This window comes from Quatrionicoccus australiensis (assembly GCF_020510525.1).
Lineage (GTDB): Bacteria > Pseudomonadota > Gammaproteobacteria > Burkholderiales > Rhodocyclaceae > Azonexus > Azonexus australiensis_B.
Map to the genome: position 1 here is coordinate 3967024 of NZ_CP075188.1, position 56727 is coordinate 4023750.

Annotated in this window: 55 protein-coding genes, 1 other RNA gene, 1 pseudogene and 1 riboswitch (2 of these 58 cut by a window edge); of the genes and pseudogenes, 18 read left to right on the plus strand and 39 right to left on the minus strand. The window is 63.1% G+C overall.

Annotation, left to right across the window (positions count from 1 at the left end):
• A protein-coding gene (locus KI612_RS18750) for a PAS domain-containing sensor histidine kinase (protein ID WP_226441572.1) crosses the window boundary here: on the minus strand, positions 1–936 show its 5' portion. Its footprint begins 423 nt before the window's first position; only the first 936 of its 1359 coding nucleotides appear in the window; the start codon lies at positions 934–936; the stop codon falls past the left edge of the window.
• Positions 911–1375, minus strand: coding sequence for a nickel-responsive transcriptional regulator NikR (nikR, locus tag KI612_RS18755; RefSeq protein WP_226441573.1), 465 nt, complete (start codon positions 1373–1375; stop codon positions 911–913). The genes KI612_RS18750 and nikR overlap by 26 nt, the downstream gene beginning before the upstream one ends.
• Positions 1376–1549: 174 nt before the next feature.
• Between nikR and KI612_RS18760 the strand changes: the two genes are divergently transcribed.
• Positions 1550–2515 (plus strand): AAA family ATPase, encoded by a 966-nt coding sequence (locus KI612_RS18760; RefSeq protein ID WP_226441574.1) that lies wholly within the window; start codon positions 1550–1552, stop codon positions 2513–2515.
• 33 nt (positions 2516–2548) lie between these two features.
• On the opposite strand, the gene KI612_RS18765 is transcribed toward KI612_RS18760, so the two are convergent.
• The 5 genes from KI612_RS18765 to KI612_RS18785 form a co-directional block, all read right to left on the minus strand.
• The gene (locus tag KI612_RS18765) at positions 2549–3787 is read right to left on the minus strand and encodes a sensor domain-containing diguanylate cyclase (protein ID WP_226441575.1); all 1239 of its coding nucleotides are present in this window, start codon (positions 3785–3787) and stop codon (positions 2549–2551) included.
• Positions 3788–3943: 156 nt separating this feature from the next.
• A complete protein-coding gene (locus KI612_RS18770) occupies positions 3944–5362 on the minus strand; it encodes a nickel-dependent hydrogenase large subunit (RefSeq protein WP_226441576.1) in 1419 nt (472 codons plus the stop codon).
• Entirely contained in the window at positions 5359–6360 is a 1002-nt protein-coding gene (locus tag KI612_RS18775) for an NADH-quinone oxidoreductase subunit B family protein (protein WP_226441577.1), read from the minus strand. The genes KI612_RS18770 and KI612_RS18775 overlap by 4 nt, the downstream gene beginning before the upstream one ends.
• Complete coding sequence (locus tag KI612_RS18780; protein ID WP_226441578.1) at positions 6357–7844, minus strand: sigma-54-dependent transcriptional regulator; 1488 nt, start codon at positions 7842–7844, stop codon at positions 6357–6359. The genes KI612_RS18775 and KI612_RS18780 overlap by 4 nt, the downstream gene beginning before the upstream one ends.
• The gene (locus KI612_RS18785) at positions 7841–9517 is read right to left on the minus strand and encodes a hydrogenase maturation protein (RefSeq protein WP_226441579.1); all 1677 of its coding nucleotides are present in this window, start codon (positions 9515–9517) and stop codon (positions 7841–7843) included. Before KI612_RS18785 ends, KI612_RS18780 begins: the two co-directional genes overlap by 4 nt.
• 174 nt (positions 9518–9691) lie before the next feature.
• Here KI612_RS18785 and KI612_RS18790 point away from each other — a divergent pair, with 174 nt between their 5' ends.
• Positions 9692–9901, plus strand: coding sequence for a hypothetical protein (locus KI612_RS18790; RefSeq protein WP_226441580.1), 210 nt, complete (start codon positions 9692–9694; stop codon positions 9899–9901).
• A 4-nt stretch (positions 9902–9905) separates the two neighbouring features.
• On the opposite strand, the gene hypE is transcribed toward KI612_RS18790, so the two are convergent.
• The 17 genes from hypE to KI612_RS18875 form a co-directional block, all read right to left on the minus strand.
• Positions 9906–10958 (minus strand): hydrogenase expression/formation protein HypE, encoded by a 1053-nt coding sequence (gene hypE, locus KI612_RS18795; protein ID WP_226441581.1) that lies wholly within the window; start codon positions 10956–10958, stop codon positions 9906–9908.
• Between the two features lie 766 nt (positions 10959–11724).
• A complete protein-coding gene (gene hypD, locus KI612_RS18800) occupies positions 11725–12855 on the minus strand; it encodes a hydrogenase formation protein HypD (protein WP_226441582.1) in 1131 nt (376 codons plus the stop codon).
• Positions 12855–13094: a HypC/HybG/HupF family hydrogenase formation chaperone gene (locus tag KI612_RS18805; protein ID WP_226441583.1), complete on the minus strand. Its 240-nt coding sequence runs from the start codon at positions 13092–13094 to the stop codon at positions 12855–12857. The genes hypD and KI612_RS18805 overlap by 1 nt, the downstream gene beginning before the upstream one ends.
• Positions 13063–15384, minus strand: coding sequence for a carbamoyltransferase HypF (gene hypF, locus KI612_RS18810; protein WP_226441584.1), 2322 nt, complete (start codon positions 15382–15384; stop codon positions 13063–13065). Before hypF ends, KI612_RS18805 begins: the two co-directional genes overlap by 32 nt.
• Entirely contained in the window at positions 15381–15587 is a 207-nt protein-coding gene (locus tag KI612_RS18815) for a hypothetical protein (protein ID WP_226441585.1), read from the minus strand. The genes hypF and KI612_RS18815 overlap by 4 nt, the downstream gene beginning before the upstream one ends.
• 12 nt (positions 15588–15599) lie before the next feature.
• Positions 15600–16694 (minus strand): hydrogenase nickel incorporation protein HypB, encoded by a 1095-nt coding sequence (gene hypB, locus KI612_RS18820; protein ID WP_226441586.1) that lies wholly within the window; start codon positions 16692–16694, stop codon positions 15600–15602.
• A 12-nt stretch (positions 16695–16706) separates the two neighbouring features.
• A complete protein-coding gene (gene hypA, locus KI612_RS18825) occupies positions 16707–17048 on the minus strand; it encodes a hydrogenase maturation nickel metallochaperone HypA (RefSeq protein WP_226441587.1) in 342 nt (113 codons plus the stop codon).
• Entirely contained in the window at positions 17041–17952 is a 912-nt protein-coding gene (locus KI612_RS18830) for a hypothetical protein (protein WP_226441588.1), read from the minus strand. Before KI612_RS18830 ends, hypA begins: the two co-directional genes overlap by 8 nt.
• The gene (hybE, locus tag KI612_RS18835; RefSeq protein WP_226441589.1) at positions 17949–18419 is read right to left on the minus strand and encodes a [NiFe]-hydrogenase assembly chaperone HybE; all 471 of its coding nucleotides are present in this window, start codon (positions 18417–18419) and stop codon (positions 17949–17951) included. Before hybE ends, KI612_RS18830 begins: the two co-directional genes overlap by 4 nt.
• A 16-nt stretch (positions 18420–18435) precedes the next feature.
• Positions 18436–18633, minus strand: coding sequence for a rubredoxin (locus KI612_RS18840; protein WP_226441590.1), 198 nt, complete (start codon positions 18631–18633; stop codon positions 18436–18438).
• 9 nt (positions 18634–18642) lie between these two features.
• On the minus strand, positions 18643–19506 hold the full coding sequence (locus tag KI612_RS18845) for a hydrogenase expression/formation protein (RefSeq protein WP_226441591.1): 864 nt from the start codon (positions 19504–19506) through the stop codon (positions 18643–18645).
• Positions 19503–19961, minus strand: a complete 459-nt coding sequence (locus KI612_RS18850; protein WP_226441592.1) for a thioredoxin domain-containing protein — start codon at positions 19959–19961, stop codon at positions 19503–19505. Before KI612_RS18850 ends, KI612_RS18845 begins: the two co-directional genes overlap by 4 nt.
• Entirely contained in the window at positions 19958–20260 is a 303-nt protein-coding gene (locus KI612_RS18855) for a HypC/HybG/HupF family hydrogenase formation chaperone (protein ID WP_226441593.1), read from the minus strand. Before KI612_RS18855 ends, KI612_RS18850 begins: the two co-directional genes overlap by 4 nt.
• Before the next feature lies 1 nt (position 20261).
• Positions 20262–20876, minus strand: a complete 615-nt coding sequence (locus tag KI612_RS18860; RefSeq protein ID WP_226441594.1) for a HyaD/HybD family hydrogenase maturation endopeptidase — start codon at positions 20874–20876, stop codon at positions 20262–20264.
• A gap of 172 nt (positions 20877–21048) precedes the next feature.
• On the minus strand, positions 21049–21753 hold the full coding sequence (cybH, locus tag KI612_RS18865) for a Ni/Fe-hydrogenase, b-type cytochrome subunit (protein ID WP_226441595.1): 705 nt from the start codon (positions 21751–21753) through the stop codon (positions 21049–21051).
• Positions 21754–21763: 10 nt separating this feature from the next.
• The gene (locus KI612_RS18870; RefSeq protein WP_226441596.1) at positions 21764–23557 is read right to left on the minus strand and encodes a nickel-dependent hydrogenase large subunit; all 1794 of its coding nucleotides are present in this window, start codon (positions 23555–23557) and stop codon (positions 21764–21766) included.
• 1 nt (position 23558) lies between these two features.
• Positions 23559–24650: a hydrogenase small subunit gene (locus KI612_RS18875; RefSeq protein ID WP_226441597.1), complete on the minus strand. Its 1092-nt coding sequence runs from the start codon at positions 24648–24650 to the stop codon at positions 23559–23561.
• 287 nt (positions 24651–24937) lie between these two features.
• On the opposite strand from KI612_RS18875, the gene KI612_RS18880 reads away from it, so the two are divergent.
• The gene (locus tag KI612_RS18880; RefSeq protein WP_226441598.1) at positions 24938–29932 is read left to right on the plus strand and encodes an EAL domain-containing protein; all 4995 of its coding nucleotides are present in this window, start codon (positions 24938–24940) and stop codon (positions 29930–29932) included.
• Here KI612_RS18880 and KI612_RS18885 read toward each other — a convergent pair.
• Positions 29917–30822: a hydrogen peroxide-inducible genes activator gene (locus KI612_RS18885; protein WP_226441599.1), complete on the minus strand. Its 906-nt coding sequence runs from the start codon at positions 30820–30822 to the stop codon at positions 29917–29919. The two genes, KI612_RS18880 and KI612_RS18885, sit on opposite strands and share 16 nt — an antisense overlap.
• A 166-nt stretch (positions 30823–30988) precedes the next feature.
• Between KI612_RS18885 and KI612_RS18890 the strand changes: the two genes are divergently transcribed.
• The 11 genes from KI612_RS18890 (at position 30989) to KI612_RS18940 (ending at position 39746) form a co-directional block, all read left to right on the plus strand.
• A complete protein-coding gene (locus tag KI612_RS18890; protein WP_226441600.1) occupies positions 30989–31996 on the plus strand; it encodes a cytochrome-c peroxidase in 1008 nt (335 codons plus the stop codon).
• Between the two features lie 130 nt (positions 31997–32126).
• On the plus strand, positions 32127–32735 hold the full coding sequence (gene ccmA / locus KI612_RS18895) for a cytochrome c biogenesis heme-transporting ATPase CcmA (protein ID WP_226441601.1): 609 nt from the start codon (positions 32127–32129) through the stop codon (positions 32733–32735).
• 13 nt (positions 32736–32748) lie between these two features.
• Positions 32749–33417, plus strand: a complete 669-nt coding sequence (gene ccmB, locus KI612_RS18900; RefSeq protein ID WP_226441602.1) for a heme exporter protein CcmB — start codon at positions 32749–32751, stop codon at positions 33415–33417.
• Positions 33414–34160: a heme ABC transporter permease CcmC gene (gene ccmC, locus KI612_RS18905; protein ID WP_226441603.1), complete on the plus strand. Its 747-nt coding sequence runs from the start codon at positions 33414–33416 to the stop codon at positions 34158–34160. Before ccmB ends, ccmC begins: the two co-directional genes overlap by 4 nt.
• A complete protein-coding gene (gene ccmD, locus KI612_RS18910; RefSeq protein ID WP_226441604.1) occupies positions 34157–34345 on the plus strand; it encodes a heme exporter protein CcmD in 189 nt (62 codons plus the stop codon). Before ccmC ends, ccmD begins: the two co-directional genes overlap by 4 nt.
• Entirely contained in the window at positions 34342–34821 is a 480-nt protein-coding gene (gene ccmE, locus KI612_RS18915) for a cytochrome c maturation protein CcmE (protein ID WP_226441605.1), read from the plus strand. Before ccmD ends, ccmE begins: the two co-directional genes overlap by 4 nt.
• Before the next feature lie 2 nt (positions 34822–34823).
• Positions 34824–36812, plus strand: a complete 1989-nt coding sequence (locus tag KI612_RS18920; RefSeq protein ID WP_226441606.1) for a heme lyase CcmF/NrfE family subunit — start codon at positions 34824–34826, stop codon at positions 36810–36812.
• On the plus strand, positions 36809–37393 hold the full coding sequence (locus tag KI612_RS18925) for a DsbE family thiol:disulfide interchange protein (RefSeq protein ID WP_226441607.1): 585 nt from the start codon (positions 36809–36811) through the stop codon (positions 37391–37393). The genes KI612_RS18920 and KI612_RS18925 overlap by 4 nt, the downstream gene beginning before the upstream one ends.
• Positions 37390–37863, plus strand: coding sequence for a cytochrome c-type biogenesis protein (locus tag KI612_RS18930; RefSeq protein ID WP_226441608.1), 474 nt, complete (start codon positions 37390–37392; stop codon positions 37861–37863). The genes KI612_RS18925 and KI612_RS18930 overlap by 4 nt, the downstream gene beginning before the upstream one ends.
• The gene (ccmI, locus tag KI612_RS18935; RefSeq protein WP_226441609.1) at positions 37860–38702 is read left to right on the plus strand and encodes a c-type cytochrome biogenesis protein CcmI; all 843 of its coding nucleotides are present in this window, start codon (positions 37860–37862) and stop codon (positions 38700–38702) included. Before KI612_RS18930 ends, ccmI begins: the two co-directional genes overlap by 4 nt.
• A 111-nt stretch (positions 38703–38813) precedes the next feature.
• Positions 38814–39746 carry an exopolyphosphatase gene (locus tag KI612_RS18940; RefSeq protein WP_226441610.1) on the plus strand — a complete coding sequence of 311 codons (933 nt, stop codon included), beginning with the start codon at positions 38814–38816 and terminating at the stop codon, positions 39744–39746.
• Here KI612_RS18940 and KI612_RS18945 read toward each other — a convergent pair whose 3' ends face one another.
• Complete coding sequence (locus tag KI612_RS18945; RefSeq protein WP_226441611.1) at positions 39747–40010, minus strand: hypothetical protein; 264 nt, start codon at positions 40008–40010, stop codon at positions 39747–39749. It abuts the gene before it with no gap.
• Positions 40011–40039: 29 nt separating this feature from the next.
• On the opposite strand from KI612_RS18945, the gene KI612_RS18950 reads away from it, so the two are divergent.
• A complete protein-coding gene (locus tag KI612_RS18950) occupies positions 40040–41572 on the plus strand; it encodes a hypothetical protein (RefSeq protein ID WP_226441612.1) in 1533 nt (510 codons plus the stop codon).
• A gap of 100 nt (positions 41573–41672) precedes the next feature.
• Here KI612_RS18950 and KI612_RS18955 read toward each other — a convergent pair whose 3' ends face one another.
• The 4 genes from KI612_RS18955 to scpA form a co-directional block, all read right to left on the minus strand.
• Positions 41673–43685, minus strand: coding sequence for an acetyl-CoA carboxylase biotin carboxylase subunit (locus KI612_RS18955; protein WP_226441613.1), 2013 nt, complete (start codon positions 43683–43685; stop codon positions 41673–41675).
• Positions 43686–43781: 96 nt separating this feature from the next.
• Complete coding sequence (locus KI612_RS18960; protein ID WP_226441614.1) at positions 43782–45317, minus strand: acyl-CoA carboxylase subunit beta; 1536 nt, start codon at positions 45315–45317, stop codon at positions 43782–43784.
• Positions 45318–45344: 27 nt separating this feature from the next.
• Positions 45345–46355 carry a methylmalonyl Co-A mutase-associated GTPase MeaB gene (gene meaB / locus KI612_RS18965; protein ID WP_226441615.1) on the minus strand — a complete coding sequence of 337 codons (1011 nt, stop codon included), beginning with the start codon at positions 46353–46355 and terminating at the stop codon, positions 45345–45347.
• 7 nt (positions 46356–46362) lie between these two features.
• The gene (gene scpA / locus KI612_RS18970) at positions 46363–48513 is read right to left on the minus strand and encodes a methylmalonyl-CoA mutase (protein WP_226441616.1); all 2151 of its coding nucleotides are present in this window, start codon (positions 48511–48513) and stop codon (positions 46363–46365) included.
• 166 nt (positions 48514–48679) lie between these two features.
• Between scpA and KI612_RS18975 the strand changes: the two genes are divergently transcribed.
• Positions 48680–49339, plus strand: a complete 660-nt coding sequence (locus KI612_RS18975; protein ID WP_226441617.1) for a GntR family transcriptional regulator — start codon at positions 48680–48682, stop codon at positions 49337–49339.
• A gap of 32 nt (positions 49340–49371) precedes the next feature.
• Here the strand turns inward: KI612_RS18975 and KI612_RS18980 are convergent, their stop codons facing one another.
• The 4 genes from KI612_RS18980 to KI612_RS18995 all read right to left on the minus strand — a co-directional run bounded on the left by KI612_RS18980 (position 49372) and on the right by KI612_RS18995 (position 53279).
• Positions 49372–50655 (minus strand): methyl-accepting chemotaxis protein, encoded by a 1284-nt coding sequence (locus KI612_RS18980; RefSeq protein ID WP_226441618.1) that lies wholly within the window; start codon positions 50653–50655, stop codon positions 49372–49374.
• Positions 50630–51148: a PAS domain-containing protein gene (locus tag KI612_RS18985; protein WP_226441619.1), complete on the minus strand. Its 519-nt coding sequence runs from the start codon at positions 51146–51148 to the stop codon at positions 50630–50632. Before KI612_RS18985 ends, KI612_RS18980 begins: the two co-directional genes overlap by 26 nt.
• Positions 51149–51285: 137 nt before the next feature.
• Positions 51286–52959 (minus strand): cation acetate symporter, encoded by a 1674-nt coding sequence (locus KI612_RS18990; protein WP_226441620.1) that lies wholly within the window; start codon positions 52957–52959, stop codon positions 51286–51288.
• A complete protein-coding gene (locus KI612_RS18995) occupies positions 52959–53279 on the minus strand; it encodes a DUF485 domain-containing protein (protein WP_226441621.1) in 321 nt (106 codons plus the stop codon). The genes KI612_RS18990 and KI612_RS18995 overlap by 1 nt, the downstream gene beginning before the upstream one ends.
• Positions 53280–53410: 131 nt before the next feature.
• Between KI612_RS18995 and KI612_RS19000 the strand changes: the two genes are divergently transcribed.
• Complete coding sequence (locus KI612_RS19000; protein WP_226441622.1) at positions 53411–54187, plus strand: enoyl-CoA hydratase/isomerase family protein; 777 nt, start codon at positions 53411–53413, stop codon at positions 54185–54187.
• Here KI612_RS19000 and KI612_RS19005 read toward each other — a convergent pair whose 3' ends face one another.
• The 5 genes from KI612_RS19005 to KI612_RS19025 all read right to left on the minus strand — a co-directional run bounded on the left by KI612_RS19005 (position 54188) and on the right by KI612_RS19025 (position 56282).
• The gene (locus KI612_RS19005; RefSeq protein WP_226444316.1) at positions 54188–54994 is read right to left on the minus strand and encodes a sulfite exporter TauE/SafE family protein; all 807 of its coding nucleotides are present in this window, start codon (positions 54992–54994) and stop codon (positions 54188–54190) included.
• A gap of 2 nt (positions 54995–54996) precedes the next feature.
• Entirely contained in the window at positions 54997–55479 is a 483-nt protein-coding gene (locus KI612_RS19010) for an EVE domain-containing protein (RefSeq protein WP_226441623.1), read from the minus strand.
• A 54-nt stretch (positions 55480–55533) separates the two neighbouring features.
• A non-coding RNA gene (gene ssrS / locus KI612_RS19015) (6S RNA) lies at positions 55534–55713 on the minus strand.
• Positions 55714–55747: 34 nt separating this feature from the next.
• On the minus strand, positions 55748–56083 hold the full coding sequence (locus KI612_RS19020; RefSeq protein ID WP_226441624.1) for a cell division protein ZapA: 336 nt from the start codon (positions 56081–56083) through the stop codon (positions 55748–55750).
• 1 nt (position 56084) lies between these two features.
• Positions 56085–56282 (minus strand): hypothetical protein, encoded by a 198-nt coding sequence (locus KI612_RS19025; RefSeq protein ID WP_226441625.1) that lies wholly within the window; start codon positions 56280–56282, stop codon positions 56085–56087.
• A 115-nt stretch (positions 56283–56397) separates the two neighbouring features.
• Positions 56398–56604, plus strand: a riboswitch (cobalamin riboswitch).
• Between the two features lie 102 nt (positions 56605–56706).
• On the opposite strand from KI612_RS19025, the pseudogene KI612_RS19975 reads away from it, so the two are divergent.
• A pseudogene (locus KI612_RS19975) lies at positions 56707–56727 on the plus strand (TonB-dependent receptor); its annotated part runs 423 nt beyond the window's last position; the annotation flags it as partial.

Sequence of the window (56727 nt, forward strand, 5' to 3'; positions counted from 1 at the left end):
GACCACCTCGTTGAGACTGACCTGCTCGGGCTGCATCTTGTCCACCGCCGAAAAGCGTTTCAGCGCATCGACGATGTCGCGCGTGCGTTCGGCGCCCTCGATCATGCCGTCGATGAGTTGCGGCATATCGGCGACGATGCGGTCGATGCGCAGTTCGTCGCGCATTGCCTGCAAGCCGGCATCGGCCGCCGCCGGGCTGGCGTGCACGGCATTGAGATAGGCGTCGAGGCGGCCGGCGTAACGCTGCAGCGACAGCACGTTGCCGAGCACGAAACTGATCGGGTTATTCAGTTCATGCGCGACGCCGGCCACCAGGCGACCCAGCGAAACCATCTTCTCGGCATGCAGCAACTGGCCCTGCGTGCGTTTCAGGTCGTCGTGCGCCTGGCGCAGCGCCGAATAGGCTCGCCGCAGTTCGCCAACCGGACGACCGGTGACCACCATGCCCATCAGTTTGCCGGTCTGCGACAGGCGCGGCGTGCAGTTCATCGAGACCGGTACGGTCGACCCGTCGCCGGCGCGCAAAAAGAACTCGCAGTCGTGCACGCCCTCGCGCCCGAAGCGGGCAAAGATTTCACGCGCCTTGGCCCGTTCGACATCGTCGGCAAACAGGTCGAAGACCGGCTTGTGCTGCAGCTCTTCTATCGTCTTGCCGGCGATGTGCGACAGCGAGGGATTGACCTCCTCGATATTGCCGTTGCGGTCGCAGACGATCAGGATGTCCGACATCGAGGCGAGCACGCTCTCGATGAACTGGTGCGACTCCTCGAGCGCGGCATTCTTCTCTTCGAGCGCCACTTCGTACTGGAGGAGGTCGTTGTAGACCTCGTCCATTTTCTGGATGACTTCGATCCAGGCCTGCTCGCCGAGCTGCTCGGTGGCCGCCGGCAAGGGCGAATCGAGGCCCGGATCAGCGGGCCGGCCGGTAGTGGACATGCGCTGCGCCGTGTTCGTCGTGGGCGTGATGATGCTCGGGTTCGAGGGCAATCACGTTGAGCTTGCCGTGGCGCACGCCGCTCTCGGCCATCAGCTGGTCGGCAAATTGTCTGACCTCGGCGGTCGACCCTTTCAAAATGACGGTTTCCAGACAATTGTCGTGATCGAGATGGCTATGCATCGCGGCCACGGTCAGGTCGTGATGGTCGTGCTGCAGGCCGGTGATACGTTCGGCCAGTTCGCGCTCGTGGTGGTTGTACACGTAGGACAAGTTGGCGACGCAATGCCCGGCCGGCGGATCGCGCTGGCGGTCGCTCTCGATGGCGCCACGAATCAGGTCGCGCACCGCTTCCGAGCGGTTGCTGTAGCCGCGCGCCGCGATCAGCTCGTCGAACTGGCTGGCCAGCGACTCGTCCAGCGAAATGGTAAAGCGCTCCATCGATCATCCCCTTGGCGAAAACACCGGCAACAATGCCGGCATTCCCGATGGCGTGCAAGTCACCCGCGACAAAAAGCTGGAACGGGAAATGCTAGGAAAAGACTGCAGTTCGGGAATCACGCTCTGGCATCCCTGCTTTCACAAGAAGCACATGTCGCATCAGGAGGATTCATCATGGCTCATACCGACATCCGACTCGCTGTCGCCGAAGAACGCACCATCTACGACGTGGCCGCCATCGAACGCGCCATGGAAGAGGCCGCCGGCAACCGCAACGAAGCGCTCGCCACCCTGTACGACAAGATGAAGCAGCGCGGTGGCGGCCGTTTCCTGATCCGCCCGACCGGCGCCGACATGATCGATGACCTCTACGACAGCTGCCCCAATTTCAGCGACGTCATCGACGACCTGCGCAAATACGTCGCGCTGTCGGTGGCCGGCAACGAGCCGATGAGCTTCACGCCCATCCTGCTGCTCGGCGAACCGGGCATCGGCAAGACGCATTTCGCCCGCGAACTGGCGGCCCGCCTCGGCACCGGCCACGAATTCATCTCGATGAGCGCCTTGACCGCCGGCTGGGTGCTTTCCGGCGCCTCGTCGCAATGGAACAACGCCAAGCCGGGCAAGGTGGCGCACACTTTGGTGCATGGCGACTACGCCAACCCCATCGTGGTGCTCGATGAGATCGACAAGGCCGGCGGCGATTCACGCTACGACCCGATGGGTGCCCTGTACAGTCTGCTCGAACACGACACGGCGCGCGCCTTCAAGGACGAGTTCATTGATATCGACATCGACGCCTCGCACATCCTGTGGGTGACGACAGCCAACGACGAGCGTTCGATACCGGAACCCATCCTCAACCGCATGAACGTGTATGAAGTGCCGCGCCCCGACCACGACGCTGCCATCAGCATCGCCGCCGCGCTCTATCGCGAGATCGTCGGCGAGCATGACTGGGGCTTCCCGCCGGAAGCCGAGGAAAGCGTGCTCGAACGCCTCGGTTCGCTGCCGCCGCGCGACATGCGCAAGCGTCTGCTCGCCGCCTTTGGCACGGCCAAGCTGGAAGGCCGCAACTGGCTGGAAGCGGCCGATTTCGAACAGGCCCGCATGGGGCGCAGTCGCAAGATCGGCTTCTGAAAACGCGCCCGGCCGCACCGGTCGGGCGCCCGCTCAAACGATGCGGCGCACCCGGACCCGGTTGCGCCCGCCCTGCTTGGCGTCGTACAGCGCCTGATCGGCCACCGCAATGAACTGGTGCGGATCGAGTTCGAGTACGCGCGGCGTCATCGCGACGCCAACGCTGATCGTCAAATGCAGGCGCCGACCGCAATCGTCGAGCGCCTCGTCGGCGATCGACAGGCGCAGGCGCTCGGCAATTGCTTCCGCGACCTCGGCATCCTCGCCGTCGAGCACAATGAGGAACTCCTCGCCGCCATAACGACCGACCCGGTTGTAATCGCGCACACAGCTGTTCAGGCGGGCGGCGACCGCACGCAGGGCACGGTCGCCGGCATGATGCCCGTGCCCGTCGTTGATCTTCTTGAAAAAATCGATGTCTATCATCAACAGGCTGAGCGGCAGCCCCTCGCGGCGCGCCCGCGACAAACGCGTCTCGAGCAGGTTCATGATCGCCCGCCGGTTGTAGAGACCGGTCAGTTCGTCGTGCATGGCCTGCGTTTCAAGTATGCGCCTGGCTTCCAGCAACTCCTGGTTGACCTCGAAAAGCTGCTGATAAAGACGGCTCTTCTCGACCAGCAGGGAAAGCTGCACGGCCAGGCGGAGAAAAACGCCCTGATGCACGTTCTGATAAGTGTTTTTGGCGAAACTCGAGAAAAACAGCAGGCCGATCGGCTTGCCGTGCGCAATCAGCGGACAGGTCAGGCTGGAGAGCACGCCTTCGGCAAGCACCTTGCGCGTCGAATCCGACTCCGGGTGCTCGGCCAGATAGCTTTCCAGGTCGTTGATGATGCGCGGCTTGCCGGTCTCGATCACCGCCTGCAGGCTGCTGCCCTGCATCGGCGCGGTATAGCCCGGCGCAATAATGACCGTCGCCGCATCCGAACGCCCCCAGTAATGTGTCAGCTGCAGCTTGTCGTCGCTCAGGAAGGCGGCGCCGAGGCGGTTGTAGGGAATCACCGTGCGAAAGGACTCGAAGACCTTTTCCAGCACGTCATCGAGAAACAGACCACTCGTCAGCTGTTCGGCGATCTGCTGGATCTTGCGCGTTTCCTCGAAGTTCTGCTCCAGGGTTTCCGCCAGCCGGTTCAACTCGAGACCGAGAATGCCGACCGCATCGAGCGGTTCGGCCGGGATCTCGACGTCGAAATTGCCATCGCGCAACTGCTTTACTGCGGACTGGAATACGGGAATCCGTTCATCCGTTTCCAGCGGTTTTCCGCTTGCCCCCATGTTGCTCCCCTTTCAAGGCCCGCTACATTCGATGTAGTCGATTAACGACTGATGTTCATGGCAGCCCAAGGCCTTTTGATCGCACCGGGCAAGCCAAGCAGCAGATGCAACGCACCGCGGCATGGCGAATGGAACAAATACGCCTGCCGCAGAAAACTAATGCACGGTACAGACCATGCAAGGATCGAACGAACGCACGACATGCTGAATGGTCGGCGGCGCGCCGTCCCCCGCAGCGAGTCCGAGCAGGGCCTTTTCCAGCGGCCCTTCCTGATTGGTCGCGTCGCGCGGCGAAAAGTTCCAGGTAGTCGGCGCAATGATCTGGTAACGCTCGATGCGGCCGCGCCGTATGGTCAGCCAGTGCCCCAGGCTGCCGCGCGCCGCTTCGACCAGACCGACGCCGCTGCCCTCGTCCGGCATCACGCCCTGGGCGCAGAAGGATTCGCCCGGCTGCAGTGCCTGCACCCAGCCTTCCATGGCCGGAATCAGCAGCGCCAGTTCCTGCAGGCGGGCGACGACACGGGCCATGACGCTGCCGCCGTCACGCTGCACCAGATCGAGCAACAGCGGATTGCCGGCCACCACCTGGCGGGCCAGGGCACCGACTTCATGGGTCTGGCCGGCATAACGCGGTGCCTTGCACCAGGTGTAGGCATCCGCCTTGTCGGCGGCGACGATGGTTTCACCTGCGGCCGGATGCCGCGGCTGATCGGCGAGCAGCCAGGCGCGCTCGGTATCTTCGGTAATGCGCGCCGCTGCGAAAGCTTCGGTTTTTCCCTGCTGCCAGGTACCGGCCGGGAACAGGCCGTAGGCACCATGTGACAGAAAACGGTCGTCGGCACACCCGATACGCTCAAGGCCGAGATCGCCGGCGATTTTCAGGAAGGCCGGGAAATCGCCGGCCCGGCCATCCGCCCAGGCCAGCAAATCGGCCTTGCTGGCGAGTTGACCGATACGCTCCAGCGCATCGCCGAACAGCCGGCGTTCGAGGAAGCTGCGGAATTCGCGCAACAGCGCGAGCAGGCGGATGCGTTCGCCGGCAGTGATCGCCCGCGTACTGCCGCCCGGCTGGATGGCCAGGGTATGTGGCCAGCGCCCGGCGAGAAAGCCCATCAGGCGCAGGAAGCTGGCGCGCGCCGGCAAGACCTCGGCGGCGGCCGAACCCTTGATCGCCGTGAAGCGCTCGGCAGTCGCCGGATGCCATGGACGGTCGACATAGTCCGGACGGGCAAAATCCGGCATGAAGAACAGGTAGAAATGCGTCAGGTGATCGGCCATGTTCTCGGTCGCCTGAATCAGGTGACGGGCGAGCAGGCCGTTCGGCGTCGGTGTGACGCCCATTGCGTCGGCCAGCGCCGTCGCGGCGGCGGCCGATTGCGCCACCGAACAGATGCCGCAGATGCGCGGCACGATGGCCAGCGCGTCGAGCGGTGCACGCCCGACCAGGATCTGCTCGAAACCGCGGAACAGCGGCGAATTGACGTAGGCCGCCTGGATCCGGCCGGCCTCGAGTTCGAGACTGACCTCGAGATCGCCCTCGACACGGTTGAACGGTCCGACGACGATGCGGCTCATTTGCCACCGCCTTTTTTCTTGATCGCCGGCCGGAAGACGAGATGGTCGACGACCGCGTTGTCGCGCACCCGCTTCGGCGTCGCCGACTTGGACAGCGCCGCAAGCGCGACGAACCAGGCTTTCGGCATGTCGCTCGGCAGACCGATCGGAATGCCCGCCACCTTCGGCGTTTCCTGGAAGGCATGGCCGGGCGACTCGAAGCCGGGCTCGGTACAGGCGATGCAGGCGAAACCGCCACGCAGGCAGGAGCCGCTGCCGTTCCAGGCGCGCAGATTGCAGTCGGCATGCGCCTGGGTACCCTTGCAACCCAGGTTTTCCATCAGGCAGCCAAGGTCGGACTGCTTCTCGGCACTCGCCTTGAATTCGTAATATTCGTTGCGCGGACAGCCGTGATGCACCAATTCGCCGGCGTAGAACAGCGGCCGCCCGAGTTCGTCCAGGTCACTGTCGGCCATGCCTTCCAGCGCCAGCTTTTGCAGCGACTCGACGATCCAGCCCGGATGCGTCGGGCAACCGGCGATATTGACCACCGGCAGACCGCCGGCCGAGCGGAAGCCGGCGCCGAGCAGGCCGCCCGGCGTCTGTTCGTCGTACTGCAGACCGCAGGCTTCGAGCGGATTGCCCGGCGTGTTGGCCGAGAAGCCGCCGTAAGCCGTACAGGAACCGATCGCGAACACCCATTTGGCCTGCCCGGCCAGACGCGTCACCCATTCGGTGAGCGGCCGGCCGTTGCCGGCCATCAGGTGGAAGCGGCCGCTGCCGTTCGGGCCGCGCAACATGGCACCTTCGACACACAGCACATCGAAGGCCAGCTCGCCGCTGGCGCAGGCTTCGAGGACGGCCAAGGCTTCGCCGCCGCTGGCCTGCGACAAGGCCGGATGCCAGACAAACTCGATACCGGCATCGCGCAGTTCATCGAACAGGGAACGCGGCTCGGAGCAGAGCAGCGACTGCGTGCAGCCGCCGCAACCACCACTTTGCAGCCAGAGGACTTTCATGCGTCCGGCTCCAGCCCGTAGCGCGTCAGCTTGGCACGCAGACCGACGCGCGACAGGCCGAGTTCGCGCGCGGCGCGCGACTTGTTGCCACGATGCCGGCGCATCGCCTCGCCGAGCACCTCCATTTCCAGTTGCTCCATGCGTTCCTTGAGGCCGCCGCTCAGGTTGGCGCCGGACAGCACCGGGCCGCCCGGCAGGTGCGCCGCGGGTTGGCGATCCGCAATCTGGCGCACACGCGGCGAAAGCAACTCGATACCCAGCAGGGGCGCATCGGCCAGCGCCAGCATGCGCAGGATTTCGTTCTGCAATTCGCGGACATTGCCCGGCCAGTGCCAGGCTGCCATGCAGGCCAGCGCTTCCGGCGTGAAGCCGTCGGCCGGCTTGTCCATGACCCGGCAGGCGTTGTCGAGCAGGCGCCGGGCGAGCAGCGGCAAGTCGTCGGGCCTTTCGCGCAGGGCCGGCACATGCAGCGAAATGGTCGCCAGGCGATAGTAGAGATCCTCGCGAAAACGGCCGGTGCGGACGTCTTCTTCCAGATCGCGATTGGTCGCCGCGATGACGCGCACGTCGGCGCTCACCACCCGGTTGCTGCCGAGCGGGCGGAATTCGCCCTCCTGCAGCACGCGCAGCAATTTGACCTGGAAAGCCGGGCTGGTTTCGCCGATTTCGTCGAGGAACAAGGTGCCGCCATCGGCCTGCTGAAACAGGCCGACCCGGTCTTCCACCGCACCGGTAAAGGCGCCGCGCTTGTAGCCGAAGAGTTCCGATTCGAGCAGCGTGTCGGGCAGCGCACCGCAGTTCTCGGTGACGAAGGGCCGATGCGAGCGGCGGCTCTCGTAGTGGATGGCGCGGGCGATCATTTCCTTGCCGCTGCCCGACTCGCCGGTCACCATCACCGACAGGTCGTAGGGCGCAATGCGCTCGACCATGCCGCACAGCGCGTTGAGCGGGCTGCCCGGCGCGCGGATCAGCGCGCCCAGGCCGAAACTGCTCTTGGCCTTTTCCTGCTTGCTGTCGACGCGCTTCCTGAGCACCGGCTCGGCGGTACGCAAATCGAGCGACAGGCGCTGGTTTTCCTGCTGCAGGCGCCAGACTTCGGCGGCGCGCTGCAGGGTCAGCAGCAACTGCTCCGGCTGCCAGGGTTTCAACAGGTATTGCCAGATGCCGGCTTCGTTGACGCCGGTAATGATGTCCTCGGCGTCGGTGTAGCCGGACAGGATGATGCGCACGACGTCCGGCCAGCGGTGCCGCACTTCCTTGAGAAAAACCACCCCGGTCGTGCCCGGCATGCGCTGGTCGCAAAGCACGATGCGGATCGCTGCGCTCGGCATCTCGCGCTCAAGCACAGCCAGCGCCTCGCTCGCGCCGGAGGCGCAGAAGACTTCGAAATCCTCCTCCAGCGTGCGGCGCAGCGCTTCCTGCGAACGCACTTCGTCGTCGACGACAAGGACGGCGGGCAGTTTGCGCAGGCTGGTCGGAATCATGTCGGCGTTTTCCAGTCGAGGTCGCGGTGGCGGGCGAGATGGCGCGGCGTCCACGAATTGGCCGTGCGCGAGACGAAATGATAGCGCGCGACGTGATACGACGGATCGAAGCCGTAGAAGTTGCGGCGCATTTCCCGCAGTTCTTCTTCCCGCCAGACAGCGAGCGGCTTGGCTGCTTCGTCGGCGCGGCGCTTTTCGCCCTTGGCGGCGAGTCGACCGCTGAAATCCGGCGCTGCGGCGAGTTCGGCGGCGCGCCGCGCGACATCGACGGCAAAGCCGGGACCGGGCAGGCAGGCATCGTAAAAGCCCAGCTTGACCGCTTCCGGCGCCGTCATCGGCAGGCGGTGGCGCATGATCGCCTGCGCCCCGTCGACGCCGACGCGCGGCGGCAGCAGGTAGGACCAGAACTCAGAACCGAACAGGTTGCCCATGTTCTTGTAATGCGGGTTGAGCATGACGCCGGCGCGCACCCAGACGAAATCGGCAGCACGCGCCAGGAAGCAGCCGCCGGCGCCGGCATTGCCGCCCAGCGCGGCTACGGTCAACTGCGTTTCACAGCACAAAATGGCCTCGGCCAGATCGTTGATGGCGTTGATATTGGCCCAGGATTCGTCGGCCGGGCTCTCCGCCGCCTCGATCGTGTTGAGATGGATGCCGTTCGACCAGAAATCGCTGCCGCCGCGCAGCACGATGACGCGCGTCGGCTGCGTCGTCGCCCAGCGGAAGGCTTCGGTCAGGCGCCGGCATTGCTCGGTGCTCATCGCGCCGTTGTAGAACTCGAAGGAGAGGAAGCCGACACCGCCGGCTTCTTCGTAGGCGATGTCCTGCCAGGTCGGCGTCGCCGACTTGTGCCAGCCGGCGAGCGGCAGTTCGGGCAGGGTCAGGGCTTCCGGGAAGGCCAGCGTCGCCGGCAGCTTGATGCCGCCGGCACGCCTGGCGTGGCCGAGCCAGATGGCTCCATCCGCCGTACCGCGCAGGATGGCCGTCTCGCGCCGGCCGAGCAGTTCGCCGGGCGCCCCCTTCAGGCTCGCTTCCGGCCAGGCATCGAAGAGATGACAGGGCTGGCCGAACAACTCATCGGCCACGCCGGGAAAGCCGTCGGCGGCATTGAGGCGGGCGAGGATTTCGGCAGTCGTCTGTTGCTGCCAGTCGATCTGCCGATCGACCTGGCGTATCAAGGCGTGTGCCTGACCGGGCACGCGGGCCGGCGTGAAATTGCCGGCCTGGACACGGTCGACCGCCTGGAGCACGGCATTTACCGCCGCCTCGGTGGTTTCGTTGCGATAGATCGAGGCCTTGCGCGCCGCGCGCAGCGGGAAGTTCGCCGCGGCCCAGACCGGACCGGCATCCATTTCGGCCTCGGCCTGCAGCACCGTGACGCCCCATTCCGGCACACCCTGCTGGATCGCCCAATCGAGTGCCGATGGGCCGCGGTCACCAACGCTGCCGGGATGCACGACCAGACAAAGATGACGCGACCAGATCGACTCGGGAATCGCCCGCTTGAGGAAGGGCGCGACGATCAAATCTGGCTGGAACAGCGTGACCGCTTCTTCGCTGACGCTGTCGGCAATGTCGAATTCGATGCTGATCTGGTGACCGCGCCCGGTCAATTCGCAAAAAAGGCGTTGCGCCAGACTGTTAAAAGAGTGTGTCAGAAAGAGAATTCGCATGCTTTTTGATTTTTTTGCCTGCCATGACATCGAAGTGAAGCCAGAAAGGGCCTGCCCTGTCGGGGCGAAAACCGCTCACTAGACCATTGGTTATATTACCTTCGCGATATTTTTCAAATGCTTAGCTGTGATTACCATCGGTTCAAGACCAGTCGTCAACCGGGGGAAACCACTATGCAAGGACAACGCAAACGCGCCGAGGCACCCAAAGCCGCTCTCTATCGCGCACCACGACCGGAATACACCGCCGCCGTCCGTTACCTCGACGGCAAGCGCGACATTTTCCGCATCCGCAACGCCGATGACATCGCCGATGCCCGCGCCATGGTCATAAGCGAACTCGGCGACGTGCAGTCGATCATGATCGCGCTGCGCCACCACTAGAATCTCAACAAATCCGCGGCAACTGTTCGCCGCTCAGCCAGTCCACGATGCGTTTGCCACCGAAACCGGTCACCATCTGGACAAAGTGATTCGAATCCGCATGCACCGAACCGACAATTGCCGCATTGGCCCCGAGCGGGTGCGCGCGCATGGCTGACAACAATTTTTCCGCATCGCCGGCCGCGCAGATCGCCACCAGCTTGCCTTCATTGGCGACATAAAGCGGATCCAGCCCGAGAAACTCGCAGGCCGCATTGACCGCCGGCTGCACCGGCAACGCCTTTTCCTGCAGCAACATGCCAACCCCGGACTGCTGTGCGATTTCGTTCAGCGTCGTGGCCAGACCGCCGCGCGTCGGATCGCGCAGCACATGGATATCCGCCCCGCTCGCCCGCATCGCCGCGATCAGCCCATGCAGCGCCGCGGTGTCGGACACGATGGGCGACTCGAAACCCAGGCTCTCGCGCTCGGCCATGATCGCCATGCCGTGATCTCCAAGCGTGCCGGAAACCAGGATCGCATCACCGACCTGCGCGCCGCGCCCCGACAGTTCCCTGCCCGGCGCGACGACACCGACCCCGGTCGTCGTGATGAACACGCCGTCACCCTTGCCGCGCTCGACCACCTTGGTGTCGCCGGTCACCACCGGCACGCCGGCCTCCTTGCTCGCCGCCGCCATGCTCTGCACGATGCGCGCCAGATCGGCGAGCTTGAAGCCCTCTTCGAGGATGAAGCTCGCCGCCAGGTAAAGCGGCGTCGCGCCCAGCATCGCCACATCGTTGATCGTGCCATGCACCGACAGGCAGCCGATATCGCCACCGGGAAAGAACAGCGGCGAGACGACATGCGCATCGGTCGCCATGACCAGCCGGCCTTCGCCGGTGGCCGGCAGCAGCGCACCGTCATCGCCCTGGGCGAGATAGTCGTTGCCGAGATGTTTGGCGAACAGCTCCTCGATCAGTTGCGCCATCGCCCGGCCACCGGCGCCATGCGCCATGTCGACCTGGCCGTGTTTGATGTCGAGGGGACGGATGTAGGTTTTGCGGGATTGGGTCATGGGGTGGTGCCTGTTTTGGTCTCGGCCATGGGTTCCGCCTTGCGTTGTGTCTCGCTTGCGGAAGATGTCGGGCTGATTTTACGGTGGGGTTCCGCCTTGCGAGGTGTCTTGCTTACGGGAGATGTTGTGCTTGTTTTGCGTTGGGGTTCCGCCTTGCGGGCGGGCGTACTTTCTTCTTGCTTCGCCAAGAAGAAAGTAGCCAAAGAAGAAGGCGACCCCCGGGTCGGCGCCGGGCGTTGCCCGGTCCCTTGCGCTACTCGGCAGGCCGGGCGGCTTGCTAAACTCGCCTGCGGCTCAGACAGACGCAAGCCGAACCCCCCGGCCAGCCTGCGTTGCTCAGCGCCTCCCAGGGGGACCCGAAAGGCGTCGCCGCCGAACCGGTGGAGATGGTTTTGGGTTGTTTTCAGCGGTCGACCGTTAAAAACAAGGCATTTCCTTTTTTCTTTCTGGGCAGAGCCGTTGCCCCGAGACGCCTTGCGGGGTCCCCCTGGGAGGCGCTGAGCAACGCAGAAAGCGGCGGAAAGAGGGCGAGGACTGTCTGAGGCCCGCAGGGCCGAGTTCCGCAGCCCCCGCCGGTTTCGAGTAGCGCAAGGGACCCGCGCAGCGGGCGCCGACCCGGGGGTCGCCTTTTCTTTGGCTACTTTCTTTTGGCGAAGCAAAAGAAAGTACGCCCGCGCCGCCAGCGCGGAACCCAACCGTTCAGCAAGCGCGCCGAACAACAACGCTCGCGCAGAACCCGGCGGTTCGACACGCAAAGCCAAGGCATTCATTGCGCCAAATCCTTGTACCGCCCATACGTGTAATGCGCCGCACACCCCCCCTCCGACGACACCATGCAGGAGCCAATCGGATTCTCCGGCGTGCACACCGTCCCGAACAGCTTGCAGTCCTGCGGTTTCTTGACGCCGCGCAGGATCGCCCCGCATTCGCAGGCCTTGTGGTCCGGCACCGGCCGGTAATCGAGCGGGAAGCGCTTTTCGGCGTCAAATTCGGCGAACTGGCTGCGTATGCGCAGCGCCGAGTAGGGCAAAACATTCAAACCGCGCCATTCGAAGTTCTTGCGCATTTCGAACACTTCGGCGACCAGTTGCTGCGCTTTCAGGTTGCCGTTGCGGTCGACGGCGCGCGAGAACTCGTTTTCGACCTCGGCACGGCCTTCGTTGACCTGGCGGATCAGCATGCGGATCGCCTGCATCACGTCGAGCGGTTCGAAACCGGCGATGACCACCGGTTTGCGGTATTCCTCGGCGAAGAATTCGTAGGGCCGGCTGCCGATGATCGTCGACACGTGCGCCGGGCCGATGAAGCCGTCGAGCGGCACGGTGCCCCACTGGCGCACTTCCGGCGATTCGAGGATGCTCGAAATCGCCGACGGCGTCAGCACGTGGCAACACAGCACCGAGAAATTCTTCAGGCCGAGCGCCGCGGCCTGTTTGATCGCCACCGCGGTCGGCGGCGTCGTCGTCTCGAAACCGATGGCGAAGAAGACGACCTGCTTGTCCGGGTTCTTCTGCGCCAGCGTCACCGCGTCGGCGCTCGAATAGACCATGCGGATGTCGCCGCCCTGCGCCTTGGCCTTGAGCAGCGACAGGCCGTCGGAAGCCGGTACGCGCAGGCAGTCGCCGTAGGTACATAGCGTCACGCCTTCATCGAGGGCGAGGCGGATCGCCTGGTCGACGCGGCCGATCGGCAGCACGCAGACCGGGCAGCCCGGACCGTGGATCATGCGCACGTTGTCGGGCAGCAGGTCGCTGACGCCGTAACGCGAGATGGCATGCGTATGGCCGCCGCAGAATTCCATGAAATGGTAGCTGCGCGCCGGATTCACCTCGCGCCGGATCGCTTCGGCGAGACCGGCGGCAACGTCGCCGTCGCGGAATTCGTCGATGTATTTCATCAGTGGACCGTCGCGTCGTCGCCCAGCTGGCCGAGTTCGGCAAACAGCGCCAGGGTGCGCGCCGCCTCTTCCGGATCGAGCTTGTTCAGCGCGTAGCCGACATGGACGATGACGTAATCGCCGACCGCCACGTTGTCGACCAGCGACAGCGAGATTTCCTTGCGCACGCCGGCCAGATCGACCACGGCATTGTCGTTGTCGCGCAGTTCAACGATCTGCGCGGGAATTGCCAGACACATTCTTCATCTCCTTGAACAACTTGCGCCCCAGCCAGGCCTGGCCGAGCGCCAGACCGCCGTCGTTGGGCGGAGCCTGGCGCGCTTCGAGCAGCGTCAGGCCGGCTTCTTCGAGATGCCGGCGCAAGGCCGTCATCAGCACTGCATTCATTGCACAACCGCCGGCAACGGCGATTTTTGCCCCGTTTTGCGCGTCGACCGCCTGGCCGGCCCAAGCCGCCAGTCCGGCCGCAACCGTGGCGTGGAACAGCGCAGCGCCCTGCGCCGCATCATGGCAGATCAGCAATTCGGGAATCAAGGGCGAAAAATCGAGGATGCCTGCGCGCAGCACATAGCCGCCGGGCAGGGCATCGACCGGGCCGTAGCCCTGCGCCAGCGCCTCCAGCTCCATCGCCGCCTGGCCCTCGTACTGCGCCATTTCGCGCACGCCGAGCAGGCCGGCCGCGGCGTCGAACCAGCGACCGAGGCTGGAACTGGGCGGGCAACGCAGATTGCGTTCGAGCATCTGGAGCAGCGGCGCGCCCTCGCGCTCCGGGTAGCGCTGCTTGAGCCAGCCGCCGACGCGGTAGCCGAGGCCGGCGCCATGCAGCGCGGCGAGCGCCATGCGCCAGGGTTCGCGCGCGGCGCGGTCGCCGCCGGGCAGTTTCAGTTCGTGCAGATGGCCGAGCCGTGCGCAGCCGGCGCCATCCAGGCGCAGCAATTCGCCGCCCCAGGCGCCGCCGTCCGGACCGAGGCCGACGCCGTCGAGCGCCAGCCCGACGATAGGCTCGTTGACGCCATGTTCGGCGCAGATCGCCGCCAGATGCGCCTGATGATGCGGCACGGCATGCGCCGGCACGGCGAATTCCTCGGCCAGGCGCAGCGCCAGTTGCGTCGATGGATAGTCCGGGTGCAGGTCGTGCACGATCAGGTCGGGGCGCACGTCGAGGATGGCGAGCAGATGCGCCACGCTTTCTTCGAGAAAGCCGATGGCGGCGGCGTTGTCGAGACTGCCGATGTGCTGCGACAGGAAGGCTTGCCTGCCCTTCAAGACACAGACCGTGTTCTTCAGATAGCCGCCAAGCGCCAGCACGCTCGGCCCGCCGTCGGCCAGCGCGATCGGCAGCGGCACGTAGCCGCGCGCCCGGCGGATGAAGGACGGGCCTTGCGGCGTGGCGCGCACGACCGAATCGTCGCAGCGCACGACGATGGCGCGGTCGTGCAGCAAATAGGCGTCGGCGATGCCGGCCAGGCGCGCCTGCGCTTCGGCATTGTCGATGACCAGCGGCTCGCCGTGCGGATTGGCGCTGGTCATCACCAGCAGCAAGTCGTTCGCTTCGGCCAGCCAGGCGGTGCCGGCCGGACGCCCGGCCGCTTCGTGCCAGAGCAGCAGATGCAGCGGTGTCGTCGGCAGCATGACGCCGAGCGCTGCCAGACCGGGCGCGACGCCGGGCAGCTCGGCTGCGGTTTTCGGGCAGAGCACGATGGGCGCCGCCGGACTGTGCAGCAAGTCGCGTTCGGCCGCGCCGATCGCGGCGAACTCGCCGAGCGACTCGGCATTCAGGCCCATCAAGGCAAACGGCTTGGCTTCGCGCTGCTTGCGCTGACGCAGCTCGGCCACCGCCGCCGCATTGCGCGCATCGCAGGCGAGATGGAAACCGCCCAGGCCCTTGAGCGCGACGATCTGGCCGGCACGCAGGCGGGCCAGCGTTGCGGCAAAAGGATCGCCGGCGACCGGAGAACCATCCGCCGCGCGCAATTCCAGTTGCGGCCCGCAATCCGGGCAGCAGGTGGTTTCGGCATGAAAACGGCGGTCGACCGCTAGCTCGTATTCGGTCTGGCAGGCAGTACACAGCGGGAAGCCGGCCAGGCTGGTCTGCGCCCGGTCGTAGGGAATGCTGCGGCTGACCGTGTAGCGCGGCCCGCAATGCGTGCAGGTGGTGAAGGGGTAGCGCCAGCGGCGGTTGGCCGGGTCGCAGAGATCGGCGATGCAGTCGGGACAGAGCGCCGCGTCGGGGCCGATCGCAGTGCTCACCGTGCCGGCGACGCTGGCGCGGATGACGAAATCCACCTCCTCGACGGCGACCGCTTCCTCGGTGATGGCATCGATGCGCGCCAGGCGCGGCGCTTCGAGCGGCAAACGGGCGATGAATTCGGCCGTTTTTTCCCCGTCGACCGCCAGGCTGACGCCGGCACCGTCATTGCGCACCCAGCCGCGCAGGCCGAGTTCGTTGGCGAGGCGCCAGACGTAGGGACGAAAGCCGACGCCCTGGACGAGACCGCGGATGCGCAGCAGACGACCGGAGGCGCTCATGCCACCCGATCGGGTCGTTGCCGACAACGACGGATCAGGCGACTGCAGGCCCAGGCAAGCACGCCCGGGACAACGATGAAGCCGACAAATCCGGCGACCCCGCCGGCAAAACCATGGGCGCCAGCCACCGTCAGACCGAGATTCAAAACAATCAGCGCGCCGCCAGCCACGAGATCAAGCGGATCGCGCTCATTGCTTGCCATGTCCGGGTCGTCCTACTTGGCCGCCAGCTGGCGCTCAAGTTCTGCCACCCGCCGCTTCAGCGCATCGACGCTTTCGGAACGCCCGGCCACCTGCGCGGCCAGCCCGGCTTCGACCCAGGACAGCCAGGCACTCATGCCCTCGCCGCTGGTTGCCGAGACGCGGAAGATGGTGAGGTCCGGATTGACCCGGCGCGCGTTGGCTTCGGCCAGATCGGCGTCGAATTCGAGGTAGGGCAGCAGGTCGCACTTGTTGAGCAGCATGACGTCGGCGGCGCGGAACATGTCCGGGTACTTGAGCGGCTTGTCCTCGCCCTCGGTCACCGACAGGATGGCGACCTTGTGGTGCTCGCCGAGATCGAAGGCGGCCGGGCAGACGAGGTTGCCGACGTTCTCGATCAGGAACAGCGAGTCGTCGGCCGGCTGCATGCGTTGCAGCGCGTGGCCGACCATGTGGCCGTCGAGATGGCAGCCCTTGCCGGTATTGATCTGCAGCGCGGCGACGCCGGTGGCGCGGATGCGTTCGGCGTCGTTGGAGGTTTGCTGGTCGCCCTCGACAACGCTGATCGTCATCTTGTCCTTGAGCAGTTCGATGCTCTTGCAGAGCAGCGTCGTCTTGCCCGAGCCGGGGCTGGAGACGAGATTCAGCGCAAAGACGCCATGTTCGTCGAACCAGCTGCGATTGGCGGCGGCGTAGCCGTTGTTCTTGCTGAGAATGTCCTGCTCGATCTGCACCATGCGGCTCTGGCTGAGACCGGGCACATGGGCGCGAGCCGGGCCGGCGCCAAAATCGAGATCGCCACCGACCGCGTGTTCGTGATGGTGATGTTCATGCGTGTGGCCGTGTTCGTGGCTGTGCTCGCCCCCATGTTCGTGCTTGTGCTCGCCGTCGTGGATGTGGGCATGGCTGTGCGCACTGCCGTCGGCGTGTTGATGCGTATGCGAATGGACGCCGAGCGGCGCCTCGGCATGGGCGTGTTCGTGCGCATGCTCGTCGGCATGGTCATGGCTGTGCGTATGCACCGTGCCGTCGGCATGCACATGCGTGTGTTCGTGCCCGTCACCCTCGATGCGCGTTTCACCCGCGCCGCAACCGCAAACTGTACACATTCCCGTCTCCTGTTATTCGATCCCGATTTCCTTGACCCGCATTTCCGTGCCGCTGGTCGGCTGCACCTGGTAACTGCCGCATTGCGGGCAGGCCCCGTAGATTTCCGTCATCGGCACCGTCGCCGCGCACGGCATGCACCAGCCGGCGCCTTGCGAGGCCACGATCTCCAGCGCCGCACCCTGCGCGATACTGCCGTGCGTCACCGCCTCGAAACAGAAGCGGATGGCATCCGGCTCGACCGACGACAGCGTGCCGATTTCCAGAACGACCAGTTTGACACGCCGGGCGTTTTCGCGCCGGGCAGTTTCTTCAACCAGTTGCAGCACGCCTTCGGCGAGCGACATTTCATGCATTGTTCAGCTCCAGCACATAGGGCAGACAGGGATCGAGCGCCAGCACCGCCTGCTCCAGCGCATGCCGGGCGGCCGCGCCATCGGCGAAGTGCTGGCCGGCGAGCAGGATCTGCAAGCCGTCGGCGGCGGCAAAATGGCAATCGGTCGGCGCCCAGACGCGGTAATTCTTCACTTTATCCTCTTCGACATGCACGGCGTGGGTCAGCACGCCACGCGCACACATCGTCTGGCCGACGCCCCAGCCCTCACCACCGGCGGCGGCCACCGGATACGGCCGGTTTTCGGCGAGCGCGACGGCGGCCAGTTCAACTTCGGCGAGACGCCGGGCATAGGCGGCGGCGATCGAAGCCGGCCGCTGCGGCTGTGGCGCCTCGGCAGCACAGCCCAGCCAGTAGGCCAGCCAGCGCTCGGGCGCCAGGGCGGGAAATTCGGAAACTGCCGATGGCGTACGGTCGACCAGCAAAAAACGGCATTTTTCCGCCATCTCGCGCAGCGTGCCGGCAATCAAGCCTTGCGTCGCGGCAACGCGATCCGCCCCCTGCCGCTCGCTGCGCCAGGCGATGAAAGCGGCGTTGGCCGGTTCGATGCCGAGCGCGCTCGGCCAGTCGAGCAGCAGGCGCCAGAAATTCTCGTGCAGGAATTCAATCCACAACTCGCCATCATCGACCGGCCGCCGTGCCGCACCAACAGCCGCGGCGAGCGCCGCCTGCGCCGCCGCACGCTGGGCATGCGCGCACAGGGTGTAGAGATAGGGCACCGTCTTGACCACGGTTTCCGGATGCTGACCGATGAACAGGCGCGCCACCGGCGGCCGGCGCAACTCGACACCGAGTCCGCCGAGTTCGCTGGCGGTGTAGCTGGCACGCACCGTCAGCAGACCGGCCGAAGTCAGCGGCGCGCTCATGGTCGCAGCCCAAGGAAGGCACGCCGGCCGGCCGGTCGGGCCGGTGCCTCGGCGGGCACCGTCAGCGGCTCGGCAAACAGGGCCTCGGCGGCGGCCAGCGCGGTCAGGCGCGCCACATCATGGCTGGCGAAATCGAAAGCCGGGGAGAACAGCGAACAGAGGTGATAGATGCCCAGGCTGGCTTCGTCGGCCACGGTAAATTCGTAATTGCCGGACGGAAACTGCCAGTCGTATTTGCTGCAGGCCGCGAGCGCCGGCCAGTCCTCGCTGCCGGGCAGGCAGAGCAGGTTGATCGCCCACGGCGTGATCATCGCGCCGGCCCAGTGGCCATCGGTGCGGCGCCGGAAACCGAGCGCCTCGACCTGCAGCGCCGGATTGCACAGCGGCACGTCGGCCATGCGGGTGCGCGCGATTTCGGCAAAAACCGCAACCAGATCGGTCGACGGGTCGTCCAGCCAGATTTTCATGCTGCCGACAGCCCCTTCATTCGGTGACCATGAACTTGTGTTTGGGCGCATCGCAGCCCGGACAGCACCAGTCCTCGGGCAGCTCGGCAAACGGCGTGCCGGGCGGAATCCGGCGGGTCTCGTCACCCGTCTCCGGATCATAGACCCACCAGCAAATGCCGCACTCGAGCCGGTCTTGCGGCTGGACGGCGAGAAAGCTTCCTTCGAAACGCATCCCGCCAGACTAGACCGGCTCGAGCATCATGTCGAGATATTCGCGCAGGCGTTCGAGCGAGTCGGCGAAATCCTCGTCGGCGGCGAGCGCCACTTCCGGCATGCCGACCACCTCGATCGAGTTGAGGATCAGCGTGTCCATCGAGTTGAAGTACTGCACCCACCAGACGTTTTTCAGGCGCGTGCTGGTGATCCGGCAATTGCCGTAGCCGCGCGACAGGATGGACACCTCGCGGTGGCCGAGCCAGCCGTACAGCGTGTCTAGATCGGCATCGCTGACCGGCAGCAGGGTCAGGTTGATGACGTGCGCCGCAGCACCCGGCTGCCAGGCCGCCGCCTGCAGGCGGAGTTCCTCGACCAGGGCCTGGGCGTTCATGCAGCCGGCCGGGTAAGCGGGGGCCGGCAGTTCGGCCTGTGCCGTCTGCTGCATGGCATCGACCAGGGCGGCCGGGATGGCGCCGGTTTCCAGGCGGTCGACGCTGAAAATACCGTCATTTTCAACTTTCAGTACCCGCCACAGGCCGGCGAAAGCGGTTTCCTGGACGCGCCAGTGTTGCGGCGCCGTGGTGAAGGCGCTGACTTCGCCGAAACCGAGCGACTGGTTGATGACGTCGCGCAGGCCGGCATCGAGGCCGAGCAGGTCGAGCGTGGCGCCGCCGGTGAAGCCGACTTTTGCCGCCGCATCGAGCAGATCGCCGAGCAGGCGGGCGGCGCGGTCGACCGTCTCGGGCGCGGCATTTTCCGGCAGACGCGGTGCCGAGAAGGTTTCCATGCCCTGCGGCATGGGCAGGTATTCCGGCGCTTCGTCGCCCTGCGAGCCGGGGCCCATGGCGACGACAGAAATCGGGAAGGGACGCATTTGCGAGGGATTCATGCGCAGGCTCCTTGAGCGTTTTCGCTGCGGACGGCGATGCCGATCGGCTTGGGTCGGGCCGGGCCATTCAGCAAGCCGGCCACTTCGTTCTGGTACTCGGCCCAGTCGCGGATGCCGTTCAGCGAGCCGACATACTGACCGTCACGCAGGAAAACGACGGCCGGCGCACGCGCGATGCCGTACTGCTGCATCAGGGCCGGCGCGAAGTCGGCACCGGCCACCTGACGCGAAACCTGATCGCCCAACCCTTTCAGCGACTCGGGCAGGATGACGCAGGCGTCGAGCACTTCCAGATTGCGTTGCGGATCGTCGGTGAGGAGCAGGGCGGTCAGACCGGTGGCAAATTCGGGGTCCGGACGGTCGACGCGCTGAAAACCGTGTTTTTGCACCATGCGACCGAGCGCGCTTTCGAGACGTTCGAGGGAGGTCTGGCCGGCGGCGAGTTGGAGGCTCATGATTGTTGTGTCCTCAGATGTTCGGGGAGTTGGGGTTCGCGATCGAGATCGGCGAAGAAGGCGGAAAGATCGGTTTCACCGGCGTCGACCGCAACCAGCGCGTCGAGCGCGGCGTTGATCGCGGCGGCGCGTTCGGCCGGGATGATTTCCCGCGCCGCATCGAGAAAACAGAGCAGCCAGGTGCCCGGCGGCTGCGCCCCGACCAGGCTCAAGTCAATGCGCAGCTCGCCGGAACGCCCGGCACAACGGGCGAAATGTTCGCCCGATTCGATGACCTGGACAGGAATGCCGAGGCACATCTCAGGCTTCTTCCATGTTCAGGAAACGCGCGTCGCCCAGCCGGTAGGCCTGGCTGGCCGACGGCCGTTCGCCTTCGTAGATGTCGATGGCCAGGGCCGGATCGGTCAGGCCGTCGACTGCGCCCTGGCGCACACGGGCCGGCGCCCCCCAGCGTTCCAGCCACTTGAAGGCAACCGCAAGCGCCGCCGGCATCTGCGCCTTGACGATGTCGCGCAGGCTGCCGCCGTAGTCTTCCAGTTCTTCCGGCTGGACGCCGATCAGAACCAGCTCGGCCGGCAATTTTTCGGTCAGTTCGGCCGCCATCAGCACTTCCTGGAAACCGGTCTGGTGCAGGCTCATTTTCTTGGCGCCCATGAAACGCGGCACCTGGTCACCCACCACTTCGCGCAGCGTACCCGGCGCATCGCCGTAATCGACCGCGTCGAAAACCAGCAGGCAGTCCGCCTCCTGCACGTAAGGCAACAGGTAAAGCCCCTGCGTGCCGCCGTCCATCAGCTCGACCTGCGGCGGGAATTCCCAGCCGGCGTTGAGCGCCTCGACACAGCGCACGCCAAACCCCTCGTCGGCCCACAGCAGGTTACCGATACCGAGCACAAGAATGCGTTTGGAATTCATTGCCATCCCCAGAAAGAAACGCCCCGGCTACATTGGCAGACCGGGGCTTGTGCAGGCTGAACCATCAGCCGCGATTGATGGTCAGGCGCCGCCAGGGCAAGGCGGAGGCGCGCCGGCAGTGCACCTGCACGGCAAGCGCCGACAACGCAGCCCTGGCAAGCATGGCCATCAATCAATCCTTGAACATCCGCCAGCCGGAGATCATCGTCGAGATCAGCGACTGCCGGCTCATGATGTCTTCGCGGATGGCGGCGTAGATGTGCACGACGGCAAAGCTCATCATGATCCACATGCCCAGCCGGTGCAGGTTATGCACCTGCATCGAACCACCAAGCGCCGGGATGACCCAGCCGAACAGGCTGTCCTGCCAGCTGCCCAGACCAGCACCTTCGCTGTAGATCGCAAAACCGGTGATCACCATGCCGACGGCCAGTACGGTAAAGAAGAAGAACATCATCAACTGCGCCATCGGATTGTGGCCGACGTATTTCTTCGGATACTTTTCAAGGAACAGATACCAGCGCACCTCGAAAAACACTTCGCTCCACCAGTGCTTGTTGGTCAGCGGCAGCATGAAGATCTGCCGGGCGTGACGATTGCCGACAAAAGCCCAGTAGATGCGGCCGAGCAGACCGACGGTGAAGATGTAGGCAGCGGCAAAATGGGCAAACCGGATATAGCCCATCAGGAAGGTCGTTGCCGCCTCGCCGGGCTGGGTCGGCAGCGGCGTCCCGATGAAATAGCCGGTCACCGCCAGCACCACCATGGCGAGCGCATTGATCCAGTGCCACAGACGCACCGGGGCTTCATAGACGTAGATCGAACGGACCTGTTTACCGTGCCGTTCGGCCTCCAGCATGTCCTGTTGAGAAAGCATGGCGTGCTCCTTAGCGGACTTTTACCGTCGTCATTTCCTGTCCGTCCGGGCTCATCACGTGCGTCGAGCAGGCCAGGCAGGGGTCGAAGGAGTGCAGCGTGCGCAGGATCTCGAGCGGCTCGTCGGCCTTGGCGACCGGCGTGTTCATCAGCGCCGCCTCGAAGGCACCGATCTGGCCCTTGTGGTCACGCGGACCGCCGTTCCAGGTGGTCGGCACGACGCACTGGTAATTGTCGATCTTGGTGTCCTTGATGCGGATCCAGTGACCGAGCGCACCGCGCGGCGCTTCCGTGAAGCCGGCGCCCATGGCTTCCTTCGGCCAGGTGCTCGGTTCCCACTTTTCGATATTGGCGGTATTCAGGTCGCCGGCCTTGAGGTTGGCGATCAGCTTGGCGAACTGATCCTGCTGCAGTTTGACGCAGTACGCCGTTTCCAGACCGCGTGCCGCGGTGCGGCCCAGGGTCGAGAACAGGGCGGTGACCGGCACGTCGAGCTTCTTGAGTGCGCCTTCGACCAGAGCGTGGATTTCCGGGTATTGCTTGGGCTGCAGGTAACCGAGCACCATGCGCGGCAAAGGACCGACCTCCATGGCGTGACCGCGCCAGCGCGGCGCCTTGATCCACGAGTACTTGCCGCCTTCGTCGAGTTCCTTGATCGCGGTCTTCGAACCCTTGGTCTTCGGACCGAGTTCGAAATTCGGTTCGGTGATGCCGTCGAACGGGTGCAGCCCCTTGGTTTCGTCCGGGTACTTGTACCAGGAGTGGGCGACAAACTCCTGGATTTGTTCCGGATCCTTGAGGTCGACCGGGTGGATTTCATCGAGCTTGCCGTTGATGATCGCACCGCGCGGCAGCAACAGGTTGCCCGAAGTGTAGTCATTGGCCTTCTGCGGCAGGTCGCCGTAGGACAGCATGTTCTGCGACGACAGGCCGCCACCGTAATTCCACGCCTTGTAGAAGGAACCGATGGCGAGCAGGTCGGGAATATAGACCTGTTCGACGAACTCGGCGCAGCGGTCAATGATGCTCTTGACCAGGTTGAGGCGTTCCATGTTGATGGCACCGACCGCTCCCGTGCCTTCCAGGTTGATGGCGCAGGGCACGCCGCCGACCAGCCAGTTCGGGTGCGGGTTCTTGCCGCCGAAGATGGTGTGCACCTTGACGATTTCCTTCTGGAAATCGAGGGCTTCGAGATAGTGCGCGACCGCCATCAGGTTGGCTTCCGGCGGCAGCTTGTAGGCCGGGTTGCCCCAGTAGCCGTTCATGAACGGACCGAGCTGGCCGGATTCGACGAACTTCTTCAGGCGGTTCTGGATGTCGCGGAAGTAGCCCGGCGACGACAGCGGCCAGGACGAGATACTCTGGGCCAGCGTCGAGGTGGCTTTCGGATCGGCCTTCAGCGCCGACACGACATCGACCCAGTCGAGCGCGTGCAGGTGGTAGAAATGCACCAGGTGATCATGCACGTACAGGTTGAGCTGCATGATGTTGCGGATGGTGTTGGCGTTTTCCGGGATCTGGATCTTCAGCGCATCCTCGACGGCGCGCACCGAAGTCAGCGCATGCGTGCCGGTACAGACGCCGCAGATGCGCTCGGTGAAGGCCCAGGCGTCGCGCGGATCGCGGCCCTTGAGGATGACTTCGAGACCGCGCCACATGGTGCCGGTAGACACGGCATTGCGGATGACATTGTTGCTGTCGAGATTGACCTCGACGCGCATGTGCCCTTCGATGCGGCAGACCGGATCGACGACGACGCGCTTGCCGGAGTTGTCGACATTGAACCCCTGAGTTTCGTAGGCCATCTTATTTTTCTCCCTTTTGTTCTTCAGTCTCGCCAGCCTTCTGGCGGGCGCGGGCCAAGGCGGTCACTGCGGCATGCGCGGCAATCGCGGCGCCAACCGTACCGGCGGCAGCCTTGCCGATCGCATCGGCATTGCCTTCGACGCCGAAGGCCTTGATGTCGGTGACGCGGTCGTAGAACGAACCCTTGTCCCAGAAGCCCTCTTCGGAACAGCCGATACAGCCGTGGCCGGACTGCACTGGCCAGCTGACGCCGCCGTTCCAGCGCATCGACGAACAGGCGTTGTAGGTGGTCGGGCCCTTGCAGCCCATCTTGTAGAGGCAGTAGCCCTTGCGCGAACCCTCGTCATCCCAGGCTTCGGCAAACTGGCCGGCGTCGAAATGGCCGCGGCGATAGCACTTGTCGTGGATGCGTTGACCGTAGAACATCTTCGGCCGGCCCTGACGATCGAGCTCGGGAATGCGGTCGAAGGTCAGCATGTAGGTGACGACGCCGGTCATGACTTCGGCGATCGGCGGGCAGCCCGGCACGTTGATGATCGGCTTGTCGGTGATCACCTTGTGCACCGGCGTGGCGCGCGTCGGGTTCGGCTTGGCGGCCTGCACGCAACCGTAGGAGGCGCAGGCGCCCCAGGAAATGATGGCCTTGGCGTCGGCGCAAGTTTCGCGCAGCTTTTCCACGAACGGGCGACCGCCCTGGATGCAGAACATGCCGTCTTCGTTGAGCGGCGGATTGCCTTCGACGGCAACGATGTAATTGCCCTTGTACTTCTTCTTGACCTCGTCGAGGATCGCTTCGGCCTGGTGACCGGCGGCGGCCATCAGCGTGTCGTCGTAGTCGAGCGACAGCATCGAGAGCACGACATCCTTGGTCAGCGGGTGCGCCGAGCGGATGAAGGATTCGGAACAGCAGGTGCATTCCAGGCCATGCAGCCAGAGCACCGGCGTACGCGGCTTGTTTTCCAGCGCATGGGCGATGCGCGGTGCGGCAGCGCTGCCCAAGCCCAGCGAAGTGGCAGTCAGGCTGCAGAATTTCAGAAAGCTGCGCCGGGTGATCCCCTGGCGGCGCAATACTTCATAGAATGTCTCGGTCACGTTCGATTCCCCCGTTGTTATGTCGCGTCGCGATGGGCCTTCTAGGCAAAGCGCGTGCCACGCCATCGGGACTTGAAATTTCCTCAAGGAAATCAACACTCTCCTGTCGATCCGGGCGCACACCGGCAGCACGGCGGGAAGCCCTGATCGATCACATGGTTTCCACTATGGCAAGCCTTTTACCACCTCGCGCGAGATGCCCGGTGAATAAGCGCGAAAGCCTTGTGCAGCAAGGCTGCCCCAAGGTCTCGTTCTGGCTCTAAAATCGCCGTATTAGGAGAGAGACAGTGCCCAGAATTGCCGAACTGATTACACAACAAAGCGGACATCTCAGGCCCGACACCACGCTTGGTGAAGCAGCGGCGACGATGCTGAAGGAAAAGCTGTCGTCAGTCATCATTGTCGGCCCGGAAGGCATACTCGGCATCGCCACCGAGGGCGACATCCTGCACGCCATGCGCGAACACCGCGCCCTGGAGCAGGCGATCAGCAGCATCATGACGACGCCGGTACATAGCGTCGTCGACACCACCGAATTGCGGGCCGCCTACCGCGAAGCGGCAAATCTGGGCATTCGCCATATCGTCGTGACCGACGCCGGCGGCCAGCCGCTGGGTGTGGCCAGCGAATCGGATTTCCGCCGCCACCTGGGTACCGACTTCTATCGCCATCTGAACAATGTCGATACGCTGATGGAGCGCATGTTCCCCCGCCTGCCGCCGGATGCCTCGCTGGATACGGCCCTGGCAGCCATGGAGGCGGCGCGCGCCAGTTGTGCCGTGGTTGTCGAACAGCACAAGGCGATCGGCATCCTGACCGAGCGCGATGTCGTGCGCCTGTTCCTGAATGCCGAAGACAATCCGCCGCTCTCGGCAGTCATGACCCGGCCGCCGATCACGATAGGCGAGGAGCGCTCGCTGGCCGAAGCGACCCAGCTGATGAACACCCATCGCATCCGGCATCTGGTCGTAGTCAACGCCTGCGGCCATGCGGTTGGCCTGCTCTCCGAACACACCCTGATGCGCCCGCTCGAGCTCGACCTGGTGGATGATGCGCTGGCTGACCGTCTGGCACTGACCCGCTCAAACAATCTGGCCCAGGAAGAAATCCAGCTCAACGATCGCTACCAGCGCGCATTGCTCGACAATTTTCCCTTTCTCGTCTGGCTGAAGGACACCGAATCACGCTTTCTCGCGGCCAACCGCAGCCTGGCCGATACCTGTGGCGAACGCTCACCGGCCGACCTGATCGGCAAGTCCGACTACGATTACTGGCCAGCCGAACTGGCCGAACGCTATCGCGCCGACGACCAGGCCGTGATGCGCAGCGGCCAGAAAAAAGTGGTGACCGAACCGATTGGACGGACACACCACCTGAACTGGTTCGAAACCTACAAGGCCCCGGTTTTCGGGGATGACGGCAAGCTGCTCGGCACCGTCGGTTTTGCCCAGGACATCTCGGACAGACGCCGCGCCGAAGAGGCCATCCTGCTGCGCAACGCCGCGCTCGCCGGCATGCTGCGCAATGAGCCGCTGGCCGGCATCCTCGAGTTGATTGTGCTTTCCGTCGAGGCCGAAATTCCAGCCTGGCGCTGCGCCATCCAGAGCTACAACCCCGCTGACAACAGCCTCCGCTATCTCGCCGCCCCCCGTCTGCCGGAAACTTTCTGTGAAGCTACCGCCACCATGCCGGTGCACGATGGCCTCACAACCTCCGCGACTGCAGCCGCCCGGCGCCAGCGGGCAACTACGGCCGATATCACCCGGCACGCCCGCGGGACAGCCTACGATGCAGCCACCCAGTTAGCCGGGTTTTCCGCTTGCTGGGCGGAACCCATCTTCTCGCCACAAGGCGAACTGCTCGGCACTTTCAGTGCCTATCACAATCTGCCGGGTACTCCCGGCGATGAACAGCAGGCCATCTTCACGCATGCCAGCCAGCTGGCAGCCCTGATCATGGCGCACCAGCAGGGCGCCGAGAGCCTGCAACAAAGTCTGAGCACTTTCCACGGCATTTTCGACAGCATCAGCGAAGCGCTTTTCATCCAGGCTGAAGACGGGACCTTTCTCGACGCCAACCTCGGCGCCGAGCAGATTTTCGGTTACCCGCGCCAGGTCATGATCGGCCAGACTCACCACAGGCTCGGCGCCCCCGGTCTCAACGACCTGAGCCGAACCGGCTCGCACATCAGCGCGGCCATCGCCGGCACGCCGCAGTACTTCGAGTATTGGGGCCAGAGTGCCGATGGCCGGATTTTTCCGATCGACGTCCGCCTGCACCCCTGTACCTACTTTGGCCGCCAGGTACTGATCGCTTCGGTGGTCGATATCAGCGAAAGAAAACAGGCCGCACTGCGCCTGGAAATCGAGCATGACCTGGCGCAGGCGCTGGCGACCGGGATGCCGCGCCAGGACGTGCTCGACACCATTCTCAAGGCCGCACTGCGCTTCCCCGACCTCGACGCCGGCGGCATCTACTACCGCCAGGACAACGGCAGTTACCGCCTGGCTGCCGAACAGGGCCTGTCGGCCAAATTCGCCGGACTGAATGCCGAACTCGCCGCCGATACCCCGCAAGCTGCGGTCATCCGCAATGGCCGGCTGGTCTGCAGTTGCAGCGAATCGGGAGATCACTGCACGGAACCGCCGTTGATCGCCGCCCCCCACCTCGAGGCGGAAGGCCTGCGCTGCCTGACCATCCTGCCGGTAATGCTGGCCGGCGAGTCGATCGCCTGCCTCTACCTGGCCGGACGCCAGGTCAGGCAGATTTCGCACGAAACGCTGCAGGCCCTGGAGACCCTGAGCAACACTTTTGCCCAGACCCTGCTGCGCCTGAATGCCCAGGAAGAAGCCGATCGCCTGCAGCACAATCTGAGCGGCCTGTTCAACAACCTGACGGACTTCCTGTTTGTCGTCGACGAACAGGGACAGATCGTGCATTACAACCATACGGTTGCCGACAAGCTCGGCTATGGTCCGGTCGCCCTGCTCGGCCAGCACATCCATACGGTCAACCCGCTGGAAACGCGCGAAATGGCCGACCGGATACTCGGCGAAATTCTCGCCGGCGAACGCTCAAGCAGCCCGCTGCCGCTGCTCCATGCCAACGGCAGCCGGATTGCCGTCGATACCCGCATCATCACCGGCTACTGGGATGGCCAACCCGCCATGTTCGCGATCGCGCAGGACATCCGCGAACGCCTGATTGCCGAAGAGCGCCAGAAACTCGCGGCCAGCGTCTTCGACAATGCGCACGAAGGCATCATGATTACCGACCCGGCCGGCCGGATCATCGAAGTCAATGCCACGTTCAGCGAGTTGACCGGTTATCCGCGCCAGGAAGCCATCGGCCAGACCGCCGATCTGCTCAAATCCGGCCATCACGACGCCAATTTCTACCGCGCCATGTGGAAAACCATCCGCGAGGTCGGCTACTGGCGCGGCGAAGTCTGGAACCGCAAGAAATCCGGCGAGGTTTTTGTCGAGCTGCTGACCATCTCGACGGTACACGACCGCGAAGGCATGATTTCGCATTTTGTCGGCATCTTTTCCGACATCACGCTGATCAAGGAACACCAGCAGCGGCTTGAGCACCTCGCCCATTTCGATGCCCTGACCCAGCTGCCCAACCGCATGCTGCTCGGCGACCGCATGCAACTCGCGATGGCGCAGACCGAACGCAACGGCAAGGTGCTGGCCGTCGCCTACCTCGATCTCGACGGTTTCAAGCCGGTCAATGACCAGTATGGACACTCGGTCGGCGACAAATTGCTGGTCGAGGTCGCGCAGCGCCTGAAGAGCTGCATCCGCGCCGGCGATACCGTCTCGCGGCTGGGCGGCGACGAATTCGTACTGCTTTTGGCAGAACTCGACAGCATCCGCGAGTGCGACCATGCAATCAGCCGGGTCATCTCGGTCCTGACCATGCCGTTCCGCATTGCCGGCCACGAGATCTTCATCTCGGCCAGCATCGGCGTCACCCTCTACCCGCAGGATGGCTCGGACAGCGACACCCTGCTGCGCCACGCCGATCAGGCGATGTATGCAGCCAAGCAGGCCGGGCGCAACCGCTTTCACCTGTTCGACCCGGAAAACGACCGGCGCGCCCGCGTCCGCCGCGACGAGGTCGGCCGCATCCGCGAAGCGCTCGAGCAGGGCGAATTCGAGCTGTTCTACCAGCCCAAGGTCAATATGCGCCAGGGCAATGTCGTCGGGGCCGAGGCCCTGATCCGCTGGCAACATCCGGAACGCGGCCTGCTCCTGCCGGGCGAATTCCTGCCCGCCATCGAAGGCACCGAGCTTGCCATCACGCTCGGCGACTGGGTTTTGCAGGAAGCATTGGGTCAGCTTGAAAACTGGCAGCAGCAGGGCCTCGATATATCCGTCAGCGTCAATATTGCCGGCAACCACCTGCAATCGCCCGGCTTTGCCGCGCGCCTGGGCGAACTGCTTGCCGCCCACCCCACGGTATCCCCCGGACATCTCGAACTGGAGGTTCTGGAAACCGCCGCCCTTGAGGATATTCCCCGGGTCGCCGCGCTCTTTGTCGAATGCCGGCGTTTTGGTGTCAGCTTCTCGCTCGACGATTTCGGTACCGGCTATTCATCGCTGACCTATTTCCGCCGCCTGCCGGCCGACGTGCTCAAGATTGACCAGTCCTTCGTCTGCGACATGCTGGATGATCCGGACGACCTGGCCATCGTCGAAGGCGTCATCGGCCTGACCCGAGCCTTTCAGCGCAAGGTGATCGCCGAGGGCGTCGAAACCGTCGAACACGGCATGGTCCTGCTGCTGCTCGGCTGCGACATGGCACAGGGTTTCGGCATTGCCCGTCCGATGCCGGCCGGACAACTCCCCGCATGGGTCGCGCAATTCCGCCCGGATGAGCTTTGGGGTTCAACCACCGCCTTCAACTGGTCGCGGGAAGACATCCCGATGCTGATTGCCGGGGTAGACCACACCCGCTGGATGAAAAAACTCTACGCCTGCCTCGCCGATGAAGATGGTCGGCAGCCAGCACCGGAGCTCGATGAAAACGCCTGCCGTTTCGGCCGCTGGTACACCAGCCCGAAAGCCCAGCGCTATGCGGCCATCAAGGAATTCAACGAACTGGCGCAAATTCACCGGCAGATTCATCAACTCGGCAAACAACTGCTCGATCAACGCAACACGCCGGAACAGGCATCCTTGCTGGAGGCTGTCGAAAAGCAGAGTCAGACACTGAGCGACTACCTGCAAAAGATACAGACCGAGGTGCTGCTGGCGAGTCAGGGAAGCAGGTGATAAGCCGGGTTGTGCAGACCGGCCACCGCTGCCAGTAGCGCATCGATCGCCTTCGGACGGACGAAACCGGCGCGCCAGGCAAGGGCGATGCGGCGTGATGGCTCCGGTGCGCGAAAGGGTATGACGCTGATCAGCTCGTTGCTGTAGGGATGCCCGAGCGCCCCTTCGGGCAGCACCGAGACGCCCAGCCCGGAGGCCACCATGCAACGGATGGTGCCGATCGAGTGACCGAGCCGGACATCGGTTTCCGGGCTGCTCACCTGCGGGCAGGCACCCAGTACCTGGTCGCGGAAGCAGTTGCCGGCCTTGAGCAGCAGCACTTCGTCGCCAGCCACTTCCTCGGGACTGATTTCCGCCATGTTTTCCCAGGCATGACCGCGCGGCACGACAACCTTGAAGGACTCATCGTAGAGCGGCCGGGTCAGCACGCCGGGCAAATCGAAGGGCAGGGCGATGATGACGACGTCGATGTCGTTGTCGCGCAGCATGTCGGCCAGCGTCGCCGTCATGTTTTCCTCGATGGCAAGCGGCATGCCGGGTGCCACCCGCTTCAGCGACAGGATCAGCTGCGGCAGCAGGTAGGGGCCGATGGTGTGAATGACGCCGAGACGCAACGGCCCTTCCAGCTGGTCGCGGCCGCGCATGGCGATCTGCCGCACCTTGTCGGCTTCGGCAATGGCCTGCTGCGCCTGCTCGACGACGCGGCGCCCGACCGCACTCGGGCTGACAAAGCCCTTGCCGCGCTCGAACAACTGCACGCCGAACTCGTCTTCGAGACGGGCGATCGACACGCTCAAGGTCGGCTGGCTGACCGAACAACGTTCGGCAGCACGACTGAAATTACCCTCCTGGGCGAGGGCAACGATGTAACGCAATTCGGTCAAGGTCATGACTATCCTCCGCAAAATGGTGGGGTCTACCGCCCCTTGCTGTTATAGGCACAAGCTATAGCGCCTATATACAAAACCCATAAAAATCATTGACTTGGATCAATGTTAACACATCCAGACAGGAGAGAATGGCCGCAGCAATTTTTCACAAAGGGAGAGCATAACGATGAAACGCACCATTCTGTCCACCGCCCTCGCGGTCATTTCCGGCCTGCTCATCGGCCATGTCGCCCAGGCTGCCAGCCAGGAGCCGATCCAGCCGATCGCCGCAACCAAGGTCAGCAATCCGGCCCTGGTCGAACTCGGCAAGAAGCTCTACTTCGACCCGCGCCTGTCCAAGTCCGGCTTCATTTCCTGCAACTCCTGCCACAACCTGTCGATGGGCGGCACCGACAACATCAAGACCTCGATCGGCCATAACTGGAACGAAGGCCCGATCAACGCACCGACCGTACTCAACTCCAGCCTCAATGTCGCCCAGTTCTGGGACGGCCGCGCCGCCGATCTCCAGGCCCAGGCCGGCGGTCCGATCGCCAACCCGGGCGAGATGGCATTTACGCACACCCTGGCGATCAACGTGCTGCAATCGATCCCCGGCTATGTCGCGGAATTCAAGAAAGCCTTCGGTACCGAGAAGGTGACCATAGAGGAAGTCACCAAGGCCATCGCTGCCTTCGAGGAAACCCTGGTCACCCCGAACTCGCGCTTCGACAAGTGGCTGAAGGGCGACAAGAAGGCGCTGAGCAAGAATGAACTTGAAGGCTACAAGCTGTTCAAGGACAGCGGTTGCGTCGCCTGTCACAACGGCCCGGCCGTCGGTGGCAACTCCTTCCAGAAAATGGGTCTGGTCGAAGCCTACAAGGCCTCGAGCCCGGCCGAAGGCCGCTCGGCAGTGACCGGCAAGGATGCCGACCGCTTCAACTTCAAGGTGCCGACCCTGCGCAACGTCGAAATGACCTATCCGTACTTCCATGACGGCGCCGCCAACACGCTGCCGGAAGCGGTCGACACCATGGCTCGCATCCAGCTTGGCAAGAAGTTCACGGCCGATGAAAACGCCAAGGTCGTCGCCTTCCTGAAGACGCTGACCGGCGACCAGCCGAACTTCAAGCTGCCTATCCTGCCGCCGTCGGCCGATGCCACGCCGCGTCCGACCCCGTTCGAGAAGAAATAAGGGGCAGCCCGGAAAATCGACGGGGGCTGCGGCCCCCGTTTTTCTTGGCCGTTTTGTTTGATTCCCATCAATCTGCCGGTACACTTGCGCGCTCATAATTCACCGCTGATTTATTTCGGTTTTTCCCCTGATGCTTGAAGCTGACAATCTGGAATGCGTGCGCGGCGAGCGCCGCCTGTTCGCAGGCCTCAGCTTTCGGCTGGAGGCCGGAGAACTGCTGTATCTGCAGGGTAAGAACGGGGCCGGCAAGACCAGCCTGCTGCGCATGCTGATCGGCCTGCTGCCGCCGGAAGCCGGCGCAATCCGCTGGCAGGGCGCCAGCATCAAATCCGACGAATTCCGCGCCGATCTCTGCTATCTCGGCCACCTCAACGCGATCAAGGAAGAACTGACCCCGCTCGAGAACCTGCTCGCCGCAGCGCGTCTTGCCGACGAGGAGCTGAGCGAGGAAGAAGCGATCGACGCCCTCGAACAGGTCGGCCTCGCCGGGCGCGAGGACCTTGCCTGCAAATACCTCTCGCAGGGCCAGAAGCGGCGCGTCGCACTGGCCCGTCTGGTCAAGGAAAAGCGGCCGCTGTGGATCCTCGACGAACCCTTCGTCGCCCTCGACGTCGCTGCGGTCGACTGGCTGGCCGGCATCATTTCCGGCCACCTGCAGCGCGGCGGCCTGGCCGTGATGACGACGCACCAGCTGGTCAATATCCCGGCCGGCAAGGTGCGCGAATTGCGTCTTTCCTGAGCGTCGACCGCTAATGTTCAAAATCGTCACCGCCGTCATCGCCCGCGACCTGAAACTGGCCATGCGCCGCCAGGCCGACATCGTCTCGGCGCTCTTCTTCTTTGTCATCGTGGTCAGCCTGTTCCCGCTCGGCGTCGGGCCGGAACCCGACCTGCTGCGCAAACTGGCGCCCGGCGTGCTGTGGGTCGCAGCTCTGCTCGCTACCATGCTGTCGCTGCCACGCCTGTTTGCCGATGACCATCGCGATGGCACGCTCGAACAACTGGCACTGGCGCCACACCCCCTTGGGCTGGTCGTTACCGGCAAAGTGATCGCTCACTGGCTGGTCTCAGGCCTGCCCCTGGCACTGATCGCCCCCATCCTCGGCATCCAGTTCGACCTGTCCGCTGACGCACTCGTCGTGCTGACTGGCGCCATCCTGCTCGGTACGCCGGCCCTGTCCGGCATCGGCGCCATCGGCGCGGCACTGACCCTGGGTCTGCGCGGCGGCGGCGTGCTGCTCTCATTACTGGTTCTGCCGCTATATATTCCAGTGCTAATATTCGGCGCTGGCGCAGTGGATGCGACGGTGACCGGGCTCGGGGGAGAAGGTCATCTGTCCTTGCTGGCCGCCCTTACCTTTGCCTCACTCGGCTTCGCCCCCTGGGCGTCTGCCGCTGCCTTGAAGATTGCCCTCGAATGAAAGACCGCTTCAATCTCTATCGTTTCGCGTCACCGGCCACCTTCTACCCGCTGGCCGGGGCGCTGATTCCCTACTTTGTCGCCATTTCCGTCGTCTTCGGCCTGGCCGGGCTCTACCTCGGCATGCTGGTCGCGCCGACCGATTTCCAGCAGGGCGAGGGCTACCGGATCATCTTCATCCACGTCCCGGCCTCCTGGCTGTCGATGTTCATCTACCTGATCATGGCCGGCTGGGCCGCCATCGGGCTGGCCTTCAACACCCGGCTGTCGGGCATGATGGCGCAGGCGCTGGCCCCGACCGGCGCGCTGATGGCCTTCCTGTCGCTGTGGACCGGCGCCCTGTGGGGCAAGCCGATGTGGGGCACATGGTGGGTCTGGGATGCGCGCCTGACCTCCGAACTGATCCTGCTCTTCCTCTACATCGGCTACATGGCGCTGACCGCCGCGATCGACGATGCCAAGCGTGCCGACAAGGCGGGCGGCCTGTTGCTGCTGGTCGGCGTGGTCAATGTGCCGATCATCTATTTCTCGGTCAAATGGTGGAACACGCTGCACCAGGGTTCCAGCGTCAACCTGACCAAGTCGTCGATGGCCGAAACCATGCTCTGGGGCATGCTGCTGATGGCGATGTGCTTCTGGATGTACTCGATCGCCATTGCCTTCATGCGGGTGCGCACCATCATGCTCGAGCGCGAGCGGCACACCGACTGGGTCAAGGCCCTGCTCGCGGGAGACGGCAAATGATCTACTGGAACAGCTTCTCCGACTTCCTCGCCATGGGCGGTTACGGTCTTTACGTCTGGGGGTCGTTCGGCGTCACCGCGGCCATCATGGCGATTGAACCTATTCTCGTCGTCCGCCATCGAAAGACCACCATCGCCCGCCTCAAGCGCCAGTTGCGCGCTGAAACCAGGAACACCGCAGAATGAAATCCCGTCACAAGAAACTCGCCCTGATCGGCGGCGCGCTGGCCATCATCGGCATCATCGCCGCCCTCGTCCTCAATGCGCTGAACAGCAACATCGCCCTCTACATCACGCCGAGCGAAGTCGCGGCGGGCAAGGCACCGCAGGGCAAGACCTTCCGCATCGGCGGCCTGGTCAAGGAAGGCAGCCTGCAACGCCAGGCCGACGGCGTCACCATCGCCTTCGTGATCACCGATACGGCCAAGGACATCAGCGTGCATTACAAGGGCATCCTTCCCGACCTGTTCAAGGAAGGCAAGGGCGTTGTTGCGCAGGGCAAAATGACCGCAGAGAACCAGTTTACCGCCAGCGAAGTGCTCGCCAAGCATGACGAGAACTACATGCCGCCGGAAGCCGCCCAGGCGGTCAATGACGCCCAGGGCGCCAACAAGCATGTCTCGCCTTCATCGGCCGGCACCCAACCGAAAGCAGGCTACTGAGCATGATTCCCGAACTCGGTCATTTCGCCCTCATTCTTGCCGCCCTGGTCGCGCTGATCCTCGGCACCCTGCCGCTGCTCGGCGCCCACCGCAACCATTCCGCCTGGATCGCGCTGGCCCGTCCGGCCGCCTCGGCCATGGCCTTGCTGCTGACCATTTCCTTCGGCTGCCTGATCCAGGCCTTCGTCACGAACGACTTTTCCGTCGTCTATGCCGCGCAGCATTCGAACTCGCTGCTGCCGCTGCAATATCGCGTCGCCGCCGTGTGGGGCGGTCATGAAGGCTCGCTGCTGTTGTGGATGCTGTTCCTGACCTGGTGGGCCTTTGCCGTCGCCATGCTGTCGCGCCAGTTGCCGGAAGCCATGGTCGCCCGCGTCCTCGGCACGCTCGGTCTGGTCGCCTTTGGCTTCCTGCTCTTCATCCTGATCACCTCGAATCCGTTCGAGCGCCTGCTGCCGGCCGCCGCCGAAGGGCGCGACCTGAATCCGCTGTTGCAGGACTTCGGCCTGGTCATCCACCCGCCGCTGCTCTACATGGGCTATGTCGGCTTCTCGGTCGCCTTCGCCTTCGCCATTGCGGCGCTGCTTTCCGGCCAGCTTGACGCCGCCTGGGCGCGCTGGTCGCGGCCGTGGACGATGGCCGCCTGGTGCTTCCTGACGCTGGGCATTGCGATGGGTTCGTGGTGGGCCTATTACGAACTGGGCTGGGGCGGCTGGTGGTTCTGGGACCCGGTCGAAAACGCCTCCTTCATGCCCTGGCTGGTCGGCACGGCGCTGATCCATTCGCTGGCGGTCACCGAAAAGCGCGGCAGTTTCAAGAACTGGACGGTACTGCTGGCGATTTCCGCCTTCTCGCTGTCGCTGCTCGGCACCTTCCTGGTCCGTTCCGGCGTGCTGACCTCGGTGCATGCCTTCGCCACCGACCCGCGCCGCGGCGTCTTCATCCTGATCTTCCTGGTCGCCGTGATCGGCAGCTCGCTGGCGCTGTTTGCCTGGCGCGCCCCCAAGGTCGGCCTGGGCGGGCGCTTCGGCCTGGTCTCGCGCGAATCGCTGCTGCTCACCAACAACGTGCTGCTCGTCGTCGCCTGCGCCACGGTGCTGCTCGGCACGCTTTACCCGCTGCTGATCGATGCGCTCGGCGTCGGCAAGATCTCGGTCGGTCCACCGTATTTCAATGCCGTTTTTGTCCCGGTCATGACGCCCTTGCTGTTCCTGATGGGCATCGGTCCCTTCGCGCGCTGGAAGGAAGCCTCCATCGCCGAAATCAGCCGTACCGTGCGCTGGGCCTTCGCCGCCGCTGTCGTCGTCGCCATCGCCCTGCCGCTGGTTTATGGCAGCTGGACGGCGTTGACCGCACTGGGCATCCTGCTCGCCGCCTGGATCGTGTTCACGGCGCTACTCAACTTCGTCGAACGTGTCGGCAAAACCCGCGGCCAGCGCTCCTTCCTTGCTGCCGCGCTGAGCCAGCCGCGCAGCTTCGTCGGCATGCACCTGGCGCACGTCGGCATCGCCGTTTTCGTCGTCGGCGCCACCATGGTGTCGAGCTTCCAGGAAGAAAAGGACGTCAAGATGGCGCCCGGCGAATCGGTCGATGTCGCCGGCTACCACTTCACCTTCAACGGCGTGAAGGCCGTCGAAGGCCCCAACTACATGGCGGCGCAGGGTGACTTCGACCTGGCGGTCAACGGCAAATTCCAGCGCAAAATGAACCCGGAAAAGCGCAATTACGCCTCCTCCGGCATGCCGATGACCGAAGCCTCGATCGACGCCGGCCTGCTGCGCGACGTCTATGTCTCGCTCGGCGAGCCGATCGACCGCGACAAGCCGGAAGGCGAATGGGCCGTGCGCGTCTATTACAAGCCCTTCGTCGACTGGATCTGGGGGGGCTGCATTTTGATGGCGCTGGGCGGCCTGCTCGCGCTGCTCGATCGCCGTTACCGCGCCAAGGCGCGCGCCAGCGCCGCCATTCCCGCAGGAAGCCAAACCGCATGAACCGTTATTTCTGGATACTCGGCGGCTTTGCCGCCCTCGTCGTGCTGCTCGCCATCGGGCTCAATCTGAATCCGCGCGACGTCCCGTCGCCGCTGGTCGGCAAGCCGGCCCCGGCCTTCAGCCTGAACGTGCTCGCCAAGCCGGACACCACACTCGGCCCCAAGGACATGCAGGGCAAGGTCTGGCTGCTCAACGTCTGGGCCTCGTGGTGCATCTCCTGCCGCCAGGAACACCCGGTGCTGGTCAATTTCTCGAAGAGCAGCAAGGTGCCGCTGATCGGCCTCAATTACAAGGAAGTGCGCGGCGACGGCGAATTCGACATGGGCAAGATGTCGGCCGCCGACGAGAAGAAACTCGCTTTCGAGCGCGCCGAAAAATGGCTGGCGACGCACGGCAACCCCTACACGCTGACCGTGATGGACCTCGACGGCCGCGTCGGCATCGACTACGGCGTTTATGGTGTGCCGGAAACCTACGTCATCGACAAGACCGGCGTCATCCGCATGAAGCACACCGGTCCGATCACGCCGGACGTCCTGTCCGGCAAGATCCTGCCGCTGATCGCGGAGCTCGACAAATGATCAAGCGCGCGCTGGTTTTTGCCCTTTTCCTCGCGTCGACCGCTGCCTTCGGCTCGGAAATCAACGAAGCGGCGCAAGCTGCCGATCCGGTCGCCGAAAAGCGCTTGCAGGGTCTTTCCGAAGAATTGCGCTGCCTGGTCTGCCAGAACCAGACCATCGCCGACTCGAATGCCGAACTGGCGGTCGATCTGCGCCGCGAGATCCGCGGCATGATCAAGGATGGCAAGTCGGACAAGGAAATCGTCGATTTCATGGTCGTCCGCTACGGCGACTTCGTGCTCTACCGGCCGCCGGTCAAGGGCATCACGCTGCTCCTCTGGGGCGGTCCGATCGCCCTGCTGCTGATCGGCCTCTACGCCCTGCTGCGCTACCTGCGCCAGCGTGCCGGGCGCCTTGCCGACGATCAGCCACTGACTGCCGATGAAGCCCGCCGCGCCGCTGCGCTGCTCAAGGAAATCGACCAAAAATGATTCAGTTCGCCCTCTTTGCCATTTTGCTCATCGTGGTCGTCACCGCCTTCATCCTGCCGCCGCTGTGGTTTGCCCGCCGCCCGCAAACCAGCGCCAGCGATCGCCAGGCTTCGAATCTGGCGATTTTCCGCGACCAGCTGGCCGACCTGGCCGCCGAGCATCAGGCCGGTGCGCTGGCTGATGCCGATTTCGCCCAGGCCGAGCGCGAGATCCAGCGCCGCCTGCTCGAGGAAGTCCCCGCTGACACCAGCAATGCCAACGGCAGCAACGCCCCGAGCCGCAAGACGGCAATCGCCATCGTCCTGCTTCTGCCCATCCTGGCACTCGCCACCTACGGCATCCTCGGCAACCCGCGCGCGCTTGACCCGGCCCAGACCGTCGCCCAGCCGCAAATGACGCCGGAACAGATCAACGACATGGTGACCCGACTAGCCGCCCGCATGCAGGAAAACCCGGACGATCTCCAGGGCTGGGCAATGCTGGCCCGCTCCTACAAGACCATGGGACGTTACGAAGAAGCCGCCAGCGCCTACGGCAAGGCGGAAAAGCTGGTCAACGAAGACCCCGACCTCCTCGCCAGCTATGCGGAAACCCTGGCCATGGCCGGCGGCAAGGGCCTCAAGGGCAAGCCGCGCCAGCTCGTCGAGCGCGCCCTCAAGCTCGCCCCCAACCACCCGCATTCGCTCTTCCTGGCCGGCGCCGCCGCCATGGAAGCCGGCGACAACAAGCAGGGCATCGCTTACTGGGAAGCCCTGTTGCCGCAGGTCGATCCGGGTTCGGAAATCGACCAGATGCTGCGCAGCGGCATCGACAAGATGAAGGCCGGCGGCAAGGGCTGAACACCGTCGCCCGGCAGTACGGCAAGAATGCCGTGCCGGGCGCGTTCCACTCCGGCAGCAATGGCGCTATGCTCTGTCTGACAAGCCATTCGCCAACCGGAGACACATCCAATGACCCAAGAGAAATTCCGTCTCGTCACCCGCAGTGACTTTGACGGCCTCGTCTGTGCCGTGCTGCTCAACGAACTGGACCTGATCGACGACATCAAGTTCGTGCATCCGAAAGACATGCAGGACGGCAAGATCGACATCACGGCGCGTGACATCACCACCAACCTGCCGTACGTCGCCTCCGCCCACCTCGCCTTCGACCACCACCTGTCGGAAACCATCCGCAACACCGGCGAGCGCAAGAATCACATCATCCAGGCGGAAGCCCCGTCGGCGGCGCGTGTCGTGTACAACTACTACGGCGGCAAGGAAGCCTTCCCGAACATCACCGATGACATGATGGATGCGGTCGACAAGGCCGATGCGGCACAATTCAGCCGCGACGAGATCCTCAATCCGACCGACTGGGTACTGCTCAACTATCTGATGGATGCACGCACCGGCCTCGGCCGCTTCCGTGACTTCCGGATCAGCAACTACACGCTGATGATGGATCTGATCAAATACTGCCGCAATCACGGCATCGACGAGATTCTCGCCCTGCCTGACGTCAAGGAACGGGTTGATCTTTACGTCGAACAGGCGGCACGGGCGAGCGAACAGATCCAGCGCTGCGCGACGGTACACAAGAACCTCGTCGTGCTCGACCTGCGCAACGAGGAAACCATCTGGGCGACCAACCGCTTCATGATCTACGCGCTGTTCCCGCAGACCAACATCTCGATCCACGTGATGTGGGGCGTCCAGAAGCAAAACACGGTCTTCGCGACCGGCAAGTCTATCCTCGACCGCGGCAGCAAGACCAATGTCGGCGAACTGATGCTGCAGTACGGTGGCGGCGGTCACCAGGCAGCCGGCACCTGTCAGGTTGCCAACGATCAGGCAGCGGCTACTCTGCAGGCGCTGATCACGAAGATCAACGCCGACGGCTGATCAAGTCTCGAAGGTGGCAGGCGGAATGAGCGGCGGTGGCGCAAAGCCCAGTTCGATCATCTCCGCCTCCAGCTTGATCCGCAGGATCAGGAGGCCATGCAGGCTCTCGCGTGCCTTGTCATCGGCCCAGTTAGCATGATGCTCCTGCAGGCAGGCATCCAGCGCGTAACGATTGGCCAGATCGACCCCACAGATTGCGGCGTAACGGCGAATCTCGTGATCAAGATCGGCCAGTTCGCGTTCATAATGCTCGAATCCACTCATGGCTACAGCATAACCCGAAAGGATCCTGAATGCACTGGCTGAACTTGCCCGCGGCCGAGCCAACCCGGCATGCCGCCTTTGCCGACCTGGCCAGCGCCAAGGCATGGCTCGCTGCCCAGCCCCAGACCCAGCCGCTGCTCATGCTCGAATTGCTGACCGGGCAACTCAATGCCACAGATGGAGCCCGCCAGCCCCCCGGCCTGATTGCCGAACAACTCGACCTCCTGCACAGCGCATCGGTCACCACGCTCTGCGCCCTTGAGTCACGCTATACGCGCAAGCCATTGCCGATACCGGCCGAAGACGAGAGCATCTTTGTCGCGTCACAACACCTGTGGACCCGCCTGGGCATCGCCTATCTGCGTCTGGCGCCGCACTTTGCCCCCAAGGACAAATGCCGGCTGCTGTTTCGCGCCGCCAATGCCTTCCGGACCGCAGAGTTCTGCCATTTCCTGGCCGCCCGCGAATGTCCGGCACAGCTCGACCAGCTGCTCTTCGGCGTCCTGATCCAGGCCGAAAGCAGCGGCATCCTGCGCCAGCCGGTGACGGACAAGGATTTCCCGCATCTGGGCGAGGGCAACATCGCCGGACTGCTGGCCTGGGCCTTCCTGCTCCGCCTGATCGACCCCTACCGCCTGACGGCGCCGCAACTGGCCGTGGCCAACCGCGCGATCAGCCGCTGGCGCGAGCTGTGCAGTTTTCACATGGAAGCCGACCAGAGCGCCAATGCCCGCGAAATTTCTCTCACTTCGCTGTTCGGCACCACCTTGCCGGAAGGCATGCCGCGCTGGCTGGGCATCCGCTCGATCGCGCGCAAGATCAGCGCCCGCGTCGAAGCCCTGCACAATGGCGAAACGCCCGAATCCCTGAAGCTCGGCCGCGAGCTGTCGGGGAGCGCCTGCATCCGCTTGTTGACCGACATCGACCGCTATCTGCTGGCCAGTCCGCCAGCCCCCGCCGGCGAGAGCGGCGATGTCCAGCTCGCCTTCGGCCCGGCCGATGCCTATGCGCTTTTCACCGAAGAACTGCTCAATCCCGAAGCCAGCATGGACGTCAGCAGTGAAGCCCTGGCCAATGAACGCATGGCCATTTTCGGCTTCGACCAGGTGGCACGCATGCCGACCGCCGTCCAGCGCCTGCACATTCCGGGGGAGATGTGGAAAGTCTTCGACGGCATCGCAATCCGCCCGCCCGAGACCGGCGAACGCCGCCTGGCGCCCTGCCTGATCGCCACGCTGCGCGATGGTCAGGCACGCCTTGGGGTGTTGCGGGCACTGCTCGGCGATGCCGGCGGCAGCCTGAGCGGAACACTGGACTGGTATGCCGGCAAGATCGAGGCCTGCCGCCTGAAACCGCTCGGCCCGCGCGAACAGAAAATGCCGCGGGTGGCGGCCTTCCTGCTGCATGACGCCGGCCAGGTGTCGCTGCTCATTCCATCAGCCGCCCCGATCCGTCCCGGCATCGGCCTGGCCCTCGAAGGCGGCACGCTGGAACATCTCGTACCGATCGAAGTCATCGAACGCGGCATCGACTTCGTTCGCTACAGCTGCCGTCTGGCCTGAGCAAATAAAAAAGCCCGTCGCATGACGGGCCTTTTGTCCGGTACTGCGCGGAATTGACCTCCGCGCAGCGGTCGACCGTCAGAAACGGTCGAAATCCGGCTTATTCGAACTCGATGATGACCTGATCCACCGACAGGCTTTCGCCGGCCGCAGCGGAGATCTTCTTGACCTTGCAGTCCTGGTCGGCCTTGAGGATGTTTTCCATCTTCATGGCTTCGATGACCGCCAGCTTCTCGCCGGCCTTCACTTCCTGACCGACGGCTACGGAGACTTCGCGCAGCAGACCCGGCATCGGGGAGAGCAGGAACTTCGAAAGGTCGGGTGCCGGCTTTTCGGGCATCAGGGCCAGCAATTCGGCAGCACGGGCACTCATCACCATGAAGTCGGCACGGGTACCCCAATGGAACAGGGAGTACTTGGTCTTGTGACGTTCGACCTGCAGCGTGAATGCTTCGCCGTTGCAGGTGCCGTTGAAGAGCGATTCACCCAGCTTCCAGTCGGACAGGATCTCGTATTGCTTGCCCTGGTATTCGACGTGATAACCGCCGGCGACCGGACGCGCCACAACATGATGACTCTCGTTGCCATTCGGATTCAGGCGAACGACACACCAGTTGTCGCTGACGATACGCTCGTGACCCTGCAACTGGCCGGTGATCGAGGCCGAACGATCCGTAAAGGCGCGGTAAACGTAGGCAGCAATCGAAACCAGCAGGGCCGGATCATCGTGCGGCACCATCGAGGCATCGAAGCCGGTCGGGTAGTGCTTGGGGATAAAACCGGTATCGAAGATGCCGGAATGGAAAACCGGATGCTGCATCAGCGCGGCCTGGAACGGAATGTTCGAGGAAATGCCGCGGATGACGAAACCGTTCAGGGCATCACGCATGCGGGCGATGGCCTGCTCACGGGTGGCAGCATGCACGATCAGCTTGGCAATCATCGAGTCGTAGAACATCGAGATTTCGCCACCGTCGTATACGCCGGTATCGACACGGGTCGTACCATTGGCGTCGGTGGTTTCCTTGGGCGGCAGGAACTTGACCAGACGACCGGTAGACGGCAGGAAGCCGCGGAACGGGTCTTCGGCGTTGATCCGGCACTCCATGGACCAGCCATTGATCTTGACGTCAGCCTGGGCCAGCGGCAGCTTTTCGCCGTAGGCGACGCGGATCATCTGCTCGACCAGGTCGAGGCCGGTGATCAGCTCGGTGACCGGGTGTTCCACCTGCAGGCGGGTGTTCATTTCCAGGAAGTAGAACTCCTTGGTCGCACCGGAGACCACGAACTCGACCGTACCGGCCGACTCGTAATTCACGGCACGGGCCAGGGCCACGGCCTGTTCGCCCATCGCCTTGCGCATTTCCGGATCGACGAAGGGGCTCGGTGCCTCTTCAATGACCTTCTGGTGACGACGCTGGATCGAGCAGTCACGCTCGTTCAGATACACGTAGTTGCCGTGCGAGTCGCCGAGCACCTGGATTTCGATGTGACGCGGCTCGAGCACGTACTTTTCGATGAAGACGCGGTCATCACCGAAGGAGTTGCGGGCTTCATTGACGCAGGACGAGAAGCCTTCATGCGCTTCGGCATCGTTGTAGGCAACGCGCAGACCCTTGCCGCCGCCACCGGCGGAAGCCTTGATCATCACCGGATAGCCGATGCCCTGGGCGATCTTGACGGCTTCGTCAGGACCCGCGATAGCTTCGTTGTAGCCCGGAATGGTGTTGACCTTGGCTTCGATGGCCAGCTTCTTGGACTCGATCTTGTCGCCCATCTTGGCGATGGAGTAGTGCTTCGGACCGATGAACTTGATGCCTTCTTCTTCCAGACGGCGGGAAAATGCGGCGTTCTCGGACAGGAAGCCGTAGCCCGGATGGACGGCCTGAGCGCCGGTCTGCTTGCAGGCGGCGATGATCTTGTCGGCAACGAGATAGGACTCTTTCGAGGCAGCCGGGCCGATGCAGACGGCTTCATCGGCCATATCGACGAACAAGGCATCCTTGTCGGCTTCGGAATAGACGGCGACGGTCTTGATGCCCATCTTGCGGGCGGTCTTGATGACACGGCAGGCGATTTCGCCGCGGTTTGCTATGAGAATCTTTGTAAACATAAGTGTTCGTCCTTTTTTAGGATCGAGGATCGAGGAGCTTGAGCTGTTAGTAAGCGCAGGCCCACTCGATCCTAATAACTCGATCCTGGATCCTAATCAAAGCGGAATGTTGCCGTGCTTGCGCCACGGATTGTCGAGTTTCTTGTCGCGCAGCATGGCCAGCGAGCGGGCAATACGCTTGCGGGTGGCATGCGGCATGATGACGTCGTCGATGAAGCCACGTGCGCCAGCCACGAACGGATTGGCAAACTTGTCCTTGTACTCGGCTTCGCGCTCGGCGAGCTTGGCCGGATCGTTCTTTTCCTCGCGGAAGATGATCTCGACGGCGCCCTTCGGGCCCATCACGGCGATTTCAGCCGACGGCCAGGCGAGATTGACGTCGCCACGCAGGTGCTTGGACGACATCACGTCGTAAGCGCCGCCGTAGGCCTTGCGGGTAATCACGGTGACCTTCGGCACGGTACATTCGGCGTACGCGTAGAGCAGCTTGGCGCCGTGCTTGATGATGCCGCCGTATTCCTGCTGCGTACCCGGCATGAAGCCCGGCACATCGACGAAGGTCACGACCGGAATGTTGAAGGCATCGCAGAAACGCACGAAACGGGCAGCCTTGATCGAGGACTTGATGTCGAGACAACCGGCCAGCACCAGCGGCTGGTTGGCGACGATACCGACCGGATGGCCGTCAACGCGACCGAAGCCGATGATGATGTTCTTGGCGTAATCCGGCTGGATTTCGAAGAAATCGTTGTCGTCGACGACCTTGATCAGCAATTCCTTCATGTCGTACGGCTTGTTGTTATTGTCCGGCACCAGGGTGTCGAGCGAATAATCCATGCGACCGGCCGGATCGTTGGTCCAGGTAACCGGCGGCTTTTCCTTGTTGTTGGCCGGCAGGAAGTTCATGAAGCGGCGCAGCATGGACAGGGCTTCGACGTCATTCTCGAAAGCGAGGTCGGCAACACCGGACTTGCTGGTATGCGTCACTGCACCGCCCAGTTCTTCGGCGGTGACGTCTTCGTGGGTCACCGTCTTGACGACTTCCGGACCGGTCACGAACATGTAGGACGAGTCTTTCACCATGAAGATGAAATCGGTCATCGACGGCGAGTACACCGCACCACCGGCACAGGGGCCCATGATCATGGAGATCTGCGGCACGACGCCGGAGGCCATCACGTTGCGCTGGAACACGTCGGCGTAACCGCCGAGGGAGGCAACGCCTTCCTGGATGCGGGCACCGCCCGAGTCGTTCAGACCGATCACCGGGGCACCGACCTTCATCGCCTGGTCCATGACCTTGCAGATCTTCTCGGCATGGGTTTCCGACAGCGAGCCGCCGAACACGGTGAAATCCTGCGAGAAGACGAAGACCAGACGGCCGTTGATCGTGCCATAGCCGATAACCACGCCGTCACCCGGAGTTTTTTCCGCCTGATCCATACCGAAATCGGTACAGCGGTGCTCCTTGAACATGTCCCATTCTTCGAAAGAATCCGGGTCGAGCAACAGCTCGATACGTTCACGGGCGGTCAGCTTGCCCTTCTTGTGCTGGCTGTCGATACGCTTCTGGCCACCGCCGAGGCGGGCCAGTTCACGCTTTTTTTCCAGCTGGCGGATGATGTCGTGCATAGAAAACTCCCTAAGTGGATCGGGTGATTAGTGTTTCAGATAGTCGAGCAGCGCATACGCGGCAGCAGCCGGTGTCGTATGACCCTGTTCGACGGATTGGGTGAAGGCGGGCAGGTTTTCCTGCACGCGCGGGTGAAGACGGAAATGCTGGCGCAGACCGGAATCGATCATCTGCCACATCCAGGACAAAGCCTGATGCTGCCGCTTGGCGGCAAACTCGCCGGTCGGCGTGAGGGCAGCCTGGAACTTCTCGACCTGTTCCCAGAACTCGCCGATGCCCTGTTTGTGCAAGGCCGACAGGGCGATGACCGGCGGCGCCCAGTTCGGTGAGGCCGGACGCAGCATGTGCAACGCATTGCGCCACTGGGCACGGACAACGGCGGTAGCCTGCTTGTCGATGTCGGCCTTGTTGATGACCACCATGTCGGCGATCTCGACGATACCTTTTTTGATGGCCTGCAGATCGTCGCCGGCATTCGGCAATTGCAACAGGCAAAACATGTCGACCATGCCGGCCACCGTCGTTTCGGACTGGCCGACACCAACGGTCTCGATGATGATCACGTCGTAGCCGGAAGCCTCGCAGAGCAGCATGGCCTCGCGCGACTTTTCGGCGACGCCGCCCAGCGAACCGGAAGACGGACTTGGCCGGATGAAGGCTTCTTCACGCTGGCTGAGCAGTTCCATGCGCGTCTTGTCGCCGAGGATGGAACCTCCCGACACCGATGACGAGGGGTCAACGGCCAGCACAGCCAGCTTCTTGCCCTGCTCGATCAGCCAGACGCCGAGCGCCTCGATGAAGGTCGACTTGCCCGCCCCCGGCACACCGGAAATGCCGATCCGGATCGCCTTGCCGGTGTGCGGCAGCAACGCATTCAAGACCTGCTGCGCACGCTGCTGGTGATCCGGACGCGTCGATTCGATCAGCGTGATGGCCTTGGCCAGCGCACGGCGCTGACCGGCCAGCACGCCGTCTACCAGCGCCTGATCAACCGCGGAAAGGGAATGCGCCAGCACGGCAGCTTCACCCGGATGCATGCAGGGTTTAGCCGCGTGCCTTGCGGATTTCTTCGATCACCTTGATGGCCGAGTCCTCGATCCGGGTACCCGGCCCGAAGATGGCCTTGGCGCCGGCGTTGTAGAGATAGTCGTAGTCCTGGGCCGGAATCACGCCACCGGCGAAAACGATGATGTCGTCACCGCCCTGGTCCTTGAGTGCCTTGACCAGTTGCGGCAGCAGGGTCTTGTGACCGGCAGCCAGCGACGACACACCGACGGCATGCACGTCGTTCTCGATGGCCTGGCGGGCGGCTTCTTCCGGGGTCTGGAAGAGCGGCCCCATGTCGATGTCGAAGCCGAGGTCGGCGTAGGCCGTGGCCACCACCTTGGCGCCGCGGTCATGGCCGTCCTGGCCGAGCTTGGCGATCATGATGCGCGGCCGGCGGCCTTCTTCTTCGGCAAACTTGGCAACGTCGGCCTTGATCGATTCCCAGCTTTCCTGACCTTCCACAACGCCTCCATACACACCCGAGATGGTCTGGTTGTTGGCGCGAAAACGGCCGAAGACCTTTTCCAGCGCATCCGATACTTCACCCACCGTGGCACGCAGGCGCATCGCCTTGACGGTCAGGTCGAGCAGGTTGCCTTCGCCGGACTCGGCCGCAGCGGTCAACGCGTCCAGAGCGGCAGAAACCGCGGCCGAATCACGGGTGGCACGGATCTGCTTGAGGCGGGCGATCTGCGAGTCGCGCACGGCGTGGTTGTCGATATCGAGAATGTCGATCGCGTCTTCCTTGGCCAGCTTGTACTTGTTGACGCCGACAATGACGTCCTTGCCGGAGTCAATGCGCGCCTGCTTGTCGGCGGCACAGGTTTCGACCTGCATCTTGGCCCAGCCGGATTCGACGGCCTTGGTCATGCCACCCATCGCCTCGATTTCCTGGATGATGCCCCAGGCCTTGTCGGCCATGTCCTGGGTCAGCTTCTCCATCATGTAGGAGCCAGCCCACGGATCGACGACGTTGGTGATGTGGGTTTCTTCCTGGATGATCAGCTGCGTGTTGCGGGCGATGCGCGACGAGAACTCGGTCGGCAGCGCAATGGCTTCGTCGAGCGCGTTGGTATGCAGCGACTGGGTGCCGCCGAAAACGGCCGCCATCGCTTCGATGGTGGTGCGCACGACGTTGTTGTACGGATCCTGCTCGGTCAGCGACCAGCCCGAAGTCTGGCTGTGCGTGCGCAGCATCTTCGACTTGGCGCTCTTGGCATTGAAACCGGTCATGATACGGTCCCACAGCAGGCGGCCGGCACGCATCTTGGCGATTTCCAGGTAGAAATTCATGCCGACGGCCCAAAAGAAGGACAGTCGGCCGGCGAAGGTGTCGACGTCCATGCCGGAAGCGACGCCGGTACGCACGTATTCCATGCCGTCGGCCAGCGTGAAGGCCAGTTCGATGGCCTGGTTGGCACCGGCTTCCTGGATGTGATAACCGGAAATCGAGATCGAGTTGAACTTCGGCATGTGCTGCGCCGTGTAGCCGAAAATGTCGGCAATGATCTTCATCGACGGCTTGGGCGGATAGATGTAAGTATTCCGCACCATGAATTCTTTGAGAATGTCGTTCTGGATGGTGCCGGACAGCTTGTCCTGCGACACGCCCTGTTCTTCGGCGGCGACGATGTAGCCGGCGAGAATCGGCAGCACGGCGCCGTTCATGGTCATCGAGACGGAAATCTTGTCGAGCGGGATGCTGTCGAAGAGGATCTTCATGTCTTCGACGGAATCGATCGCCACGCCGGCCTTGCCGACGTCGCCCGTGACGCGGGCGTTATCGGAATCGTAACCACGGTGCGTCGCCAGGTCGAAAGCCACCGAAACGCCCTGGCCGCCGGCGGCGAGCGCCTTGCGGTAGAAGGCATTGGAAGCTTCGGCAGTGGAGAAGCCGGCATACTGGCGGATGGTCCACGGTTTGACCGCATACATCGTCGGTTGCGGGCCGCGCAGATAGGGGGCAAAACCGGGCAGGGTGTCAGCAAATTCGAGGCCTTCGACGTCAGCCTTCGTATACAGTGCCTTGACGGCGAGACCTTCGGGGGTGTTCCAGACCAGATTGCCGACATCGCCGCCGGGAGACTGTTTTGCTGCGGCCTTTTCCCATGCATCCAGGTTATTGGAATCAAAGAACTTTTCAGACATGACACACCCCTCGCTGATTCGATTTTTTCAGGCCGATGATGCAGAATTCAAAATTCTACGCTTTCAGGCCCAGCTTGACATACCAAACCTCACATAATACTTTATCCATAATTATGGAAGCAAGCCGACAACGTATCGGCCAGCCCATTCACACTAGACGGAAACAATGAACCGCATTGCACCTACAGCGCTTTACCAGGAAGTGGCCGAACGATTGCGCCAGCGCATCTTCGCTCATGAACTGAATCCCGGCACCTGGATCGACGAGCAAAAGCTCGCCGAACAGTACGGCATTTCCCGGACGCCACTCCGTGAGGCGCTCAAGGTACTGGCCTCGGAAGGACTCGTTGAACTGAAGCCGCGTCGCGGCTGTTACGTCACCGAAATCTCCCGCCAGGATCTCGACGACATCTTCCCGCTGATGGCCATGCTGGAAGGGCGCTGCGTGACCGAAGCCATCGGCCGCGCCAAGTCGGCAGACATCGCCCGACTGAAGAAAATCCATGAACAACTCGAATCCGCCGCGCGGGATGGCCGGATCGACGCGTTCTTCGAGGCCAACCAGGAATTTCACCGGCAAATTCAACTGCTGTCGGGCAATCGCTGGCTGCTGACCGTAATCCAGGATCTGCGCAAGGTACTCAAGCTGTCACGCTTGCACTCGCTGTCGCTGGAAGGACGTCTGCAACAGTCGCTGGACGAGCACCGCGTCATCATGGGCGCGCTTGAGGCCGGCGACACGGCCAAGGCCGAGAAGGCGATGCACGACCATCTGCTTTCCGGCCGCGAGGCGCTGGCCAAGATGCAGGACAGCCCGGCCAAGTAATCGTTACACGGGGATGGCTGTGCCATCCCCGCTCAGTGCATCTGACTTTCGATATTGGCAAACAGTCGATCATAGATATCGACCAGGGCATCACGATCGGCACTGCCCTTGACCCATTTCCTCGATTCGACCACGGCAATCGCTTCCTTTTCGATTGCCGGCAAACTCGACACGTCGAGTTTTTCCCCATGCAGGATGGCCGTCACATCAGCCCGGGCTTTCTGGGCCATGGCGACCAGTTGCATTGAAGAAATCATCGCACGCGCCCCGGTTTCTATCGTCGCCGCCAACGCGCCGACTTCTACGGCCGATGCGGACGATAGCGTCAGGTTTTCGCTGAACTCCGCCGCGGTAAGACGTGCGCCATTTACCGAACGATGCAAGCCGCCAATTTGCCGGGTTGCCGACTCCATCGAGGCGCTGACGGCGGAGATGGCAACCGTGATTTCCTCGGCCGAGCGCTGCGACTGGTCGGCCAGTTTGCGGACCTCATCGGCCACGACAGCAAAGCCTCGCCCGGCCTCCCCGGCACGCGCCGCCTCGATTGCTGCATTTAGCGCCAGCAGGTTTGTTTGTTTGGCGATGCCGTCAATCCGGCCGCTCAGTTCGCGAATCGCATCCGCCCGCGCATTGAGTTCGGCCAACGCCTGCACCCCACTCTCCGCCGCCTGTTGTGCCTCACCCAGAGCACTCGACATGCGGTCGGCTGCATTCGCCATGACACTCGCCGACTGTGCGAACCCCCCGGCCATGCCTTCGACCTGCACCGAATGATCGCTGACTTCGTTCAAGGTCAGATCAACATGCTTGATCGCCATCGAAAGGCCACGCTCGGAGCGCAGAAAAATGCGTGACAGCAAGGCTTCGCGAGCAACCGACTCCTGCGCCGCACTGAGGCGATCAAGCAGCAGTTGCATCTGCTCGAGAACATCGCAGAAAGTGCCGTGCAGGCCGGTAGTCTGCAGGCGCCGCCAGTTATGGCTTTCGGACGAGGCCGACATCGCACCGAGAATTTCCCGGAAAGCCGTTTCGGTCTGATCCAGCAAGGAGTTCAGATTGACGCGGATGGCTTCCAGCCGACTATCCTGAAGAGACTGCGGCATGCGCGCAACGAGATCCCCCTGACCGACCCGGCTGAGCAACTGATCGAGTTCGTGCAAGGGCCCGCTAGCCGCACTTTCCGGCCAAAGCAAAACGAGAAGGGCCGGAACCGAAAAAAGCACGACCAGCCAAGGCGAGACAAAGGCGGAGCCAATACCGGCCCCGAGCAACAGAGCCAGCACCCAGCGCCTAGAGGGAAAAGACCAGTTCTTCATAGCTCATTCCTGTCTGTTGCAGCAGATCAAGCAAGACCTTGGTACCGGCCGCAATCGCGTCCCTGGCCCCCGCGGCATGCTCAGCTGCCAGCATTTGACGATAAACCGGCTCGATCTTGCTGATCGCATCGCGCCTCGGACAACGTCGTACCGAGGTGTAGCCGACGATTCGCTTGTTCCGGTCAAAATCCGGCGTGATATGGGTAAAGACCCAGTAGAAGCTGCCATCCTTGGCCATATTCTTCACATAGCCGAAGAATTCCCGCCCCGACTCTATGGTGTCCCAGGCCAGCTTGAAAGCGGCCCGCGGCATATCCGGGTGACGGACGATGTTGTGCTGGGTACCGAGCAGTTCTGCTTCGGTATACCCGGAAAATTCGATGAAAATCGGATTGCCGTAGGTAATGATGCCCTTGGCCGTGGTTTTCGAGACGATGAAATCGTCTTCGCGCATGCTGCGCTCGACAGTTGTCGGTTCGATCTTTCTTTTCATTTGACCCCCCGGGCGAGAAACGCCACTCGGTAGCTTATCCTTCCAATTTACTACATCAGCGAACGGTCGACCGGCTGGAGAGATCAAAAAAAAACCCGGAGGCTCGCGCCCCCGGGGTTTTTCGCTATTCGCGCAGCTTAGTGATTGCTGGCGGAAGCCGCACCGTAACCCGTCTGGGCACGGACATACTGGTCGTCGAAAGCCTCGATTTCCTTGCCGGCACGCACGCTCGAATCCGTCTTCGAGAAGATGTAGGCAAACAGGAAAGCGATCGGCATCGCGAACAGTGCCGGCTGGGTGTAGGGGAACAGAGCCGCCTTGTAACCCAGCACATCGACCCAGACCGACTTCGAGAACAGCACGAAGAGCACGGCGGAAACCAGGCCACCGTAGCCGCCGAACAGTGCGCCACGCGTCGTCAGGCCCTTCCAGTACATCGACAGGATCAGCACCGGGAAGTTGGCAGCCGCAGCCACACCGAAAGCCAGACCGACCATGAAAGCGATGTTCTGCTTTTCAAACAGGATGCCGAGCACGATAGCAACGAAGCCGAGGCAGATGGTCGCGATCTTCGAAACGCGAATTTCCTTCGTTTCCGAAGCCTGGCCCTTCATGATGACGCGGGCGTAAAGGTCGTGCGAGATTGCCGAAGCGCCCGCCAGTGCCAGACCGGAAACCACAGCCAGGATGGTGGCGAAGGCAACCGCTGCCAGGAAGCCGAGCAGCATGTCGCCGCCAACCGCCTTGGCCAGGTGCATGGCAACCATGTTGCCGCCACCGATCAGCTTGCCGCCAACCACACCGCCTTCGAAGAACTCGGGGTTCTGACCGACGATCAGGATGCCGCACAGGCCCATCAGGAAGATGACGTTGAAGAAGTAGGCAACGAAACCGGAGGCGTAAAGCACCGACTTGCGGGCTTCCTTGGCATCGGTCACGGTGAAGAAGCGCATCAGGATGTGCGGCAGGCCAGCCGTACCGAACATCAGGCCGAGGCCGAGCGAAATGGCAGTTACCGGATCGGCCAGCAGGCTGCCCGGATACATCAGCTTGGGACCGAGGGCATGTGCTGCCGTCGCCTTTTCGACCAACGTCTGGAACGAAAAGCCGAACTGGCTGAAAGCTAGGAACATCACCAGCGTGCCACCGGCCAGCAACATGCAGGCCTTGATGATCTGCACCCAGGTCGTGGCAACCATGCCGCCGAAGGTCACGTACACCATCATCAGGATGCCGACGGCGAAGATCGCGACGTTGTATTCCAGACCGAAGAGCAGCTTGATCAGCTGACCGGCACCAACCATCTGGGCAATCAGGTAGAAGCAGACCACGACCAGCGACGAAATCGCGGCCATGGTGCGCACCTTGCCCTGATCGAGGCGATAGGCGGTGATGTCGGAGAAGGTGAACTTGCCCAGGTTGCGCAGGCGTTCAGCCATCAGGAAGAGGATGATCGGCCAACCGGCAAAGAAGGCCAGCATGTAGATGTAGCCGTCGTAGCCCTTGCCATAGACCATGGCGGTCAGACCGAGCAGCGTTGCGGCCGACATGTAGTCGCCGGCGATTGCCAGACCATTCTGGAAACCGGTGATGCCACCGCCTGCGGTGTAGAAGTCAGCCGTCGACTTGGTGCGACTGGCGGCCCAGTAGGTAATGCCCATCGTCATCGTGACGAAGATGCAGAACATGATGATGGCGTGCCAGTTGGTCGCCTGCTGCTCGGTGACGCCCTCAAGCGGGCCACCGGCAAAGGCCGTCGCTGCAACGGCGAAAAGGCCGAGTGCGGTAGTAATTTTGCTCAGATGACGCATTATTTGTTCTCCTTCCAGGCTTCCTTGACGATTTCTTGGGTCAGGGAATCAAACTCGGTGTTGGCGCGCTTCACATAAACGGCGGTAAGCACCCAGAAGAAAATGAACATGAACAGTTCGACTGCGACTCCCACAGTCCACATCGAACCTTCACTGACCGGCTGCCCCAAAGCGACGGGGTTGAATGCCACCACCATCACAAAGCCGTAAAACATGATCAAAACAATGGCCGCCAGGGTCGTTGCGAAACGCGTGCGTTTCCCGACAAGTTCCTGAAATTTCGGATTGGCCCGCATCCGCTCATACATCGCGCTGCTCATGGTTGCTGTCCCCTTAATTAATAATTACCGGAAAACCGGCGGCGGTATTATATCTTATATAAGACATTGGCTAATAGTGAATCCGGGTAGCTCTATAATTCACAATTTCGCAACACGGATAAGCATTCGTTATGGCTACGGTCGACCTCTGCAATAACGGCGAAATCGCCACTCTCACCCTGAACAACCCCGGCAAACTGAACGCCATCGATCTCGCGATGTGGCAGCAACTGGCTGAAAACATGGCCATTTTGTCGGTCGACCGTAACGTGCGCTGCATCGTCATTCGCGGCGCCGGCCACGAAGCCTTCGCGGCCGGCGGCGACCTGGAGGAGTTTGTCACGGCCCGCACGACGCTCGAACAGGCGCTGCACTATCACGGCCAGGTCGCCCTGGCGCTCAATGCCATTGCCGATTGCCCGCACCCGACCGTCGCCATGATCCAAGGCGCCTGCATCGGCGGCGGCCTGGAAATCGCCGGCGTCTGCGATCTGCGCATCTGCAACGAAAACGCCCGTTTCGGCGCGCCGATCAACAAGCTCGGTTTTTCGATGTATCCGGGCGAAATGGAAGGCCTGCTCAAGCTGGCCGGCGCTGCCGTGATGAAGGAAATCCTGCTCGAAGGGCGCATCCTGACCGCCACCGAAGCCTACGAAAAAGGACTGGTGACGCGCGTCGTGCCGGATGCGCAGGTCGAGGACGAGGCCTACGCCACCGCCCGCCGCATCTGCAACGGTGCCCCGCTGGTCGCCGGCTGGCACAAGCAATGGATTCGCCGCCTGCAGAACGGTCGACCGCTCAACGACGAGGAAAAAGCCGCCTCCTTCGCCTTCCTCGACACCGAGGACTACAAGGAAGGTCTGGATGCCTTCCTGGCCAAGCGCAAACCGGTGTTCAAGGCGCGCTGATCAGCCGCCAAACACCGTGTGCAGCATCTTTGCCGAGAGCAGGATCAACACCCCGGCAAAGATTTTCTTCAGCGTCGCGACCGGCAGGCGGTGTGCCAGGCGCGCACCGAGCGGCGCCGTGAAAAAGGAAACGCTGCTGATCAGCAGGAAAGCCGGCAGGTAAACATAGCCGAATGACCAATCCGGCAAACCGGCACTGCCCCAACCGTTGATCAGATAGCCCAACGCCCCGGACAGCGCGATCGGCAGGCCGATTGCCGCGGAGGTGCCGATTGCGTTCTGCATCTTGACGTTGCACCAGGTCATGAAGGGCACCGACAGCGAGCCGCCGCCGATCGCCACCAGCGCCGAAATGATGCCGATGCCCGCGCCGACGCCCGCCATGCCGGCGGCACCGGGCAGGTTGCGAGAAGGCTTCGGCTTGACGTTGAGGATCATCTGCAGCGACACGTAAGCCATGAAGCAGGCAAAGAAAATGGCCAGCGGCTGCGTCGGCACGCGTGAAGCGACAAAAGTCCCGGCAAAGGTGCCGAGCAGGACGCCCGGCGCAATCGCCCTGACGATGTCCCAGCGTACCGCACCATGCGCATGATGGGCGCGCAGACTCGAAATCGAAGTCAGGACGATGGCCGCCATCGAGGTACCGAGCGCCAGATGAACCAGATGCTCGCTGCCCACCCCCTGGGCGGCAAACATCGCCGTCAGCAGGGGCACCATGATGCCGCCACCGCCCACCCCGAGCAAGCCGGCAAAAATCCCGACCAGGGCACCCAGCAACAAATAGGCAATCAACCACTCAATAGCCATTCTCAAGACCTTTTCAATTGGGTGATAGCGAGCAACTGCCCGACGATGAAATCCCATTCATCTCCTGTCACCGGCGTTATCGACAAACGATTGCCGCGCGCCAGCAGGCGCATGCCGGCAAGTTCAGGATGCTGGCGCAGTTCTGCGAGCGGAACAAAACGCGTTTTGCTGACAAACCGAACATCGCGCAACAGCCAGCGCGGATTATCCGGGGGCGACTTGGGATCGAAATACGGGCTTTGCGGCGCGAACTGCGTGGCATCCGGATAGGGCCCGGAACACACCTCGCAAATGCCGGCGATGCCCGGCTCGGCACAGCCGGAATGATAGAAGAAGGCGAGGTCGCCGACCTGCATCGCGTCGCGCATGAAATTGCGCGCCTGGTAGTTGCGAACGCCGAACCATGGCACCGTCCGGTCGGGTGCTGCAGCGAGATCGTCGATCGACACCTCGTCAGGCTCGGATTTCATCAACCAGTAGTTCATGTCGCGATTTCGGAAATGAAAACGGGTGGCAGAAACTCTGCCACCCGTTGAAGATTGGCCCCCGCAAGTGCCGTCAGGCCGGCATCCTGAACCTGAGTCCAGAGTGGCTACGTTCCTTCCGCATCAGGCACGCTCGACGAAGAGCACGCACAACAGCGGATTGACGGTCCGCAACCGATGCCAATTAGCATTGGTTCAAGGAATATATGGCCTTAACAAACACCGCAGGGGACACTCGGCGGATAGCGCCGGGATCAGCAGGAATTGATCAGAGATCCAGTTGCTGCTGGGGCGCCAGCACGGTGTCTATCCGTGCTCCCATGTCGTCGATTCTACGCTTTGCTTCGGAAGTATCAACCGCTTCCGCAAAGCTTTTTTCGCCACTGCGGGAATCCCCGGAAAGCAGCTCGTGCGCGATGTTCAGCGCGGCCATGACGGCAACACGCTCGGCAATGGTGCTCTTGGTGCGCTGGGCGATTTCGCGCATCTTGCCGTCGACCAGATCGACCGCCAGCAACAGCGCATCGCGCTCCTCGGCGGTGCAGGCCACGCGATATTCGCGGCCCATGATCTTGACATCAAGGAAATTGGTCTCGGCGCTCATCTCAGACATCCTCGGGCAGCTTGTCGACCAGGCCTTCGAGGCGTTCGCGCGCCGCCGCCATGGTCTGGCGCAAATGCAGGCGCTCGACCTCGGCCGCAGCCATCTGGTTCTTCAGTACTTCGTTCTCGGCACGCAACTGCTGAACCAGGGCAACGACCTGTTCAACCTTGCCTTCGAGTGCTTCGAGTTCGCTATTCATGGCCCGGACTATAAATGTTAAAAGCCCGCATGGTCAAGGACTAAGCCTTTATTCTCAAAGTAGTTTGTAGAAGGACAAACTGTAATTTTTGCTGCGCAGCAATACGTCACAAGGTAGAATGCGCGCCGTTACAGGTGCTGCGTACGGAATCTCCAAGCGCAGTTAAACGGGAAAGCGGTGCGTCTCCATCGAGACCATTCCGCTGCTGCCCCCGCAACGGTAAGCAAGTGCGGGCGCGTCATCAGGCCACTGGGTGCAAACCTGGGAAGGCGACGCGTCAAGACTTGCAAGCCCGGATACCGGCCTGGACACCAACGGAAGTGCCACGGGGCGGTGGTGCCGGTCCCCGACCTGAATTCACTCCCCACACTTCCTTTTCAATGCTGTTCCGACGTGCGGGGACGCCTGTCGGGAAAGGGAAATCATGAATTCACGTCTCAAGCCT

Bases quoted from the DNA above. Each gene is read 5' to 3' on its own strand.
- nikR (WP_226441573.1), bottom strand. From the start codon at position 1,375: ATGGAGCGCTTTACCATTTCGCTGGACGAGTCGCTGGCCAGCCAGTTC.
- KI612_RS18760 (WP_226441574.1), top strand. From the start codon at position 1,550: ATGGCTCATACCGACATCCGACTCGCTGTCGCCGAAGAACGCACCATC.
- KI612_RS18765 (WP_226441575.1), bottom strand. From the start codon at position 3,787: ATGGGGGCAAGCGGAAAACCGCTGGAAACGGATGAACGGATTCCCGTA.
- KI612_RS18770 (WP_226441576.1), bottom strand. From the start codon at position 5,362: ATGAGCCGCATCGTCGTCGGACCGTTCAACCGTGTCGAGGGCGATCTC.
- KI612_RS18775 (WP_226441577.1), bottom strand. From the start codon at position 6,360: ATGAAAGTCCTCTGGCTGCAAAGTGGTGGTTGCGGCGGCTGCACGCAG.
- KI612_RS18780 (WP_226441578.1), bottom strand. From the start codon at position 7,844: ATGATTCCGACCAGCCTGCGCAAACTGCCCGCCGTCCTTGTCGTCGAC.
- KI612_RS18785 (WP_226441579.1), bottom strand. From the start codon at position 9,517: ATGCGAATTCTCTTTCTGACACACTCTTTTAACAGTCTGGCGCAACGC.
- KI612_RS18790 (WP_226441580.1), top strand. From the start codon at position 9,692: ATGCAAGGACAACGCAAACGCGCCGAGGCACCCAAAGCCGCTCTCTAT.
- hypE (WP_226441581.1), bottom strand. From the start codon at position 10,958: ATGACCCAATCCCGCAAAACCTACATCCGTCCCCTCGACATCAAACAC.
- hypD (WP_226441582.1), bottom strand. From the start codon at position 12,855: ATGAAATACATCGACGAATTCCGCGACGGCGACGTTGCCGCCGGTCTC.
- KI612_RS18805 (WP_226441583.1), bottom strand. From the start codon at position 13,094: ATGTGTCTGGCAATTCCCGCGCAGATCGTTGAACTGCGCGACAACGAC.
- hypF (WP_226441584.1), bottom strand. From the start codon at position 15,384: ATGAGCGCCTCCGGTCGTCTGCTGCGCATCCGCGGTCTCGTCCAGGGC.
- KI612_RS18815 (WP_226441585.1), bottom strand. From the start codon at position 15,587: ATGGCAAGCAATGAGCGCGATCCGCTTGATCTCGTGGCTGGCGGCGCG.
- hypB (WP_226441586.1), bottom strand. From the start codon at position 16,694: ATGTGTACAGTTTGCGGTTGCGGCGCGGGTGAAACGCGCATCGAGGGT.
- hypA (WP_226441587.1), bottom strand. From the start codon at position 17,048: ATGCATGAAATGTCGCTCGCCGAAGGCGTGCTGCAACTGGTTGAAGAA.
- KI612_RS18830 (WP_226441588.1), bottom strand. From the start codon at position 17,952: ATGAGCGCGCCGCTGACTTCGGCCGGTCTGCTGACGGTGCGTGCCAGC.
- hybE (WP_226441589.1), bottom strand. From the start codon at position 18,419: ATGAAAATCTGGCTGGACGACCCGTCGACCGATCTGGTTGCGGTTTTT.
- KI612_RS18840 (WP_226441590.1), bottom strand. From the start codon at position 18,633: ATGCGTTTCGAAGGAAGCTTTCTCGCCGTCCAGCCGCAAGACCGGCTC.
- KI612_RS18845 (WP_226441591.1), bottom strand. From the start codon at position 19,506: ATGAATCCCTCGCAAATGCGTCCCTTCCCGATTTCTGTCGTCGCCATG.
- KI612_RS18850 (WP_226441592.1), bottom strand. From the start codon at position 19,961: ATGAGCCTCCAACTCGCCGCCGGCCAGACCTCCCTCGAACGTCTCGAA.
- KI612_RS18855 (WP_226441593.1), bottom strand. From the start codon at position 20,260: ATGTGCCTCGGCATTCCTGTCCAGGTCATCGAATCGGGCGAACATTTC.
- KI612_RS18860 (WP_226441594.1), bottom strand. From the start codon at position 20,876: ATGAATTCCAAACGCATTCTTGTGCTCGGTATCGGTAACCTGCTGTGG.
- cybH (WP_226441595.1), bottom strand. From the start codon at position 21,753: ATGCTTTCTCAACAGGACATGCTGGAGGCCGAACGGCACGGTAAACAG.
- KI612_RS18870 (WP_226441596.1), bottom strand. From the start codon at position 23,557: ATGGCCTACGAAACTCAGGGGTTCAATGTCGACAACTCCGGCAAGCGC.
- KI612_RS18885 (WP_226441599.1), bottom strand. From the start codon at position 30,822: ATGACCTTGACCGAATTGCGTTACATCGTTGCCCTCGCCCAGGAGGGT.
- KI612_RS18890 (WP_226441600.1), top strand. From the start codon at position 30,989: ATGAAACGCACCATTCTGTCCACCGCCCTCGCGGTCATTTCCGGCCTG.
- ccmA (WP_226441601.1), top strand. From the start codon at position 32,127: ATGCTTGAAGCTGACAATCTGGAATGCGTGCGCGGCGAGCGCCGCCTG.
- ccmB (WP_226441602.1), top strand. From the start codon at position 32,749: ATGTTCAAAATCGTCACCGCCGTCATCGCCCGCGACCTGAAACTGGCC.
- ccmC (WP_226441603.1), top strand. From the start codon at position 33,414: ATGAAAGACCGCTTCAATCTCTATCGTTTCGCGTCACCGGCCACCTTC.
- ccmD (WP_226441604.1), top strand. From the start codon at position 34,157: ATGATCTACTGGAACAGCTTCTCCGACTTCCTCGCCATGGGCGGTTAC.
- ccmE (WP_226441605.1), top strand. From the start codon at position 34,342: ATGAAATCCCGTCACAAGAAACTCGCCCTGATCGGCGGCGCGCTGGCC.
- KI612_RS18920 (WP_226441606.1), top strand. From the start codon at position 34,824: ATGATTCCCGAACTCGGTCATTTCGCCCTCATTCTTGCCGCCCTGGTC.
- KI612_RS18925 (WP_226441607.1), top strand. From the start codon at position 36,809: ATGAACCGTTATTTCTGGATACTCGGCGGCTTTGCCGCCCTCGTCGTG.
- KI612_RS18930 (WP_226441608.1), top strand. From the start codon at position 37,390: ATGATCAAGCGCGCGCTGGTTTTTGCCCTTTTCCTCGCGTCGACCGCT.
- ccmI (WP_226441609.1), top strand. From the start codon at position 37,860: ATGATTCAGTTCGCCCTCTTTGCCATTTTGCTCATCGTGGTCGTCACC.
- KI612_RS18940 (WP_226441610.1), top strand. From the start codon at position 38,814: ATGACCCAAGAGAAATTCCGTCTCGTCACCCGCAGTGACTTTGACGGC.
- KI612_RS18945 (WP_226441611.1), bottom strand. From the start codon at position 40,010: ATGAGTGGATTCGAGCATTATGAACGCGAACTGGCCGATCTTGATCAC.
- KI612_RS18950 (WP_226441612.1), top strand. From the start codon at position 40,040: ATGCACTGGCTGAACTTGCCCGCGGCCGAGCCAACCCGGCATGCCGCC.
- KI612_RS18955 (WP_226441613.1), bottom strand. From the start codon at position 43,685: ATGTTTACAAAGATTCTCATAGCAAACCGCGGCGAAATCGCCTGCCGT.
- KI612_RS18960 (WP_226441614.1), bottom strand. From the start codon at position 45,317: ATGCACGACATCATCCGCCAGCTGGAAAAAAAGCGTGAACTGGCCCGC.
- meaB (WP_226441615.1), bottom strand. From the start codon at position 46,355: ATGCATCCGGGTGAAGCTGCCGTGCTGGCGCATTCCCTTTCCGCGGTT.
- scpA (WP_226441616.1), bottom strand. From the start codon at position 48,513: ATGTCTGAAAAGTTCTTTGATTCCAATAACCTGGATGCATGGGAAAAG.
- KI612_RS18975 (WP_226441617.1), top strand. From the start codon at position 48,680: ATGAACCGCATTGCACCTACAGCGCTTTACCAGGAAGTGGCCGAACGA.
- KI612_RS18980 (WP_226441618.1), bottom strand. From the start codon at position 50,655: ATGAAGAACTGGTCTTTTCCCTCTAGGCGCTGGGTGCTGGCTCTGTTG.
- KI612_RS18985 (WP_226441619.1), bottom strand. From the start codon at position 51,148: ATGAAAAGAAAGATCGAACCGACAACTGTCGAGCGCAGCATGCGCGAA.
- KI612_RS18990 (WP_226441620.1), bottom strand. From the start codon at position 52,959: ATGCGTCATCTGAGCAAAATTACTACCGCACTCGGCCTTTTCGCCGTT.
- KI612_RS18995 (WP_226441621.1), bottom strand. From the start codon at position 53,279: ATGAGCAGCGCGATGTATGAGCGGATGCGGGCCAATCCGAAATTTCAG.
- KI612_RS19000 (WP_226441622.1), top strand. From the start codon at position 53,411: ATGGCTACGGTCGACCTCTGCAATAACGGCGAAATCGCCACTCTCACC.
- KI612_RS19005 (WP_226444316.1), bottom strand. From the start codon at position 54,994: ATGGCTATTGAGTGGTTGATTGCCTATTTGTTGCTGGGTGCCCTGGTC.
- KI612_RS19010 (WP_226441623.1), bottom strand. From the start codon at position 55,479: ATGAACTACTGGTTGATGAAATCCGAGCCTGACGAGGTGTCGATCGAC.
- KI612_RS19020 (WP_226441624.1), bottom strand. From the start codon at position 56,083: ATGAGCGCCGAGACCAATTTCCTTGATGTCAAGATCATGGGCCGCGAA.
- KI612_RS19025 (WP_226441625.1), bottom strand. From the start codon at position 56,282: ATGAATAGCGAACTCGAAGCACTCGAAGGCAAGGTTGAACAGGTCGTT.